Below are 57,219 nucleotides of genomic sequence, written 5' to 3'. Positions count from 1 at the left end.
GAGCCGCCCAGCAGCGCCAGGATCAGTCCGGCGACAGGTGCCCACCATTCGGGTCGCCAGCGTCCGCGGAGCTTGCGGAGCTCGCCGGTGAGCTGTCGCCATGACGGGGGTCCGCTGCCGGCCACGCCTCCGCCGGCCAGGAGCAACTGCGCCCGCCTGGCCCCTGAGTACGGTCCGCCCATCAGCCAGGCCGCCGCTCCGGCACACGCCACGGCCGCGGCCATCGGCATCTCACTCATCACGGCCGCCCCTCCCATCGCCGGCCTCGCCCCGCAGCAACTCCCGCAGTCGCTCCCATCCCCGCTCGCAGGCGAAGGCGTCCGCCCGCCACCGCAGCGCCGGCACGGTCCGCACCAGGCCGGAGGGGTCCCGCTCCAGTACGTGCACCTCGGCGATCCGCCGCCGCCCGGCGGGATCGCGCACGAGGTGCAGGACCACCGACAGAGCCGCCGCCAACTGGCTGTGCAGCGCGGTCCGGTCGAGCCCGGCCGCCGTGCCGAGCGCCTCGAGCCGGGCCGGGACGTCCGCGGCGGCATTGGCGTGGACGGTCCCGCAGCCGCCCTCGTGGCCCGTGTTGAGCGCGGCCAGCAGATGGACGACCTCCGGCCCGCGCACCTCACCCACGACCATCCGGTCGGGCCGCATCCGCAAGGCCTGCCGCACCAGGTCCTCGAGGGTGACGAGCCCCGCTCCTTCCTGGTTGGCGGGTCTGGTCTCCAGGCGGACGACGTGCGGGTGGTCCGGCCGCAGTTCCGCCGAGTCCTCGGCGAGCACGATCCGCTCCCCCGGCCCGACCAGGCCCAGCAGCGCGCTCAGCAGGGTCGTCTTACCGCTGCCGGTGCCGCCGCTGACCAGGAAGGACAGCCGCGCCCGCATCAGATCCCGCAGCACCCTGTCGCCGCCCGGCGGCACCGTGCCGGCGGCCACCAGCTCGCCGAGCGTGAACGCCCGGGGCCGTACGACGCGCAGCGACAGGCAGGTGCAGCCGACGGCGACCGGGGGCAGCACGGCGTGCAGCCGCGTCCCGTCGGGCAGCCGGGCGTCGGCCCACGGCCGCGCGTCGTCCAGGCGCCGTCCGGCCACGGCGGCCAGACGCTGCGCGAGGCGCCGTACGGCCGCGGCGTCCGGGAAGGAGACGCCGGTGAGCTCCAGACCGCCGCCCCGGTCGACCCAGACCCGGTCGGGAGCGGACACCAGGACGTCGGTCACCCTGGGGTCGGTGAGCAGGGGTTCCAGAGGACCGCTGCCGATCAGCTCGGACCGCAGATGCTCGGCCGCGCCGAGCACCTCGGCGTCCCCGAGGACGCGCCCCTGTTCGCGCAGCGCCTGCGCCACGCGCGCGGGTGTCGGTTCGGCGCCGCTGTCGGCGAGCCACTGCCGCACGCCGTCGAGCAGCGTCCCCGTCGCCTTCGTCCGTTCGAGGCCGGCCGGCGTGCTCATGAGCCACCCGCCTCGGTGAGCGCGCGCTCCCAGAACTCCTTGCAGAAGCGTGCGAGGGGCCCGCGAGCGGTCGCGCCCGGCGGCGACTTGCCGCCGTCCGGACGCAGCAGTCCCGCTTCGACGGGCACCTCGCCGGCCAGCGGCAGGCCGAGCAGTCGGGCCACCTCGCTGTCGTCGAGTCCGGGCGCGTAGGGGCCGCGCACCGCCACCCGCAGGTCGCGCAGCACCATCCCGACGGCGGAGGCCACGCGCTTGCCCGCCGCGACGGCGCGCAGCTCGGCGGGGACCACGAGGAGCCCGAGGTCGAGCTGGGCGAGAATCTCGGCGACGCCGTCGTCGATGCGGCGCGGGAGGTCGACGACGACCGTGCCGCCCCGGCGCCGGGCCGCCGCCAGCACCGCGCGTACCGCCTGGGGCGCGATGGTCACGCAGTCGCCCCGGTCCCAGCTGAGCACCCGCAACGAGTGCAGCCTGGGCAGCGACTCCTCAAGGGCGCTGCCGCCGACCCTTCCGCGCGACGCGGCGAACGCGGGCCAGCGCAGACCTTCCGTGCTCTCGCCGCCGAGGAGGACGTCGAGTCCGCCGCCGAGGGGATCGGCGTCGACCAGCAGGGTGCGCAGCCCTTCTCGCGCGGAGGTGACGGCGAGGGCGCACGCGAGGGTGGAGGCTCCGGCGCCGCCGCGTCCGCCGATGACGCCGACGGTGAGGGCGGGCCGTCCGACGCCCTCGGCGACGTCGGCGATGCGGTCGACCAGCCACTGTTCGCCGTCGGGCAGCATCAGGACGTGGTCGGCGCCGATCTCCACGGCGCGCTGCCACACCCCGGAGTCGTCCTGGTCGCGGCCGACGAGGACCACTCCGCGCCTGCGGGCGGCCCCGCGGACACGGCGTGCCGCGTCGTCGCCGACCAGGACGAGTGGCGCGGACTCCCAGCTTCCGCGGTGTTCCGGCACCGAGTGGTGCACCTCCGGTGTGGCGCCGGCGGCGGCGCACAGGCGCAGCAGGTCGTCGAGGAGTTCCGTGTCCTCCGTGACGATCAGTGGTTTGCCCGGTCCGCCTCCGGCGGTGGGCGGCGGGTCGTGTGTGACGGCTCCGGTCACGATTTCCATCCCCCTTCACTGCGGGCGCGCAGTCGCTGCGGTCCCGCGATTCCCGAACGTGTGAAGAACCGGCAGCCGGTCTCCATATGAACGGCCGACAGAATCCGGCCGAACGCCCCCGGCAATCGGAACCGGCCCGTGAAGCCGGCCCGGAGCGGACGCGTTGGAATCACGGTGCGGCGAGTCCGGAAATCGTGTGGATCTTGGTGGAAAACTGTGGACAAGCGGGTGGTTGTGAATATCGCCGTCACCCATACCGGTGAGCCCCGCACCATCTGCTGTGCGACTTCCGCAGAGGAGTCCGACAACTACGCACAGTGACGACGAGTGGGCAGGCGAAAGGGGCGGCCGCAGCCGCCCCGATGCGGCACGGCGGCCGCGTTCAGAACTGAAAAACCCGCCCGGACATGCGACGACCCCCGCCGGGGGGGAGAGCGGGGGTCGCCTTCACGGCCGACTCGGGGGGGGAGGAGTCGGACCGCGTTAGCACGGTCGCGAACGATCCGTGACTTCCATGGTGTACCCGAGAGCCTTCTCAGGCAAACCCACGCGCCCACCTTACGCCGAATGGGCTGCCCCTATGCTCATGGTTGTGGAAAACCACTCCTTGCCCCGCACAGCGGCCTTCTTTGACCTGGACAAGACGGTCATTGCGAAGTCGAGCACGCTCACCTTCAGCAAGTCCTTCTACCAAGGCGGTCTGATCAACCGCAGGGCGGCCCTGCGGACCGCATACGCCCAGTTCGTCTTCCTCGTGGGCGGTATGGACCACGACCAGATGGAACGGACCCGCGAGTACCTGTCCGCCCTCGTGCGCGGCTGGAACGTCCAACAGGTGAAGGAGATCGTGGCCGAGACCCTTCACGACCTGATCGACCCGCTCATCTACGACGAGGCCGCCTCCCTGATCGAGGAACACCACACGGCCGGCCGAGACGTGGTGATCGTGTCCACGTCGGGCGCCGAGGTGGTCGAGCCGATCGGCGAACTGCTCGGCGCCGACCGCGTGGTCGCCACCCGCATGGTCGTGGGCGAGGACGGTTGCTTCACCGGTGAGGTGGAGTACTACGCCTACGGCCCGACGAAGGCGGAGGCGATCAAGGAGCTGGCCGGGTCCGAGGGATACGACCTCTCGCGCTGTTACGCCTACAGCGACTCGGCGACCGACCTGCCGATGCTGAAGGCGGTGGGGCACCCTCACGCCGTGAACCCGGACCGGGCCCTGCGGCGCGAGGCCGTCGCACGCGGGTGGCCGATTCTCGACTTCCACCGGCCGGTGCGCCTCAAGCAGCGGATTCCCTCGTTCTCCGTACCGCCCCGCCCCGCGCTCGTCGCGGCCGCGGCGATAGGAGCGGCGGCGGCCACCGCGGGCCTCGTCTGGTACGCGAACCGACGGCGGGCGGCGGCCGTCTGAAGCGGCACCCGCGCGCGGGCGCGCCCCGCGATCACTCCAAGGCGCCCGGCGGCCTCTCACTCCTCAGGAACGCCCGTTTAAAACCCCTTTGGGAGCAAAAGCAAAGAACTGGTGCCAGCACTTCCGCTTGTCGGGGTCCAGGAGTACAAAGGACTTAACGGCCCGCGAGACCAAGGACATCCGAGAGGATCACCTTAATAACGCATTTGGCCCCACGGACCGCGCATGACCACTGGGCACCCACGCGACGTCGACCCGTCGATTACGGGCCAGCCGCACCAGGTCACGGGCAAAGTTCCCGGCCTGATGGGCAATACATCGAGGACGCTTGGTAACCGGGTGAGCATGCCAGCGGCGGTACGAGAACTCGTACCGCCGCAACCCTTTGCGAGGCCCCCGCGAGGGGGCCTTTTCCGTACCCGATTCCGTAGCCGCGCCTCACGCGCGCGCAGGGCTCATGCCGCCCCGCGCTGCAGCGCCTCGCACACCGCCGTCGACTCGCGGGCGCCCAGCTCGACCGCCCTGCCGCAGTGCGCGATCCAGGCCGCCATGCCGTCCGGGGTGCCGGAGACGTAGCCGTCCAGGGCCGCCAGATAGGCCGCCCGCCCCAGCTCGGCGTGCCCGACCTCGGCCGGGCAGACCGACTTGGGGTCCAGGCCGCTGCCGATCAGGACGATGCGCTCGGCGGCCCGCGCAACCAGGCCGTTGTGCGAGGTGAACGGGCGCAGGGCCAGCAGCTCGCCATGGACGACGGAGGCCGTCACCAGGGCCGGCGCGGACCCTCCGGCGATGATCAGCTCGGACAGCCCCTCGAGACGGCCGGCCACTTCGGCGGCGTCCGGCAGTGGCAGTTCGATCAGCGGCTCGTCGACCGCCTCACCGGCCTGTCGCGGACGCCCGACCTCGTCGTCACTGGTCGCCGCGGCCACCAGATGCAGCCGCGCCAGCACCCGCAGCGGCGACTGGCGCCAGATGGACAGCAACTGGCCCGCCTCGGCGGACAGCCGCAGAGCCGCGCCCATGACGCGCGCCTCGTCGTCGGCACCGAAGTCGGTGCGCCGCCGCACCTCTTCCAGCGCCCAGTCCGCACCGGACAGAGCCGCCGAGCCGCGGGCGCCGCGCAGTGCGGCCTCGGAGGTGATCTCGGTGCTGCGGCGACGCATGACACGGTGGCCGTAGACCCGGTCCACGGCCTTGCGCATGGTCTCCACGGACTCGGCCACACCGGGCAGGGAGCCCAGGGCCGCGAGCGGATCGGCGGACGCGCCTGTCGTACTCATGAGTACGACACTACGCAACCAGCGCGCGCACCCCACGAAGGAGTGGTCTTCTTCACGCACTCCTGCCACACACAGCTATCACCGCACTACCCTTTGTGAACATGAAAATTGCTTTCGTCGGGAAGGGTGGCAGCGGCAAGACGACCCTGTCCTCCCTGTTCATCCGCCACCTCGCCGCCGACGGCGGGCCCGTGATCGCGGTTGACGCGGACATCAACCAGCATCTGGGACCCGCTCTGGGCCTCGACGAGGCGGAGGCCGCCGCGCTGCCCGCGATGGGCGACCGGCTGCCGCTGATCAAGGACTACCTGCGCGGTTCCAACCCTCGTGTCGTCTCCACCGAGACGATGATCAAGACGACACCGCCCGGTGAGGGCTCCCGGTTGCTGCGGGTGCGCGAGAACAACCCCGTGTACGAAGCCTGCGCCCGGCCGGTGGAACTCGACGGCGGCGCCGTCCGTTTGATGGTCACGGGCCCCTTCACGGACGCCGACCTGGGGGTCTCCTGCTACCACTCCAAGACAGGAGCGGTGGAACTGTGCCTGAACCACCTGGTGGACGGACCTGACGAGTACGTCGTGGTCGACATGACCGCGGGCTCGGACTCCTTCGCCTCCGGCATGTTCACCCGCTTCGACCTCACGTTCCTCGTGGCCGAGCCGACCCGGAAGGGAGTCTCCGTCTATCGCCAGTACAAGGAGTACGCCCGCGACTTCGGCGTCGAGCTGAAGGTCGTCGGCAACAAGGTGCAGGGCCAGGACGACGTCGACTTCCTGCGCGCCGAGGTCGGGGACGACCTGCTCGTGACGGTCGGCCACTCGGACTGGGTGCGCGCCATGGAGAAGGGCCGGCCGCCCCGGTTCGAGCTCTTGGAGGACACCAACCGCCAGGCGTTGCGCCTGCTGCGGGCGACCGTCGACTCGGCGTACGCAAGGCGCGACTGGGAGCGCTACACACGGCAGATGGTGCACTTCCACCTGAAGAACGCCGAGTCCTGGGGCAATGAGCGGACCGGGGTCGACCTGGCGGCGCAGGTCGACCCCGGATTCGTCCTCGGCGAAAGCCTCACGGCGTCCGTATAGCGGCCTTCCTCCAGCGGCCTCCGTGTGACCGCCTCCGTGTGAACGCCTCCGCGCGACGGTTCCCGTGACCGATCCTGTCGGTGGCGCTTGCCGCCGGGACACCACCCGGCCGTGACCCCGATCGGCCCGGGTGCCTACTGCCTGACCGCCGGAGCCCCGGGCACACCCCTCGGGGCCGGGGCGGCGCCGCCGGACAGGAAGGACTCCCAGCCGGGCTTCGGGGACTCGCCGACGTCCAGCGTGCGCAGCTTGGCCAGGGCCTTCGGGTCCTGGGCGTCCAGCCAGTCGGCGAGCTGCCGGAACGACACGCAGCGCACGTCCGGCTTGTTGCAGACGTTCTCGACGACCTCCTCGACCGCGCGCATGTACGTGCCGCCGTTCCAGGACTCGAAGTGGTTGCCGATGATCAGCGGTGCGCGGTTGCCGTAGTAGGCCCGGTCGAAGCCCTTGAGCAGGCCGTCACGCATCTGGCGACCCCAGAACGCGTGCTTGTCGGGGTCACCCTGACTGGTGGTGCCGGACTGGTTGACCATGAAGTTGTAGTCCATGGTCAGCTGCTCGTAGGAGTGGCCGGGGAAGGGCACGAGCTGCATCGACAGGTCCCACAGGCCCTGCTTCTTGCCGGGCCACACCTGGTTGTTGACGCCACTGGTGTCGTAGCGGAAGCCCAGCTCGCGGGCGGCCTTCATGAAGTTCTTCTGGCCCTCGAGACAGGGGGTGCGGGCGCCGATGAGTTCCTTGTCGTAGTCGAAGGGCAGCGGAGCCGCTTCCTTCAGACCGGTGTTGGTCTTCCAGGTCCTCACGAACCGCTTGGCCTGGTCGATCTCGTCCTTCCACTCCTCGATCGACCACTCACCGACGCCACCGTTCTTCCCGCAGAAGTGGCCGTTGAAGTGGGTGCCGATCTCGTTGCCCTCCAGCCACGCCAGGCGCAGCTGCTTCACGGTGTCGGCGATGCCCTGCTCGTCGTTGAAGCCGATGTCGGAACGGCCCGGCGAGTGCTGCGGCGGCCGGTACAGGTCGGCCTTGTCCTCCGGCAGCATGTACACGCCACTGAGGAAGTACGTCATCGTCGCGTGGTTGGCCTTGGATACCTCGCGGAAGTGGGAGAACAGCTTCTGGCTGTCCTCGCCTGCGCCGTCCCAGGAGAAGACCACGAACTGCGGCGGCTTCTGGCCCGGCTTCAGCCGCTCGGGGCGGGGCAGGTGGGGCTGCGCCCCGGTGTACGCGGTGGAACCGTCGCCGATCAGGCGGACGGCACTCTTGGGAGCGGCGGGTGCCGGCTTTGCCTTCGGTGGGCCCGGCACCCCCTCCTCGGAACCGTGGGAACCCCCGGTTCCCGTCGCGCAACCGGCGAGCGATGCGGCGACAACCGCGGCGACCACTGCGCCCGCGGCGATCCTCTGGGTGGCGGCCATGTTCCGCCCACCTTCTTCCTTCTCTCGGCCAACGCCGACGAGGGCGTTCTCTGGTGACGCGCCGGGACGAGCCGGCAGCGCCGTCAAGGTCGCACGGAGTCGAGAAGGAATTAGTACGACAAGCCGACAAAAAGGCCACTTCACTCGCGTGGGTGATTACCTGCCCCATTTGCCGCAAATATCCATGCTTGGCCTTTACTCTGCATTACGATCTGTTTACCGAGCGTTGATTTCATCCCGCCGCTGCACGCCGTGACCCACGGCCGCGACCGCCCCCGCCCCAACCGGGGGACCACATGTTCCGCGACCGCGCTGCCCCGGAGGAGACGGGAACCATGTCCGCCTGCGCCCCCACCCGCACCGCCCACTCGACGCGCACCGAGCGCATCCAGCCGACCACCAGCCCCCCACCGGCCCCGCACCGCCGCTTCCGCATCGCGGGCGCCGACGTGTCCGCCTCGATCGCGGTCTTCCTGATCGCCCTGCCCCTGTCCCTCGGCATCGCCCTGGCCACCGGCGCGCCCCTACAGGCCGGTCTCGTCGCCGCCGCCGTCGGCGGGATCGTCGCCGGATGGGTCGGCGGTGCGCCGCTCCAGGTCAGCGGCCCCGCGGCCGGTCTGACCGTGGTCACCGCCGACCTCATCCAGCGCTACGGCTGGCGGACGACCTGCGCCATCACCGTCCTCGCCGGACTCGCCCAGCTCGGTCTCGGCTGTCTGCGCGTGGCGCGCACCGCCCTGGCCGTCAGCCCCGCCATCGTGCACGGCATGCTCGCCGGCATCGGCGTCACCATCGCCGTCGCCCAACTGCACGTCGTCCTCGGCGGCACCCCTCAGAGCTCGGTCCTCGACAATCTCCGCGCTCTGCCCGCCCAGCTGGCCGGCCTGCAGCCGGCGGCCGTGGCCGTGAGCGCGCTGACTCTGACCCTGCTGCTGCTCTGGCCGCGCATCCCCGGCCGGGTGGGCCGCCTGGCGCAGAGAGTGCCCGCCGCACTCGTCGCCGTCACCGGCGCCACCGTCACCGCCGCGCTCGCGGGTCTCACCCTGCCCAAGGTGGACCTGCCGTCCTGGAGCAGTCACGCGCTGGCGGGGCTGCCGGAGGGACCGGTGCTCGGACTCATGGCCGCCGTCCTCACCACCACCCTGGTGTGCAGCGTGCAGTCGCTGCTCGGCGCGGTCGCCGTGGACAAGCTGATCTCCTCGCGGCCGGACCTGCTCAGCGCCCGCTCCACCCGTGTCGGCCGCTCCGATCTGGACCGCGAGCTGCTGGGCCAGGGCGCGGCCAACATCGTCTCCGGAGCACTGGGCGGGCTGCCGGTGGCGGGCGTGGCGGTGCGCAGTGCGGCGAATGTCCAAGCCGGTGCCGTGAGCCGGAACTCGACGATGCTGCACGGCGTTCTCGTAGTAGTCGCCGCGCTGCTGATGGTCCCGATTCTGGATCTCATCCCGCTCGCCTCACTCGCCGCCCTGGTGATGGCCGTCGGCATCCAGATGGTGTCCCTGCACCACATTCGTACGGTGACCCGCCACCGTGAGGTGCTGGTGTACGCCGTCACCACCCTCGGCGTGGTCGTCCTCGGCGTCCTGGAGGGCGTGACGCTCGGCATCGCCGTGGCCGTCGCCGTCGCCCTGCACCGCCTCGCCCGCACCCGGATCACCCACCACGAGCACGAAGGAGTCCATCACGTCCACGTAAGAGGCCAGCTGACGTTCCTCGCCGTGCCGCGACTGAGCCGCATCCTGCATCTCGTACCCCAAGCCACCCATGTCGTCGTCGAGTTGGACGGCTCCTTCATGGACCACGCGGCGTACGAGGCCCTGCAGGACTGGCAGAAGACACACACCGCCCGGGGTGGCTCCGTCGAGCTGACCGGCCGCCGCTCCGGAACGGGACTCGACACCAGTACGGACGTCGAGGCGGACACCAGAGCCGATGCCCAGGCAGGCGTCGGCTCCCGCAGCAGTACCGGCACCGGCATCAGTACTGGCACCGGTACTCGCGCCGGTATCGGAGAAGGTGGCTCGACCGCTCCCCCGGCGCTCGATCCCGTTCACGCCGGCGAGGTTCCGATCGCCGACTGCCGCTGCCGTCCCTGGACGCCCTGGCGCAACCACCAGTGCGAAGTACCACGGGAAACGACACAGACCCCGCAGACACCACAGACCCCACAGGCCTCGACGCCGACACCCACACCGACACCACTGACAGCGCAGGCCGCAGAGTCGTCCGACGCAGCAAGCCCAGCGGAAGAGACAGCGGCGAGCACAGGCACAGGCACGGAAGCGCCCGGATCAGCCCGAGGGAGGGAGACGACACAGTCCGCCGAGTCGGCGAAGCCAGGAGGGCCGAAGCGGCCGTCCCCGCCGCAACCTCCAGGCCGGCCAGAAGAGCCGGGCCAGCCGGGCGAGCCGGGCGAGGAAGGCCAGCCGGGCCGGGGAGGGCGGTCAGGAGCGTCCGTCGAGCCGAGTGGACATCAACTGGTGCGTGGCATCAGCGCGTTCCAGCGCAACACAGCACCGCACGTGCGGGGTGAGCTGGCGCGACTGGCCCGGGAAGGGCAGCGGCCCACCCAGCTCTTCCTCACCTGCGCCGACTCCCGGCTGGTCACATCGATGATCACCTCAAGTGGTCCGGGCGACCTGTTCGTGGTGCGCAACGTCGGCAACCTCGTGCCGCCGCCCGGCGAGGAGAGCGGGGACGACTCGGTGGCGGCCGCGATCGAGTACGCGGTGGACGTGCTGAAGGTGCGGTCCATCACGGTGTGCGGGCACTCCGGGTGCGGCGCCATGCAGGCGCTGTTCGACACCGAACCCGGCGGTGCGCGGACCCCGTTGCAGCGGTGGTTGCGGCACGGTGTGCCGAGCCTGGAGCGGATGGCCGACGACGGCCGTCCCCACGCCCGACTGGCCGGGCGGGCGCCGGTGGACGCGGTCGAGCAGCTCTGCCTGACCAACGTGGTCCAGCAGTTGGAGCACCTGCGGGCCCACGAGTCGGTGACCCGGGCCCTGCGGAGCGGGGCTCTGGAACTGCACGGGCTGTACTTCCACGTGGGTGAGGCGCAGACGTACCTGCTCACGGAGGAGGCCGCGGGCGACGGCGAGTTGTTCGGCCATGTGGGGGAGGCGGGTGTGCCGGCCTGAACCGGCGCGACGCCTCCCCGATGTCTCGCGGCGCGGGCGCGGATGTGAAAGGCGTTACACCGGCTGAACTCCCTCCGCTCCGTGTCCGTGGGTACGGATGACCCCTGGGTCGATCCAAGTCGTTCCAGGCCGTTCCAGGCCGATCCAAGGGGAACGGCCTGGATCGATCCAAGGTGGACGGCCTGGGTCGAACCAGGGACGCTCTCCGGCCACCGTGGAACGAGGTCGGCAAGCGGCGGCCCCTACAGGTCTAAACCAATTTTTGGTCGGGCCTTGTCACCGGACCCCTGGGTCTGATGAGCTGTGGCCTGGGACACAACGGACACGGACACCCTTCGAGGGGGAGATGTCGTGAGCAACGAATCCTTGGCCAACCTGCTCAAGGAAGAACGCAGGTTCGCGCCGCCCGCCGATCTGGCGGCCGACGCCAACGTCACGGCGGAGGCGTACGAGCAGGCCAAGGCTGACCGGCTCGGTTTCTGGGCCGAGCAGGCGCGTCGGCTGACCTGGGCCAAGGAGCCGACCGAGACGCTGGACTGGTCGAACCCGCCGTTCGCCAAGTGGTTCAAGGACGGCGAGCTCAACGTCGCCTACAACTGCGTCGACCGGCATGTGGAGGCCGGGAACGGCGACCGGGTCGCCATCCACTTCGAGGGCGAGCCGGGCGACAGCCGCGCCATCACCTACGCCGAGCTCAAGGACGAGGTGTCGAAGGCCGCCAACGCCCTGCTGGAGCTGGGGGTGCAGAAGGGCGACCGGGTCGCCGTCTACATGCCGATGATCCCCGAGACGGCCGTCGCGATGCTGGCCTGCGCCCGGATCGGCGCCGCGCACTCGGTCGTCTTCGGCGGCTTCTCGGCGGACGCACTGGCCACCCGTATCCAGGACGCGGACGCCAAGGTCGTCATCACCTCCGACGGCGGATACCGCCGCGGCAAGCCGTCCGCGCTGAAGCCGGCCGTGGACGACGCCGCCGACCGCGCGGGCAACGTCGAGCATGTGCTCGTCGTGCGACGCACGGGCCAGGACGTCGCCTGGAACGGCGAGCGTGACGTGTGGTGGCACGAGATCGTCGAGCGTCAGCCGACCGAGCACACCCCCGAGGCGTTCGGCGCGGAGCACCCGCTGTTCATCCTCTACACGTCGGGAACCACGGGTAAGCCGAAGGGCATCCTGCACACCTCCGGCGGCTACCTGACGCAGACCGCCTACACCCACCACGCGGTCTTCGACCTGAAGCCCGAAACGGACGTCTACTGGTGCACCGCCGACGTCGGCTGGGTCACCGGGCACTCCTACATCGTCTACGGACCGCTGGCCAACGGCGCGACGCAGGTCATGTACGAGGGCACCCCGGACACCCCGCACCAGGGCCGGTTCTGGGAGATCGTGCAGAAGTACGGGGTGACGATCCTCTACACGGCGCCGACCGCGATCCGTACGTTCATGAAGTGGGGCGACGACATCCCCGCCAAGTTCGACCTGTCCTCCCTGCGCGTGCTCGGCTCGGTCGGTGAGCCGATCAACCCCGAGGCCTGGATCTGGTACCGCAAGCACATCGGCGGCGACCGGACACCGATCGTCGACACCTGGTGGCAGACCGAGACCGGCGCGATGATGATCTCGCCGCTGCCCGGCGTCACCGCCACCAAGCCCGGCTCCGCACAGCGGCCGCTGCCCGGCATCTCCGCCACCGTCGTCGACGACGAGGCGAACGAGGTGCCCGACGGCGGCGGTGGCTACCTGGTCCTCACCGAGCCCTGGCCGTCGATGCTGCGCACCATCTGGGGCGACGACCAGCGCTTCCTCGACACCTACTGGGCGCGCTTCGAGGGCAGGTACTTCGCCGGCGACGGCGCGAAGAAGGACGACGACGGCGATATCTGGCTCCTCGGCCGCGTCGACGACGTCATGCTCGTGTCCGGCCACAACATCTCCACCACCGAGGTCGAGTCCGCGCTCGTCTCCCACCCGGCCGTCGCCGAGGCCGCCGTCGTCGGCGCCGCCGACGAGACCACCGGACAGGCCATCGTCGCCTTCGTCATCCTGCGTGGCACGGCCGACGCCGGGGACGAAAACCTCGTCGCCGACCTGCGCAACCACGTCGGCACCACCCTCGGCCCGATCGCCAAGCCCCAGCGGATCATGCCGGTCGCGGAACTGCCGAAGACCCGCTCCGGCAAGATCATGCGCCGGCTGCTGCGCGACGTCGCGGAGAACCGCCAGCTCGGGGACGTCACCACACTGACCGACTCCACCGTCATGGATCTCATCCAGGCGAAGCTCCCCGCCGCACCCAGCGAGGACTGAGCAGGTCAGGGGATGGGCACCCGGCGACACCGCGCCGGGTGCCCTTTTCACCCCTACCGTGGGGATCACCGGATTCCTCCCTGCGTACTTTAGGTAGGCTAAAGAAAAAGGTGCGCCGGGAAGTCTGGTCGGCATGTGCTCAGTGCTGCCCACCGACCGGAGGCCCTCACCGTGTCCGCGCCCCGCAACACCGCCCCCCGCAAGGTCTTCGGACGGCTGTCCCTGCCCGAGCGGAACTTCGTCGCGGAAGCGCTGCGCGCCGAGACCGTCGGCGGTGTGCTGCTGCTCGTCGCCGCCGTCGCGGCGCTGATCTGGGCGAACGCACCCGGACTGCACGACAGCTACGAGAGCGTCAGCCACTTCCACTTCGGACCCGCGGCCCTCGGACTGAACCTCTCCGTCGCGCACTGGGCGGCCGACGGCCTGCTCGCGATCTTCTTCTTCGTCGCCGGTATCGAACTCAAGCGGGAACTCGTCGCCGGTGACCTCAAGGACCCCAGGGCCGCCGCGCTCCCCGTGGCGGCCGCGCTGTCCGGGATGGCCGTGCCCGCGCTCGTCTACACGCTCACCAACCTCAGCGGCGGGGGCTCACTGGACGGTTGGGCGGTGCCCACGGCCACCGACATCGCGTTCGCCCTGGCCGTGCTCGCCGTCATCGGCACGTCCCTGCCGAGCGCGCTGCGCGCCTTCCTGCTCACCCTCGCGGTCGTCGACGACCTCTTCGCGATCCTGATCATCGCGGTCTTCTTCACGAGCACCATCGACTTGGTGGCGCTGGGGGGCGCGGCCGTCGGCCTGCTCCTGTTCTGGCTGCTGCTGCGCAAGGGCGTGACCGGCTGGTACGTCTACGTCCCGCTCGCGCTCGTCATCTGGGCGCTGATGTACAACAGCGGCGTGCACGCCACGATCGCCGGGGTCGCGATGGGTTTGATGCTGCGCTGCACGACGCGCGAGGGCGAGGAGCACTCCCCCGGCGAACGGATCGAGCACCTCGTCCGGCCCCTCTCCGCGGGGCTCGCGGTGCCACTGTTCGCCCTGTTCAGCGCCGGTGTGGCGATCTCGGGCGACGCGATCGGGGACGTCTTCGGAAGGCCGGAGACGCTCGGTGTCGTCCTCGGTCTCGTCGTCGGCAAGACGATCGGCATCTTCGGCGGGACCTGGCTGACCGCCCGCTTCACCCGCGCCTCGCTGAGCGAGGACCTCGCCTGGGCGGACGTCTTCGCCGTCGCGTCCCTGGCCGGCATCGGCTTCACCGTGTCGCTGCTGATCGGGGAGCTCGCCTTCGAGGGCGACCCGGTCCTGACCGACGAGGTCAAGGCCGCCGTCCTGCTGGGCTCACTGATCGCGGCGACCCTCGCGACCGTCCTGCTCAAGCTGCGCAACGCCGAATACCGCCGGATGTGGGAGGCCGAGGAGCGCGACGACGACCTCGACGGCATCCCGGACGTGTACGAGGAGGGCGACCCGGCCTATCACCTGCGGATGGCGGAGATCTACGACCGCAAGGCCGCCGAGCACCGCCGCCGAGCCGAGGAGATCGCCCGCGACGCCGGCCGCGAGAATGCCCTCGGGGAGGCTCTCGGAAAGGCTCGGGAGGAGCCCGGGTAGAGGGCCGAGGAGGGGCCGACACGCGCCACGGGCCTGCCGAAGTGACGGGCGGGGCAGGCGAGGAGGGCAACCGTCCGGCATGATCTGACGGGACGGTACAAAAGAAGCCAGAAGCAGCACAGCAGCAGAAGAGGGAGAACGCGATGAGCGCACCCGACGGCAGCCCGGTCGGCGCCGAACGCAGCATCGGCCAGCTGTTCGCCTCGGCGACGACCGAATTGTCTGCGCTGGTGCACGACGAGATCGCGCTGGCGAAGGCCCAGCTGAAGCAGGACGTCAAGCGGGGAGCGACGAGCGGTGGGGCGTTCTCGGTGGCCGGCGCGGTCCTGCTGTTCTCCCTTCCGATGCTCAACTTCGCCCTGGCGTACGGCATTCGGACCTGGAGCGACTGGAACCTCGCGATCTGCTTCCTGCTCTCCTTCGCGGCGAACGTGCTCGTCGCGCTCGTCCTCGTCCTGATCGGCGTGGTCTTCGCGAAGAAGGCGCAGAAGAGCAAGGGTCCGCAGAAGGTCGCCGCGTCGATGAAGGCCTCGGCGGGCGTCCTCCAGAACGCCAAGCCGCACCCGCGGCCCGAGCTCCCGCAGGACCGGGTCCCGGAGGCCATCGAGGCTGTGGCACGCTCGTCGTCATGACGGACCCCGCCACTCCTTCGGCCCAGCCCGCTTCGGTCGTACGGCCGGACGCCGTCTGCGGCGTGCAGGTCACCCATCGCGAGGTCGCCGCGAACGGTGCCCGCTTCCACATCGCCGAGGTCGGCGACGGTCCGCTGGTCATGCTCGTCCACGGTTTCCCGCAGTTCTGGTGGACGTGGCGGCACCAGCTGGTCGCGCTGGCCGACGCGGGCTTCCGGGCCGTCGCGATGGACCTGCGGGGCGTGGGCGGCAGCGACCGTACGCCGCGCGGCTACGACCCGGCCAACCTCGCCCTCGACATCACCGGCGTGATCCGCTCCCTGGGCGAGCCGGACGCCGCGCTGGTCGGCCACGACCTGGGCGGCTACCTGGCGTGGACGGCGGCCGTGATGCGCCCCAAGCTCGTCCGCAGGCTCGCCGTCGCCTCGATGCCGCATCCCCGGCGCTGGCGCTCGGCGATGCTCGCCGACGTCCGGCAGACGACCGCGAGCTCCCACATCTGGGGCTTCCAGCGGCCGTGGATCCCCGAGCGGCAGCTCACCGCCGACGACGGCGAACTGGTGGGCCGGCTGATCCGGGACTGGTCCGGGCCGCGGCCGCCGGAGGACGAGGCGGTGGAGACCTACCGGCGCGCCATGTGCATCCCCTCCACCGCGCACTGCGCAGTCGAGCCGTACCGGTGGCTGGTGCGCTCGATGGCCCGGCCGGACGGCGTCCAGTTCTACCGGCGCATGAAGCGGCCCGTGCGCGTGCCCACGCTGCATCTGCACGGATCCCTCGATCCGGTGATGCGCACCCGGAGCGCGGCAGGCTCCGGGGAGTACGTCGAAGCGCCGTACCGCTGGCGGCTGTTCGACGGGCTCGGCCACTTCCCGCACGAGGAGGATCCGGTCGCTTTCTCCACCGAACTGGTCAACTGGCTGAAGGATCCCGAGCCCGATCGGTGACCGCGCCATCGTGGCAGGCGGCCGGTCCTGAACGTCAGTACGACGAACAGCCAAATGCCCGGCGCATAGGCCAATTGGCCGCTCTGAGAACGGTTATCGACCTTGGGGCAGGGGCAGACGTCGGTGTATGGGCTGGACGCACGACTACAGTGACGCACCACGCAACCGCCGCTCGGCCAACGGCCTGAGCCCCCACCAACGAGGTGCCGACCCGCAACTGCCGGGCTCGGACCTCCGGGTGGGCATTCCGCGCATCCTGCGCCGCCGGGCCCGCTGGGTCTCGGTCCGCCTGCGTCACCCTCGAGGCTGACCCGGCGGAGGATCGCCGAGGGGCCCTGTCCGGGCCCACTCCGCGCCCCCCTCCGCGGGGCGCTCCCGTCGGCTCCTCAAAGGGCGCAGCTGTCGCTGTCCACCTGTTGGCCCGCGGTACGCCCCTCGGTGATGTCCTGCTGGATCTCGTCCGCGGTGAGGGCGTAGCCGGTGTCGGCGTCGTCGAGGGACTTCGCGAAGACCACGCCGTACACCTTGCCGTCGGGGGTCAGCAGCGGGCCTCCGGAGTTGCCCTGACGGACCGTCGTGAACAGCGAGTACACGTCACGGCGCACGGTGGTGCGGTGGTAGATGTCGGGCCCGTTGGCCTTGATGCGACCCCGCACACGCGCGGCACGGACGTCGTACGAACCGTTCTCCGGGAACCCGGCGATGATCGCGCCGTCACTGCTCACCGCGTCCTTGGCGGTGAACTGCAGCACGGGCGCGTCCAGATCCGGCACGTCCAGGACGGCGATGTCGCGCTTCCAGTCGTACAGGACGACCGTGGCGTCGTACTTGCGGCCCTCGCCGCCTATCTGGACGGTGGGTTCGTCGACGCCGCCCACGACGTGCGCGTTGGTCATGACACGGCGCTCGCCGAAGACGAAGCCGGTGCCTTCCAGAACCTTGCCGCAGCTCTCCGCGGTGCCCATGACCTTGACGATGGAGCGCTGCGCGCGCTTGGCCACCGCACTGTTGGCCAGGGCCGGGTCGGGCGGCTGGACGTCGGTGATCGGCTCGTTGGAGAACGGGCTGAAGACCTGCGGGAAGCCGTTCTGCGCGAGGACGGAGGAGAAGTCGGCGAACCAGGTGTCGGCCTGGTCGGGCAGCGCGTCGGACACCCCGTGCAGCACCTTGGAGCTACGGACCTCCTTGCCCAGCGTGGGCAGGGTGGTGCCGGCGAGGGCGGACCCGATCAGCCACGCCACCAGCAGCATCGCCACGACGTTGACCAGCGCGCCGCCGGTCGCGTCCAGCGCGCGGGCCGGGGACCAGGTGATGTACCGGCGCAGCTTGTTGCCGAGGTGGGTGGTGAGGGCCTGGCCGATCGAGGCGCAGACGATCACGACGATGACCGCGACGACCGCGGCCGTGGTGCTCACCTCCGAGTTGTCGGTCAGCGCGTCCCAGATCACGGGCAGCAGGTACACGGCGACGAGGCCGCCGCCCAGGAAACCGATCACCGACAGGATGCCGACGACGAAGCCCTGGCGGTAGCCGACGACCGCGAACCAGACGGCCGCAACCAACAACAGGATGTCCAGCACGTTCACCGCTTCGCGCCTCGCCTCGTCAAATCGCGGTCACCACAGGTCGGCCGGGGGTCCGACCCGCCGCGAAGCGGCGATGGGGTTCCCCCGGGCAGACACAGCACGGTGGACACCCTGTCATGACCGCCAGTCGAGCGGGACCTGCTTCTCGCGGTCCCAGGGGTGCTCCCAGCCCGCGAAGTGCAGCAGGCGGTCGATCACCCCGGCCGTGAAACCCCATACAAGGGCGGATTCGACCAGAAATGCCGGGCCTCGGTGACCACTGGGGTGCACGGTCATGGCGCGGTTCTCCGCGTCCGTGAGATCCGCCACGGGAACCGTGAAGACGCGGGCGGTCTCCGCCGGATCGACCACGCCGACCGGGCTCGGCTCGCGCCACCAGCCCAGGACCGGGGTGACGACGAAGCCGCTGACCGGGATGTACAGCTTGGGCAGCACGCCGAAGAGCTGGACGCCGGCCGGATCGAGCCCGGTCTCCTCCTCGGCCTCGCGCAGCGCGGCCCGGAGCGGCCCGTCGCCGTGCGGGTCGCCGTCCTCCGGGTCGAGGGCGCCGCCCGGGAAGGAGGGCTGACCCGCGTGGGAGCGCAGGGAGCTGGCACGCTCCATGAGCAGCAGCTCGGGTCCGCGCTCGCCCTCGCCGAACAGGATCAGGACGGCCGACTGGCGCCCCGCGCCGTTCTCCGGGGGCAGGAAGCGGCTGAGCTGGAGCGGCTGGACCGTCTCGACGGCGTGCACCACCGGGTCCAGCCAGGCGGGCAGACCCTCTTTGCTGAGCGTCACCGCTTCGCCCTGCGTGTTGCTCGCGCGTGTCATCGCCACACCACCCCCCGTTCTGCCCTGTCCAACGCCCGGGAACCGACAGATCGTTCCGCGCGCCGACCCCCGATCACGTGTGTCCCGCGTGTCCTGGGTGTCATTCGCGCCGCGCGGGTCTCATCTGTCCTGCGGGTCGTATGTGCCCCGCGGGTCGTACGTGTCCCGCCGGTCGTACGTGTCGAGCAGGTTGCTTGTGTCCTGCGAGTTGCTTGTGTCCTGCGGGTCGTATGCGACTCGCAGGTCGTACGCCTCGTACGGGGCGTACGGGGCGCGGGCATACGCAGGCCGGTGCGGGCCGCCGTCCGCCCTTCCGTCAGGCCTTCCGTCATCCGGCCCCCAGCGGCGGAGCGGGCCTGCCGCCCGCGTCCAGGTAGGACTGGGGCGGATTCAGGCGCTGGCCGGGGAAGCCGCCCTTCTCGTACTTCAGGAGCTTCTTCGCCTTCTCCGGGTCCGTCTCACCCTCGCCGTACGCCGGGCAGAGCGGGGCGATGGGGCACGCGCCGCAGGCCGGTTTGCGGGCGTGGCAGATACGGCGGCCGTGGAAGATCACATGGTGCGAGAGCATCGTCCAGTCGCTCTTGGGGAAGAGCGCGCCGACGGCCGCCTCGATCTTGTCGGGCTCGGTCGCCTCGGTCCACTGCCAGCGCCGTACGAGCCGCTGGAAGTGCGTGTCCACGGTGATCCCGGGCTGGCCGAACGCGTTGCCCAGCACCACGAAGGCGGTCTTGCGACCGACGCCGGGCAGCTTGACCAGGTCTTCGAGCCGACCGGGGACCTCGCCGCCGAACTCCTCCACCAGGGCCTTGGAGAGGCCCATAACCGACTTGGTCTTGGCCCGGAAGAAGCCGGTGGGGCGGAGGATCTCCTCGACCTCCTCCGGGTCGGCGGCGGCCAGATCCTCGGGGGTGGGGTACTTGGCGAAGAGGGCGGGGGTCGTCTGGTTCACCCGGAGGTCGGTGGTCTGGGCGGACAGGACCGTGGCGACCACCAGCTGGAAGGGATTCTCGAAGTCCAGTTCGGGGTGGGCGTAGGGGTAGATCTCGGCGAGCTCGCGGTTGAGGCGACGGGCACGGCGGACGAGAGCGGTGTGGGACTCGGGCTTCCTGACCGCGGCGCCCTGGCCGGCCCCCTTGCTCGCGGAGCCCTTGCTCGCGGCAGCTTTGGTCGCGGGAGCTTTGCTCACGGCTTCCTTGTCCCCGGGGGCCTTCTTCGCACCGCGCCCGGCCGCGACCTTCTCGACGGCCGCTTTCCCGCTGCCGGCTTCTTTCCCGCTGTCGGCCGCTTTCTTCGCAGGCATTTCGTTTGTCACCTTTGCCGTTTTCCTACCACCGCCGGGGTCCTGTTCGCCCACAGCGGAAAGACGACGTACAACCACCCGTCCAGCCCCCTTGGCCTGTGCTCTCACCGGCGATTTGGACACTCGGCCAGCCTAAAGCCCGGCACCGACATCCGCCCCGGACCCTGAAGATCGGCCCCCAATTGGACCCCTGCCGCTTACCTCGGGACATGTGTGCGGCATCCTTGTGACAGATCACACTGTTTGGACCGTCCAGCAAAACGGGGAACACGGTCCCCTGGTAAGCGGGGAAGCAAGATCCCCTGAGCAGGTCGACAAGGAGAGAACTCGTGGACGACGTTCTGCGGCGCAACCCGCTCTTCGCGGCACTCGACGACGAGCAGGCCGCAGAACTGCGCGCCTCCATGAGCGAGGTGACCCTGGCCCGTGGCGACTCCCTCTTCCACGAGGGCGACCCGGGCGACCGGCTCTATGTCGTCACCGAGGGCAAGGTCAAGCTCCACCGCACCTCCCCGGACGGCCGGGAGAACATGCTGGCCGTGGTGGGTCCCAGCGAGCTCATCGGAGAGCTCTCGCTCTTCGACCCGGGTCCGCGCACGGCGACGGCCACCGCCCTCACCGAGGTCAAGCTCCTCGGTCTCGGCCACGGCGACCTCCAGCCCTGGCTGAACGCCCGGCCCGAGGTGGCCACCGCCCTGCTGCGCGCCGTCGCCCGGCGCCTGCGCAAGACCAACGACGCCATGTCCGACCTGGTCTTCTCGGACGTCCCCGGCCGCGTGGCCCGCGCCCTGCTGGACCTCTCGCGCCGCTTCGGCGTGCAGTCCGAAGAGGGCATCCACGTCGTGCACGACCTGACGCAGGAGGAGCTGGCCCAGCTCGTCGGCGCCTCGCGCGAGACCGTGAACAAGGCGCTGGCGGACTTCGCCCAGCGCGGCTGGCTGCGCCTGGAGGCGCGGGCGGTCATCCTGCTGGACGTGGAGCGACTGGCCAAGCGGTCCCGCTAGGCGCCGGCCGCTGCACGAGGGGAAGACCGATCGGTGTGACCGTCACCGTCTCCGGCGGCTGCCGCCCCCAGACCCCCGCTTCGGCCCTTGAGGCGCCTCGTCCTCAAGCGCCGGACGGCCTGGTCCGCACGGTGGTTCCATGACCGAAGCGGTCTCCTCCCGAGGGCTCGACTCCCGAGGGCTCGACTCCCGAGGACACATCGCCCGCGAAGGCTCCCTCGCGCGCGTGCCTGATGTTTTTCGGCCGGTCGTCGCGGCGGCTCGGGACCGGATCCCGGGCGTCTTCGGAACCCGGCTGCACAGCGCGTACCTCTACGGGTCGATTCCGCGCGGTACCGCGCGCGAGGGACACAGCGATCTGGACCTTCTGGTGGTCCTGCGTGAGGAGCCGACCGACGCGGACCGGGCCGACGGCCGTGCGCTCGACGAGGCCCTCGACACGCAGTTCCCGCAGATCGACGGCAGCGGCACGCTGCTGGTGGACCACGCGCGCGTGCTGAGCGACCTGGAGAGGCACGACCTGGGGTGGTTCCTGGCGTGCCTGTGCACGCCGCTGCTCGGGGAGGACCTCGCCGCGCACCTGCCCCGCTACCGCCCGGACTCCCTGCTCGCGCGCGAGACCAACGGCGACCTCGCCCTGCTCCTGCCGCGCTGGCGCGATCGCATCGCCGCCACGGAGGACTCCGAGGAGGCCCTGAGGCCCCTCGTCCGGTTCATGTCCCGCCACCTCGTGCGCACCGCGTTCACGCTCGTCATGCCCCGCTGGAACGGCTGGACGAGCGACCTGCACGAGATGGCGGAGGCCTTCGGGGCCTTCTACCCGCGGCGCGCGCAGCAGCTACGGGCGGCGGCCGCCCTCGGGTACGAGCCGAGCGGCGACCGCGCCGTCCTCTTGTCCTACGTCGACGACCTCGGCCCCTGGCTCGCCGAAGAGTACGCGCGCGTGCACGGCGTGAAGGCCGACAGGCCGCAGGAACCCTAGACCGGACCCTGGATGAGCCCGTGCTCCCTCAGGTACTCCATCTGCGCCCGCACGGACAGCTCCGCGGCGGGCCACAGGGAGCGGTCGACATCGGCGTACACATGGGCGACGACCTCGGCGGGGGTGCGGTAGCCGTTCTCGACGGCCGTCTCGACCTGGGCGAGGCGGTGGGCACGGTGGGCGAGGTAGAACTCCACGACGCCCTGTGCGTCCTCCAGGACCGGCCCGTGGCCCGGCAGGACGGTGTGGACGCCGTCGTCGACCGTGAGGGACCTGAGCCGCCGCAGGGAGTCCAGGTAGTCACCCAGGCGGCCGTCGGGATGCGCGACGACGGTCGTGCCACGGCCGAGGACCGTGTCGCCGGTCAGCACGGCCCGGTCGGCCGGGAGATGGAAGCAGAGGGAGTCGGCGGTGTGGCCGGGCGTCGGGACGACCCGCAGCTCCAGGCCGCCCACCCTGATCACGTTCCCGGCCGCCAGGCCCTCCTCCCCGAGCCGCAGCGCGGGGTCCAGGGCCCGCACCTTCGTGCCGGTCAGTCCGGCGAAGCGGGCGGCGCCCTCGGCATGGTCGGGGTGGCCGTGCGTCAGCAGGGTCAGGGCGACGCGCTTGCCGGCCCGCTCGGCGGTGTCGACGACCGCGCGCAGGTGGCCGTCGTCCAGCGGGCCCGGGTCGATCACGACCGCCAGGTCGGAGTCGGGCTCGGAGACGATCCAGGTGTTCGTGCCGTCCAGGGTCATCGCGGACGCGTTCGGCGCGAGGACGTTGACCGCGCGCGGGGTGGCCGGGCCGGAGAGGACTCCGCCTCGCGGCTGGCCGGGGAGAGCGGCTGCGTCGGTCATGCGAAGGGGCCTTCCATAGGGCTGGGCGGAACGTCACCTCGGCGGCGGACGGCCGACGCGGCACATCGGGGCGCTCCGGACGGCGCGAGGGCCCCGCGAAGGACCCGCCCGCCGCCGGGCGGCCGGCTCGGAAGACCGCTCGCGCCGGCGCGCCCACCGATGTCCGTCATGCGACGCCCCCGCGGGTCGCGTCGGTCACGTCGGTCACGCCAGCAGCGCCGGCCGCGCCGCGCACGCCGGTCGCCTCGGTCGGGATGTGCTTGGTGAACTCGTCGTGCCCCGGCCAGGACAGCACGACCTCGCCCTCCTCCAGGCGGGCCTGCGCCAGGACGGGCGTCAGATCACGGCCGGGAGCCGCGGCGAGCGCCTCGGCGGCCGTGGCGTACGGGACGAGCCGGCGCAGGGTCGCGATGGTGGGCGGCATCATCAGCAGCTCGCCCTTGTCGTACGAGGCCGCCGCGTCCGCCGGGCGGATCCACACCGTGCGGTCGGCCTCGGTGGAGGCGTTGCGGGTGCGCTGGCCCTCGGGGAGCGCGGCCACGAAGAACCAGGTGTCGTAGCGGCGGGACTCGAACTCCGGGGTGATCCAGCGCGTCCAGGCGCCGAGCAGGTCGGAGCGCAGGACCAGGCCTCGGCGGTCGAGGAACTCGGCGAAGGACAGTTCACGGGTGGCCACCGCGACCCGGTCCGCCTCCCAGTCGGCGCCCGTGATGTCACCGACGACGGAATCGGGCGTGCGCCCCGCGAGCAGGACGCCCGCCTCCTCGTAGGTCTCGCGTACGGCCGCGCAGACGATCGCCTGGGCCGCCGTCTCGTCGACACCGAGCCGCTCGGCCCACCACGCGCGCGTGGGGCCCGCCCAGCGGACGTGAAGGTCGTCGTCGCGCGGGTCGACGCCACCGCCGGGGTAGGCGTACGCGCCTCCGGCGAAGGCCATGGAGGCGCGTCTGCGCAGCATGTGGACGACGGGACCGCCGTCGGTGTCCTTCAGGAGCATGACGGTGGCCGCGCGCTTCGGGGCCACCGGAGTGAGGGTGCCGTCCGCGAGCGCGCGGATGCGTTCCGGCCAGTCCTGGGGGAACCACTGCCCATTCGCCATGGGCGCGAGGCTATCCCGTGGTGCGTGAATGTTCGAGGGGCCCCCGAGGTCGGAGCGCGTCCACGGGGCGCCCGCGGGGACGCCTCCGGGATGCCCCGCACGGCACCGGGGAGAGGCGTCCGCAAGGCGCCCACGGAGCGAAGGCGCCTACGGGACGGAACACGACTACGGAACGAGCTCCACCTGGATCTCGACCTCCACGGGCGCGTCCAGCGGCAGCACCGCGACGCCCACCGCGCTGCGCGCGTGCACGCCCTTGTCGCCGAGGACCTCGCCCAGCAGTTCGCTCGCGCCGTTGAGGACGGCGGGCTGGCCGGTGAAGTCCGAGGCCGACGCCACGAAGCCGACGACCTTCACCACGCGCGCGATGCGGTCCAGGTCGCCCGCGACCGACTTGACGGCGGCCAGGGCGTTCAGCGCGCAGGTGCGGGCCAGCTCCTTGGCCTCCTCGGGGGTGACCTCGGCGCCCACCTTGCCGGTGACCGGCAGCTTGCCGTCCACCATGGGCAGCTGGCCGGCCGTGTACACGTACGGGCCGGACTGCACGGCCGGCTGGTAGGCCGCGAGCGGCGGCACGACCGCCGGCAGGGTCAGCCCCAGCTCGGCGAGCCTCGTCTCGACCGCGCTCACGCCTTGGCCCGCTTCAGGTAGGCGACGAGCTGCTCCGGGTTGTTCGGCCCGGGCACGACCTGGACGAGCTCCCAGCCGTCCTCGCCCCAGGTGTCCAGAATCTGCTTCGTTGCGTGGACGAGCAGCGGCACGGTTGCGTATTCCCACTTGGTCATGGGGCCGACTGTATCCGCTGTCGCCCGAGGGCCCGTTCCACAGGCCATGTGGCCGATATCGACCCCCCTTGTCCACAGCCTCCCGATTGCCTCGGGCGCCGAATGGTTACGCTCGAAGACGTGAGCAGGCTCCAGGTCGTCAGCGGTAAGGGCGGGACCGGTAAGACGACGGTCGCCGCGGCCCTCGCGCTGGCCCTCGCCACGGCAGGGAAGCGGACGCTTCTCGTCGAGGTGGAGGGCCGGCAGGGCATCGCACAGCTCTTCGAGACACAGGCGTTGCCCTATGAGGAACGCAAGATCGCCGTCGCCTCGGGGGGCGGTGAGGTATACGCACTGGCCATCGATCCCGAACTGGCCCTTCTGGACTACCTCCAGATGTTCTACAAACTGGGAGGCGCCGGACGGGCCCTGAAGAAGCTCGGCGCCATCGACTTCGCCACCACCATCGCGCCCGGACTGAGGGACGTCCTCCTCACCGGCAAGGCGTGCGAGGCGGTGCGGCGCAAGGACAAGAACGGGCGGTTCATCTACGACTACGTCGTCATGGACGCCCCGCCCACGGGCCGCATCACCCGCTTCCTGAACGTCAACGACGAGGTCGCCGGGCTGGCCCGGATCGGCCCGATACACAATCAGGCACAGGCGGTGATGCGGGTGCTGAAGTCGTCGGAGACGGCCGTGCACCTGGTGACGCTGCTCGAGGAGATGCCCGTCCAGGAGACCGCCGACGGTATCGCCGAGCTGCGGGCGGCGAAGCTGCCGGTGGGGCGGGTCATCGTCAACATGGTGCGGCCCGAGGTGCTGGACGAGGACGGTCTGGAACTCGTACGGACCGTGACTCGTTCATCCGTCGCCCGGTCGTTGTCCGCCGCCGGGCTCGGCGGGGCGCGGCGCGGGGGGCACGCCGAGCGGCTGGTGGATCCGCTCCTGCAGCAGGCCGAGGAGTACGCCGAGCGGTACGCGCTGGAGCACGAGCAGCGCGCGGTCCTCGGGGAACTCGACCTGCCGCTGCACGAACTGCCTTTGCTCGCCGAGGGCTTGGACCTCGCGGGCCTGTACCAGCTCGCCCACGAACTGCGGAAGCAGGGGATCGCATGAGTCCGGACCAGGCCCACGACCAGGGAAGCCCCCGGCGCCGTCTCTCCCCCGCTCCCGTGCTGGACCTCGATCCGCTGCTCGACGACCCGGCGACCCGCATCGTGGTGTGCTGCGGCTCCGGCGGCGTCGGCAAGACGACCACGGCGGCGGCGCTCGGGCTCAGGGCGGCCGAGCGGGGCCGCAAGGTGGTGGTCCTCACCATCGACCCGGCCCGCCGGCTCGCCCAGTCCATGGGCATCGACTCGCTGGACAACACCCCGCGCCGCGTCAAGGGCGTCGAGGGGGACGGCGAACTGCACGCCATGATGCTCGACATGAAGCGCACCTTCGACGAGATCGTCGAGGCGCACGCGGACGGCGACCGGGCGGCCTCGATCCTGGGCAACCCGTTCTACCAGTCGCTCTCGGCGGGCTTCGCGGGCACGCAGGAGTACATGGCGATGGAGAAGCTGGGGCAGCTGCGCGCGCGGGACGAGTGGGACCTGATCGTCGTCGACACACCGCCGTCCCGCTCGGCGCTGGACTTCCTGGACGCGCCGAAGCGGCTCGGGTCGTTCCTGGACGGCAAGCTGATCCGCGTCCTGCTCGCGCCCGCCAAGGTCGGCGGCCGCGCGGGAATGAAGTTCCTGAACGTCGGGATGTCGATGATGACCGGCGCGCTCGGCAAGCTGCTCGGCGGGCAGCTGCTGAAGGACGTGCAGACGTTCGTCGCGGCGATGGATTCGATGTTCGGCGGCTTCCGCACGCGCGCGGACGCCACGTACAAGCTGCTCCAGGCGCCGGGCACGGCGTTCCTGGTGGTGGCGGCTCCCGAGCGGGACGCACTGCGGGAGGCCGCCTACTTCGTGGAGCGGCTGGCCGCCGAGGACATGCCGCTGGCCGGCCTGGTGCTGAACCGCGTGCACGGCAGCGGTGCCGCCCAGCTGTCCGCCGAGCGGGCGCTCGCCGCTGCGGAGAACCTCGACCTCGTCCATGCCCGCGCGGCGGAAAATCTTGAAGAGCCCCGCATTGTGGATCAGGACGGCGGGAAAGCTGGTCTTCGTAACTCTCCCGACACGTACGGCAGTTCAGAATCTCCCGCAACCGATCCGGAGCGCGACGCCCCCACCGGCGCGAACCGGCACACGGTCACCGACACGGACCGGACAGCGAGCGCCGACGCGAACACCGGCGCGGACGCGGACCGGACCGTGGACGACCTCACCGCGGGCCTGCTGAGGCTGCACGCGGAACGCATGCACCTGCTCTCCCGCGAGCAGCGCACGCGCGATCGCTTCACCGCGCTCCACCCCGAGGTGGCGGTGTCCGAAGTGGCCGCGCTGCCCGGCGATGTGCATGACCTCACGGGGCTGCGGGACATCGGGAACCGGCTCGCGGCCAACCGGCCGGAGCTGCCCGAGGCTGCCGACGCCTGAGCCGAGGGTTCTCCTCAGCCCACCGCCGCGTAGTTCTCGTAGATCTCGTCGTCATCGAGCGGCAGGATGCCGGCCCCACGCTCGTACTCCGAACGCGCCGTCTCCAGCAGGCGGCGCCAGGAGGTCACCGTAGGACGCCTGCGCAGCAGTGCGCGGCGCTCGCGCTCGGTCATGCCTCCCCACACGCCGAACTCGACGCGATTGTCGAGCGCGTCCGCCAGGCATTCGGTGCGTACCGGACATCCGGTGCACACCGCCTTGGCCCTGTTCTGCGCTGCTCCCTGAACAAACAGTTCATCCGGATCGGTAGTGCGGCAGGCGGCCTGCGCACTCCAGTCGGTTACCCAGCCCATACCGGCGCCGTCCTCTCCCGAATCGAGGCTCCCCCACGGCGGCAGCGGCATATTCACCGCCGCCAGTTGAGGACGTTACGGAAGGTGGGCACAGCGCAACACCCCCTTCGGGCCCAATCTTGAATGGCCCGAACGGACTATGCGTAAGCGGCAGATCACCCGGGGGAGTGAGCCCGCGACATATGCGACTTTCCCGGCAACCGGGACAGTTCAGTTGAGTCACAACGGACGCCGGGTGACACACAAGGCGGATTCGGACACGTCCCCATCAGAAAGTCGGGGAACCTCCGGAACGATTCGGGGTCGCCGGACGTATTGATACGTAGCCCTGCTGCTGTGACAGTTGAGAGCAGCTTAGGCCAAGGCATTGACGCGTGTCCGGCGAATGAGAACGTAGGCTGCCCTCATGCCAAAGAAGCGCTCGGGCGGTGGTCTGTCGCCAACGCAGCAGGCCGCCAAGTTCCTCGGTGTCAGTGTGCTCGCGGGAGCCGTGCTGGCCGGTATCGCCCTGCCCGCGTTCGGCGCGCTGGGCCTCGCCGCCAAGGGGTCGGTGGAGTCGTTCGACGAACTCCCGGCCAATCTCAAGACGCCCCCGCTGAGCCAGCGCACCACGATCCTCGACGCCGAAGGCGGCCAGATCGCCACGGTCTACTCGCGGGACCGCACGGTGGTCGACCTCAAGAACATCTCGCCGTACATGCAGAAGGCGATCGTCGCGATCGAGGACTCGCGCTTCTACGAGCACGGCGCGGTCGACCTCAAGGGCATGCTGCGCGCGCTCAACAAGAACGTGCAGAGCAGCGGTGTCTCCCAGGGCGCCTCCACGCTGACCCAGCAGTACGTGAAGAACGTCTTCGTGGAGGAGGCGGGCGACGACCCGACGAAGGTCGCGCAGGCCACCCAGCAGACCATCGGCCGCAAGATCAAGGAGCTGAAGTACGCGATCCAGGTCGAGGAGGAGCTCGGCAAGAAGAAGATCCTCGAGAACTACCTGAACATCACGTTCTTCGGTGAGCAGGCCTACGGCGTCGAGGCGGCCTCGCAGCGCTACTTCTCCACGCACGCCAAGGACCTCACCCTCCCGCAGGCGGCGCTGCTGGCGGGCATCGTCCAGTCCCCAACCGTCTACGACCCGGTCAAGGACGACGTCACGGCCACCAACCGCCGCAACGTCGTGCTGAAGCGCATGGCCGAGGTGGGCGACATCACCGAGGCGGAGGCCGCCAAGGCGCAGAAGTCGCCGCTGGGACTCAAGGTCAAGCAGCCGAAGAACGGCTGCATCACCGCCGTGAAGGGCGCCAGCTTCTTCTGCAAGTACGTGGAGCGCGTCTTCCTCAGCGACCCGGTCTTCGGCAAGACGAAGGAAGTGCGGGCGAAGCTCTGGAACCAGGGCGGCCTGACCATCCGGACCACGCTCGAACCGCAGTCCCAGAAGTCCGTCCAGGACTCGCTCAAGGACCACGTCTACAAGTCGGACAAGGTCGCCGCGGCCGCCACGCTCGTCGAGCCCGGCACCGGCAAGATCCTCGGCATGGGCCAGTCGAAGCCGTACGGCTACGGCAAGAACGAGACCGAGTACAACTACTCCGTCAACGCCTCCATGGGCGGCTCGAACTACGGCTTCCCGACCGGCTCGACCTTCAAGCCGTTCGTGGCCGCGGCCGCGCTGGAGGAGGGCCGCCCGGCGAACCAGAGCTACCCGGCGCCGTACGAGATGCCGTACCCGGAGACGGTCCAGACCTGCAGCAGCAAGCCGTGGACCAACCAGGGCAACGACAAGCTGGAGAACGAGAGCGAGTCCGAGAAGGGCCCGTACCAGCTGAAGAAGGCCATGGAGCTGTCGGTCAACACCTACTTCGTGCAGATGCTCGCCGACATCGGCATGTGCCCCGTGGTGAAGATGACCGACAAGCTGGGCGTGGTCCAGGGCAACGGCGACAAGGTCCCCGAGGTGCCTTCGTCGATGACCCTCGGCTCCACCGGCCTCTCGCCCCTGACGATGGCCACCGCGTACGCGGCCTTCGCCAGCCGGGGCATGTACTGCACCCCGGTCGCGATCGAGTCGATCACCCAGACCGTGGGCGGCACGAAGAAGTCGCTGGAGGTGCCGAAGTCGACCTGCTCGCGCGCGATGAGCGAGAAGACCGCGGACACCATCAACACGCTGCTGAGCGGTGTGACCGACTCCGGTACCGGCAGGCAGGCCGGTCTGTCCGGCCGCGCCAACGCCGGTAAGACGGGTACGACGGACTCCCGCAAGAACGCCTGGTTCGTCGGCTACACCCCGAACCTCGCCGGCGCCGTCTGGGTCGGCAGCGCCACCCAGAAGGTCGAGATGACCGACATCACCATCGGCGGCGTCTACCACTCCCAGGTCTACGGCGGTGACACCCCCGGCCCGATCTGGCGCGACGCGATGACCGGCGCGCTCGAGGGCAAGGAAGCCCCGCCCTTCAACCTCGTCAACATCCCGAACCCGCCCGACAAGGACCGCGGCGACGAGAACGACGACAACAAGGGTGACAACAACGGCGGCACCGGGGACAACGACGACGGCTTCCTCACCGGTCTGCTCACCAACGGCACGACGAACGGCGGGAACTCGACCGGCGGCGACGACGGCGGCACGTTCTTCCAGGGCCAGAGCAACGGAAACGGCAACGGCGGCGGACGCGGCTGAGACGGGTCCGCCGGTTCGCCCGGCTCGTCGGTTCGCCGGTTCGCCGGTTCGCCGGTCCGCCGGTCCGCCGGTCCGTCAGCTGGGAACACGTCGAACGGCCCCTGCCTCTCGTACGGGAACTCTTCTCGTACGGAGAGGCAGGGGCCGTTCGACGTGCGGGGCCGGTGGCGCTCCGCGGAGGGGCGTGGCCGTCACGGGGGCGGGGTCAGGGTGTCATCCCGCGAGCAGCTTCTTGACGACCGCGGCGACGCGGCCGCCCTCGGCCAGGCCGGCCACCTTCGGGTTCACGATCTTCATGACGGCGCCCATCGCCCGCGGCCCCTCGGCGCCGGCCGCCTTCGCCTCCGCGACGGCCTGGGCGACGATGTCGTTCAGCTCCTCTTCGCTGAGCTGCTTGGGCAGGTAGGTGGCGAGCAGCTCGCCCTCCGCCTTCTCCCGCTCGGCCGACTCGGCCCGACCACCCTGCGCGAAGGCGTCCGCTGCCTCACGGCGCTTCTTCGCCTCCTTGGTGATCACCTTGAGGACCTCGTCGTCGGAGAGCTCGCGCTTCTCCTTGCCCGCGACCTCCTCCTTGGTGATCGCGGTGAGCGTGAGCCGGAGCGTCGAGGAGCGGAGCTCGTCGCGCTCCTTGATAGCGGCGTTGAGGTCTTCCTGAAGCTTCGACTTGAGCGTGGTCATGGGTTTGATTGTCGCAGGTGTCGGCGGCCGCACGCCCGCCGATTTAAGGGGCGGCGGGGCAAGGGCTTTTGACGGCGTCTGACACGATGGACGTATGCGCGCGCGATACGGAGTTCCCCTGTCCATTGCGGCGGCCGGCGCCGCCGGTCTGGTGTACGCGGCGGGCTTCGAAGCCCGCTCCTTCCGCCTGCGGCGGGTGACGGTCCCCGTCCTCCCCGCCGGGATGCGCCCCTTGCGCGTGTTGCAGGTCTCGGACATCCACATGGTCGGCGGCCAGCGCAAGAAACAGCGCTGGCTGCGTTCCCTGGCCGGCCTGCGCCCCGACTTCGTGATCAACACCGGGGACAACCTGTCCGACCCGGAGGCCGTGCCCGAGGTCCTGGACGCCCTCGGCCCGCTGATGGAGTTCCCCGGCGCGTACGTCTTCGGCTCCAACGACTACTACGGCCCCACGCTGCGCAACCCCGCCCGCTACCTCCTCGAGAAGGCCCAGGGGCGCCACGGCCTGAACGGCAACGCTCCCGCCGTCAACGTGGTCCACAACCCGTGGGAGGACCTGCGCGACAACTTCGACGCGGCGGGCTGGCTGAACCTGACGAACACCCGGGGCGTGCTGAAGGTCGAGGGTGCGTCGATCGAGCTGACCGGCGTGGACGACCCGCACATCAAGCGCGACCGCTACGCCCAGGTGGCCGGTGGCCCGTCGGCGTCCTCCGACTTCTCGATGGGCGTCGTGCACGCGCCGTACCTGCGGGTCCTGGACTCCTACACGGCGGACGCCTACCCCCTGATCCTGGCGGGCCACACCCACGGCGGCCAGCTGTGCATCCCCTTCTACGGCGCCCTGGTCACCAACTGTGACCTGGACACGGACCGCGTGAAGGGCCTGTCCACGCACACGGCGGAGGGGCACACGTCCTACCTGCACGTGTCGGCCGGATGCGGAACGAGCCGCTACACGCCGGTGCGGTTCGCGTGCCCGCCCGAGGTGACCTTGCTGACGCTGGTCGAGAAGGAGTAGGGCGAGGAGCGAGAAGGGGCTGCTGTGGCGGAGGGGCAGCAGCGGTGACGGAGAGGGCTGAGGGGCAGCAGACGGGACGGCGGAGGAGCAGTAGACGGACGACGGAGGGGCGGCGGAGGGGCCGCGCAGGTTCCCTCGAACGGCCCTCCCATATCGCCCCTTCCGGCACATTTGCCTAGCTTGAGGGTATGACCGCGCCGATACCCAGGGACATCCCGGATCTGCCCGCGATCCCGCGGACCCACGCGCTACTGCTCTCCTCCGTCCCCGCCTCGGCGGTGGTCGCCCCGGTGCGCCGTCCACTGGCCGCCGTCCTGCGCCTGCTGCTGGCGGGCACGGCGGCCGCGGGCGTGACGCTCGCCCTCCTGCTCGGCAGCCCCGTGCGGGTTCTGAGCCACTTCGCGATCCAGAGCAACATCCTGCTGGCCCTGGTCACGCTGCTCTCCGCCCGCCGCGCGTGGACGGCCCGCCGCCCCCTCCCCGCCGCCCTGACGGGCGCCGCACTGCTCTACGTCACGATCACCGGCCTCGTCTACCACCTGCTCCTGACGAACGCGGCGACCCCCTTCTCGGTGACCGGCACGACGACCGCCCCCACCGGCTGGCACCTGGTCGCCGGGCACCTCATCCACACGGTCACACCGACAGCCGCCGTCCTCGACTGGCTGCTGCTGACACCCCCGGGCCGGCTACGCCTGCGCCGGGCCGCCACCTGGATGATCTACCCCGTGGTCTACCTGGCGTTCTCCCTCGCCCGCGCCCAGCTGATCCCGGCCGGTACCCCGGGCCGCTACCGCTACCCCTTCTTCGACGTCGAGGCCCACGGCTACAGACACGCCCTCGCCAACGCCCTCCTCCTCGGCCTCTCCTTCTACGCCCTCGCGGTCCTCCTCGTGGCCCTCGACCACGCCCGCCCGAACCCGATCAGCCACCGCGCCAAAACCGGATTTCGTCTCGGGCCACCGGTGGGCTAAAGTAAACGACGTCGCCGCGACAAGCAGGACAAGCAGCGACATCGGGGTGTAGCGCAGCTTGGCAGCGCGCTTCGTTCGGGACGAAGAGGTCGTGGGTTCAAATCCCGCCACCCCGACACAGGTCAGAGGCCCATTCACGTGATCGTGAATGGGCCTCTGTCGTGCGTACGGCACCCTCTACGCCGCCTGTTCTTGCGCCCGCTTCTGTTGCCTGTGCTTGCCCTGTTCAGGCGGCCGGGGTGCCGGCCGGGCCTGCGCTCTTGTCTCCGCCCCGCTCCAGCCCCGCCGGCGCACGGCCGGCGCCCGTGCCGCGCTCAGAGCGATTCGCCGCCTGATGCCAGCGAAGGGGCACACCGTGGCAGGAGCGGAATCCGAGCGGGATGGACACAGCTGCGGCTGCGGCCGGGTGGCGTTGGTGGGCGCTTCGCTCCGGTACGGCGCAGGTCGAGCACGATGAGGACGATCGCGGCGACGCCGAGATGGATGAGCGGGTTGAACTGGCGAAGGCCCCTGCCTTCTGTCGCCTGTTCAGGCGGCGCCGGCAGGGCCGACCCGAGCCGAACCCCGATTGCAACGACAGGAGTTGCCGGGCTATCGGTCCTTGCGGCCCTCGATTTCCGTCACGAATCCGCGGACGACTGCGTCCGGGGGTTCAATTCAGGAGTTGCTGCACCGTTGTCTGCGTTCGTCCACTCGGTGAGTGGTCGAGGCCGTACGCGGCGGTCAGCTGTTGAGGTTCAGCGGGCGCGGGCCTGATGTTGACCTCGTCTGCCGGACTGACTTTCGCCACGAGGTATGGCCCGAACCAAGTCTTATCCGGCTCTTCAAGGACCCACCAAAGGGTGGCATACCTAGCCGTGCGAGTGTGCTCAAGAAATGCGTTGCTGTGGACAATGCGCGACTGATATCTCAATATCTCGGTACCGTGATCTGCGACCCATGCCGGAGCCGATTCAACTTCAGGATGACTCTTGTCCATATGCCATGAATTCCGCCCTGATCGCGCATACTCTTCGCTGGTCAGTACGACTCTGTCCGCCCGCATGTAAACCATGTCAGCAGTAGCGTTTATCGCTTCGTAGGATGCACTTTCAGGAAATTCCACAAGGCTGTCCGTCGCGACTTCTGTGCCGGGGTCGAGCTTGCGGCCCACACGCATGAACCGCCCCTGGGCGAGCAGGTCGTACTTCTTCTTCCGCTCGTCCGAGTAACGAAGCAGAACGGCTTGGCTGTCGCTGATGTCCTGCAGCCAGTCCTGCTTGGTCCGGGGGGCGTCGGTGGCGATGGGGCCTCTGGCCGACACCTGGAAGAGGGAGCCCAGGGCGTAGACGGTCACGGATCCGGTGTTCTTCGATCGCAGACGGACCGGCAGCATCACCCTTCCATTCGCGATGTGGGCCTTCCCCAGCTCGACCGTGGTGGAGACGGACGCTGGTGTGCTGTACGGCTGATAGATCTGCGCGTACCCGAAATTGACGGCTGCGGCCATAGTGGTGAAGAGCGCTCCGATGGCCAGCGATCTGGGTCTCGGAAGCTCGATCTGCTGACGCTGATGCCGCGTGTAGAGAAAAGCGAGCGACAAGAGTGAAGTTATGCTCAGAAGGAGCCAGACCCACAGGCAATGCGTGTAACTCCAGCTCTCAGCCTGCAGAGCGAGCAAGGTGAAGTTGACAAGCATCGATATGGCTATGGCGACTACCACAGCGGCTCCCGCGTACCCCACGAGTCTGGCACCGGCGGCAAGGTGGTGACAGTACGCGGCGAGTGCTGCCAACTCGATCAACGCCACCAACAGCAGGAAGGCTCCGTTCAGGCGGCCGGCATACGTGAGGGCTCCATTGACGTCCTCGGAGCCGAGCCAGATGAATTCAGCGGCGGTGAAGAATAGGGTCGCTATGAGAACCGCGGTCAGTACCCTTCTCGGCGTCATACCTTCCATGAGAGCGGGTGCAGGGTGGCGCACGCTCCTTCTGCTCGACCATCTGCATGAAGCTGAGACGTCTCGCAAAGGGATGCCAAGTCGTCGTGTACGCCTACGGGCCCGATGCCGATGTTCCGTTCACGGTCTTGGCGCGGGTTCTGCGCGGTCTGCCGTTCCGGCCGAGCGCGGTCTGCCGTTCCGGCCGGCGTACGTCCTCGCCGTGCAGGTCTCAATCCTGGCCCTGGCCCGTTCCCTCCGCCGCGGGGGCCGAGACGCCGGCAGCGGGTGCGAGGGGGGTCTCCGGGGAGGGGGAGGCCGTCGTGTCGGGGGCCCGGGTGGTGGGTGAGGGGGTGGCTGCCCGGGCTGGGGCGGTGGTTACCGTGAGGCTGGTGCCGAGGCGGATCCGGGTGTGGAACCACTGGGCGTCCTTGGTGCTGAGGGCGATCACGCCGGCTGTGACGTCGTAGTCCCCCGTGGCCTCGATGGCCGGGGCGAAGGCGCCGACGTAGAGCAGGCCGCCGTTCCCGTCGCGCAGCTGGACCGCGTACGCGACGTTCACCACGGTGGCGCCCTTGGAGGGCACGTCGGCGGCGAGCGCTATCCGGACCGGCCTCGCGACCACCGTCATCGGGGTCGTGGTGGTGGTCGTGGGCGGGAGGTCGAACGTCGAGAGGATCGGCATCACCCGGCCGCCGAACGTGAGGGCGCTCCCGGGCAGGTCGAGCGTGCCGGAGACGGGTACCGCGGTGGCCGCCGACGTTCGGGGGGAACCCGAGGACGCCCCGGCGGAGGTTCCGCGCCCGGCCGGGTGGTCCGGGTCCTCGCCCGGACGCAGGGTCAGGGCGAAGCCCAGCAGCGCGAGGGCCGCGGTCCCCGCACCCAGGGTCGCGGCGGCCCGGCGGCGGCGCCTGCGGCGCATCGCCAGGGCACGGGTCGCGGGGCCGCCGACGATCGGTGCGGTCGCCGCGGAGTCGGCCAACTCTCCGAGCGCGGCGGACAGTTCATCGGACACGGCGGCTCTCCTTTCGGACCGGCCCGTCGGCCTCGTCCACGCGGCCGTCGGCCTCGTCCTCCGCGAGTCGCTTCGCCAGCTCTGCCCGCCCCCGGAAGAGTCTCGCCTTGACCGTCCCCACGGGCGCGCCGGTCTCGGAGGCTACCTGCTCCACACTCAGGTCGCACAAATGGTGCAGGACGATCGCCATCCGCTGGGCCTGGGGCAGTTCGCGCAGGGCGGCCACGAGCGCGGTGCGCTCAGGGCCCGGGCCCGGGGTGGAGTCGGGCGGCGGGGTACGCCGTACGAGTTCCAGCCAGCGCCTCGCGCGCCGCCAGCGGCTCACCGCCAGCCGCATGGCCACCGTGCGGATCCACGCCTCGGGAGCGCTGTCCGACAGGAAGTGCTGTCGCCGGTCCCAGGCCCGTACGAACGCCTCCTGTACGACGTCCTGGGCCTCCCCGTGGTCCCCGGTGAAGGCGTAGAGCTGTCCGGTCAGCCGGGGGAACGCGGTCGCGTAGAAGGCGTCGAACTCGTCCTCGGTCATGCCCCCACCGGAATCTCTGCCCTTTCCTTGCAACCTGGCCACCTCCGTCGTGCGTACAGGTCGCGTAGGTCGCGTAGGTCGCAGCCGGCGATGCGCAACCCCACCGGGAAGACGGCGAACACGGGTTCCAGGCTCCCTCTCCCCCGACGGTGTTGGCTCACTGCCTGCTCAACCTACTTGCACGACCGAACGGTTGCCCGACCAGGACGGACGGCTCCACGCGTCCGGCCACGACCGAGTTCCCGAGCCGAAGGACCGCCCACGTGCCACCGACCCCCGACGTACTGCCCGCCCGTCCCGCCCGCCCCGTCGTACTCGCCGCCGCCGGACACGACTTCGCCGCCTACGCCCGGACGCACTGGTCCCGGCTGGTCGTGACCGCCCGGCTGCTCACCGACGATCCCGGTGCCGCCGAGGAACTGGCGCGCAGAACGCTGGTGCGGATGTACGCGCGGTGGCGACGCGTTCCGCGCAACGACGTGGATTTCCATGTACGGCGCTGTCTGGTGCGCAACCACCTGCGCCGGCTGCGCGGACGACGAGCCGCGCGCCGACGGGCCGTTGTGGTGCTGCGGGTCTGGGAGGGGCTGGCGGACGCGGAGATCGCCCAGCTGCTGGGCTGCTCGGTGGGGGCAGTGCGTGCCCATGCCAGACACGGTCTGAAGGAGGCCGGCACCGACCCCGGGCAGCTGCGCGAGACGTTCACCCGGACCGCCCGGGAGATCGTCCCGTCCGAGGTGCCGCTGACCGGCCTCCGGGCAGGGGGCCGCATCCGGCGACGACGCCGCCTTGCCGTGGCCTCGGCCGCCTGCGCGGCGCTGCTCACGCCCGTCGCCCTCCTCGCCGCCGACCGCCTGGGCGGCAGTGCGCAGGACGGGACGTCCGGAGCCCGGGCGGGGGACGGCAGTCGTCAGGCGACGAGCCCGATCCGGGTGGTTGCGCCGGGCGAACGGGTGACCGCCAGGGCAGGGGTACGGATCTGGCTGACCGCCGACGGCGCGCACTGGTCGGTGCCCCTCCCCGGGGACGACAGCGACCGCCCCCTCGACGAACCGGGCGTCTCCCTCCGGGTGGACAGCGTGACCGGCGGGTTCTTCCTGTCGGGCCTCTTCCACGGCCTGAGCGGCGAACCGGGCCGCGTCGAGGTGAGCACCGGCGACGGCGGCAGAACCCTCGCGAACGTCCTCGTCCTGGCGGGCAGTCCGGGGTGGGGCATCTGGTACGCGAGCACGCCGCTGCCCGGCAAGAACGTGCAGGCGCTGCTCTCCATGGACGGCGACGATCGGGTCGTCACGGTGTACGACGCCTCGGGCAGGGTCGCCGCACGGTCGGACCGCGAGTGGTGGCGGATATGAGCGTGATCGAGGACGGCAACGGCAACGGGGACGAGGACGGGAACAGGGACGGAAACAGGGACGGGAAGGAAAGTGGGGGTGGGAGCGGGGTCGGGGGCAGGGGCCGGGCGGGCGAGCTGCGGCGGTTGGGGCGCTCGGCGCGGCCACCGAAGAAGGGGAAGGGCAAGGGGAAGGGGCGGGGGAAGGGAAGGGGCAACGGCAAGGGGGTGTTGGCGGGGCGTCGGCATCGTGAGCGCGCGCCGCTGCGGATCCGGTTGCGGCGCAACCGGGGGCGGCGGCTTCGCCGGCTGGCCTACGCCTTCCTCACGCTGCTCGCGACGCTGTGCGCGGCGGCCGTCGTGGCGTACCACCTGACGTCCATTCCGAAGCCGCACCCCGAGACCGTCACCCAGAGCACCGTGTTCCTCGACGCGGACGGCGCATATCTGGGCCGGCGCGGACCGGTCGACCGGCAGGACATCCCGTTGTCCGCGGTCCCCCGCCATGTGCAGGAGGCGGTGATCGCCGCGGAGAACCGTTCCTTCCGTACGGACAGCGGTATCTCACCGCGGGCCATCACGCGGGCCGCGCTGGCGACGCTGACGGGCGGCGACCCGCAGGGCGGCTCCACCATCACCCAGCAGTACGTGAAGAACGCGCTGCTGAGCCCGGAACACTCGTTGGCCCGCAAGGCGCGTGAGGCGCTCATCGCGATCAAGCTGGACCGCACACGCACCAAGGACGAGATCCTCGAGGGCTATCTCGACACCGTGTACTTCGGGCGGGGTGCCGCCGGGATCCAGTCCGCCGCCCGCAACTACTTCGGCGTGGACGCGAAGAGCCTGACGGTCGCGCAGGGCGCCGCGCTGGCGTCCATCCTCAACATTCCCTCGTACTACGAGAAGGCGGGCTCCGATCCGAAGGTGACCGCGAAGCTGGAGAACCGCTGGGAATGGGTGCTCGACGCGATGGCCGCGAGCGGGAGCATCACGGCGAAGCAGCGGGCCGCGGCGCGTTTCCCGGCGTTCCGGTTCTATCCGCCGGGCGAGACCGAGGGGCAGCGGCAGTACCTGATCGACATCGCCGCGAAGGAGGCCGCCGACCGGCTCGGCATCACCGAGGACCGGCTCGCCAGCGGCGGCTACAGCGTGACGACCACCTTCGACCTGGCGCTGCAGGACAGCGCCACCCAGCTGGTGCAGAAGCATCCGGGGGGCGAGAAGGGCGTGCGGGTGCACACCGCCGTCGTGGGCATGGTGCCCGGCGACGGCGCGGTGCGGGTGCTGTACGGGGGGTCGGACTATGCGCGGCAGTCGTTCAACGACGCGGTGAGCGGGGCGGTGGAGGCGGGGACGGCCCTGGATCCGTTCAGCGAGGTGGAGGACGCGGGCGAGCCGTTGGGCAAGCTGCTGAGGATGCCGGCGCCGACCCCGCTGGACCTCACGTCGGCATACGCGACGGTCGCGGCGGACGGCAGGTACACCACCCCGTACACCGTCGCCCGCATCACACGGGAGGGCCGCACCGTCTACCGCGCGCGGCCCGATGCGCGGCAGGTCCTGGACGAGAAGGAGGCGCTGGTGGCGGGCGCGCGATCGGGGGCCGGACCGACGCCCGTCGCCGTGGGCGTCGACGGCGATGTCGACGGCGATGTCGACAGCGACAGCAACGCAGGCTCGGCGGCGGAGGTGAAGGGTTTCGCCGTCGCCGGGGCGGGCGGGGGGATCACCCGGCGGACCGTGTGGACCACCGGGTACGACGGCCGACTCGCCCTGACGGTCGCGCTGTTCGCCGACCGGGCAGGCGACAAGAAGGGCACGACGGTGCCTGCGCAGCTGCCGAACGAGCCCTCGCCGACGCAGTTCGCGCAGAACGTGGCGGCGGGGATCTGGGACGCCGCCACCTCGAAGGGGGGTTCGAGGAGCGCCACGGCAAGGGCCGCGGAGAGGGATGCGGAGAGGGATGCGGCGAACTGACGTTGAGTGAGGCGGCGGGCCGGGCCCTGGTCTTCGCGTCGCGGTCGGAGTGCTTCGACCCCGCGACGCGCGGCCGGGGCCTACCGTCCGGCTGCCGTCCAGGGCGCCCCGCATCGCAGGCGGGCCGCGACGGCGAAGGCCGCGACCGCGCCGGCGACGAGCAGAGGGTGCCCGACCAGCCATGTCTGCGCGCCTTCGAACGGGTCGCCGGCGGTCAGCGTCGTGCGTTCGAGCATCCAGGACACCGAGAACACGAGCCCGACGACGGCCACCCCGATACGGAACGCGGAGTAGACGGGCGTGCGGGACAGCACGATCAGCGACGGCATGATCAGGGCGACGACGAGCAACTGGGTCAGTTCGATGCCCAGGTTGAAGCCCAGCAGCGTGGTCACCAGCGAACCGCGGTCGAGGCCGAGGTCGCCGATGAGCGAGGCGAAGGCGAGGCCGTGGACGAGCCCGAACCCCGCGGCGATGAGCACCTCGCCGCGCGCCACCAGCGGCCGTATCGCGTGGACCGCGGAGACGGCGATCGAGAAGGCGATCAGCGTCTCGACCGGCCGGGACGGGACGTGGATCACTCCCGAAGCCGCCAGGGCGAGGGTGAGCGAGTGACCCAGGGCGAACGCCGACACGACGTGCACGACGCGTAGGAGACTGCGGCGCGGCGATGAGACGCCGACGCCTCCGGCGCCTCCGACGGCACCAGCGACCCCGGCGACCCCGGTTGAACCAGCGCCTCCGGCGACCCCCATGGCACCAGTGACCCCGGTGGCACCAGCGGCCCCGGTGCCTTCGGTGCGCCATCGGCCGGCGGTGGCCGCCAGCGGGGCGGGGATGAGCAGCATCAGCAGGAACAGCAGGTGGTCCGCGCCCTCACCCACATGCTCGATGCCGAGCCCCGCCGTGGTGGCGAAGCCCTTCAGCCAGGAACCCTCGTCCGCCGGGACCAGCAGGCTCTTGGTGTCCCAGTCGAGGACGCCGAGGGTCTCGGCGTCCTCCGTCTTGAGGATGCCTCGGTCGAAGTCGTACCGGACGGTGGCGATGACCTTGTGGGTGAGGAGTTCCTCGACGATGACGTCGTAGCGCAGCCGGAAGTCGGTGACCTGCCCGTCCGGCGGGCGGATGGTGAGCGGGTAGACGAGGTGCGCCGTCCCGTCGATCGTCCGCACCGACCCCGTGCCGAGCCCTACGGTCCACGGGTTGCCGTCCTCGCCGACGGCGCTGATGTGCCTCGCCGTATAGCGCTTGAGGAAGGACCGGTCCTCGCCGAGCACACTCGTGGGGGTGAGGTCGCGGTCGACGGCGATCGCCAGGCGGTCGACGGGCAGCTGCACCTCGCCCTCGACCCGGTCGTCACGGATGTCGAGCAGGACGGCCGAGGTGCTCATCGGGTGGGCGGCCGCCGGCGACGCGAGGCCGCCGACCAGCAGGAAAGCCGAGAGCAGCAGGGCGGAGACGAGACGGCGCACGAACGTCACTCCCAGCCGTAGTCGGAGGTCTCGTCCCGGAAGATCGTGTGCTGGTGGATCTCGTCGGTCGAGGCGCCGGGCTGGTTGGAGAACTCGATCCAGGCGGACGGCCCGTCGAGGCGGACGTACGTCTGGTCGTTGTCGATGGTGGTTCCGCCGCTCCAGCCGATGTACGTCTCGTCGTACTCGGCGACGTACTTGGCCAGGAGCCGTGCCGCGGCCTTCTCGTCCAGGTCGTCGACCCAGGTGCGCAGCATCGCGGTGACCTTCGCCTGCTGCTTCTTGGTGAGGCTGCCGACGAGGACGCCCTCGGGTTCCGTCGGGAAGGGGCCGTCGTTGCCCGGGCCGAGGTAGAGGTCGTCGAAGCTGCCGTCGATCTCGGCGGCGGCCAGTTCGTCGGCGGTGAGCGACTGGACGGCGCCGACGGTGGCGGCCCGCTTGTCCGCGAGCGGGGCGTATGCCTTGTCGTCGAGGACGAACTCCTCCGGCTCGACCGCGGTCAGGGTGGGCGACATGGTCACGTTGTTCCCGGCGTAGGTGATGTTGTACGCCGCGTGGTGACCGCCGTACTGGACGGTGAACTCGCCGGTCCTGCTGGGCTGTCCGAAGAAGGAGAGGTAGTACCACTCCGAGCCGAAGTTGGCCCCGCCTCCTCCGCCGCCGGGCCCTCCGGGGCCACCGGTGGCACCGTCGGTCGGGGCTCCGGAGGGAGGCGTACGGGTGGCGGTGGGGGAGGCGGACGCGCCGTCACCGGTGTCCTCGCCGTCCGACAGCGACGCGAGGTAGTCGTCGGCCTTGCGGATCTCGACGAGCTCCTCGTAACCCTGCTTGCTGAGCGCCGCCTCCATGACCTTCATGGCCGCCGCGTCCTGCGCGTCGGTGAGGTCGCCCAGCTTCAGGCCGTTGCGCTCGACGACGGGCGTCGGGAAGTTCGACCAGCCGGTCTTCTTCGCCTCGTCGTCGAAGTCGTAGAGGACGGCGTCCTTCTGTTCGTCGGACAGCGTCGCGAGGAAGGCGTCGGCGGCCTTCACCACCTCGGCGGTGTTCGCGCCACCGGCTCCGGTGCGGGCCGCGGAGGCCGGGACCGCCTGCTTGGCGACCGTCGCCGAGGCGGACCCCGGGTCGAACGCGAGATAGCCGACGGTACCGAGGGCGACGCTGAGGCACGCGGCGAGGACCACGGGCCGGCGCAGAACGGGGCGGGTGTGGGAGGACATGGGACTCCTGTGGCCTGAGGTGGTGGGGTCCTCCATCGTGGGAGAACGGTCTCAGAGCGCGGCCGGAGCCAGTCCGGAATTGCATGAGAAGGGGCTCACAGAACGCTGTGCGAGCATGCGCGCATGCCGGAACGTGTCCTCGTCGCCGACGACGATCGTGCCGTCCGCGAAGCCGTCGAGCGGGCGCTGGAGCTGGCGGGGTACGAGGTCGTCACCGCCGGTGACGGTGTGGAGACCCTGGTCCTGGCCCGCAGGCAGTCCTTCAGCGCGCTCGTCCTCGATGTGATGATGCCGCACATCGACGGCGTGGCCGTGTGCCGTGTGCTGCGCGCCGACGGTGACCTCACCCCCGTGCTGCTGCTCACCGCACGGGCCGGGATCCCCGACCGGGCGAACGGTCTGGACGCCGGCGCCGACGACTACCTGCCCAAACCCTTCGAAGTGGCCGAGCTGCTCGCGCGCCTGCGGGCGCTCCTGCGTCGGGCCGTGCTGACGGCGTCGCCCGGCCCCCCGGCCGAGATGCACGAGAGGAACGAGGGGCACGAGAGGCACGAGGGGCGTGAGGGGCACGGCAGGGGCGATGACGGGGACAGGGGCGCGCGCTCCGGTGACGTGCTGCGGATGGCGTCACTGCGCATCTCCCCCGGTACGCGACGCGCCTGGTGGGGCGCGGCTGAACTCCGGCTGACCAGAACGGAGTTCGACCTGCTGGAGCTTCTGGTGCGCGAGGAGGGGCTCGTCCTGGACCATGCGGCGATCTACCGGAGCGTCTGGGGTCCCGACGCCGGCGTGGACGCGAAGAACCTCGCCGGGTACATCGGCTACCTGCGGCGCAAGCTCAGCGATGCCGGGGCCCCCGACCTGATCCGCACGGTGCGCGGCGTGGGCTACGCGGCGCGGCGGCCATGAGCCTGCGCTCGCGGTTCGCGCTGGCCTTCGCCGCCGTCGGTGCCGCGGTGGCGGTGACGGTCGGGGCGCTGAGCTACCTCGCCGCCTCCGACAGCGTGTTCGCGGAGGTCGACCGGACGCTGCGGTCGACCACCGTGGCCCTGACCCGTGGCATGGAGAAGCGCCAGGAGGGGACTCCGGCGGACGCGTCACACGCGTCACACGCGTCGCACGCGTCGGACGCGGCCGACCCGACGGACCCGGCCGACCCGACGGACCCGGTCGACCCCGTCGAACCGGCCGACCCCGTCCAACCGGCGGACCAGAGCGCCGGCAGTCGGACTCCCGGCAGTCGGAGCCCCGCCCCCTTTCCCGGGCTGGACCTGCCCGCCCCGGAGGGTGAGGCGGCGCCGCAGCCGGTCCTCCAGGCCGTCGCCGGGGACGGCACGCCCATCCGCCTGAGCGGCCCGCTGGCGAAGCTGCCGGTGTCCGACGCCGCGCGCGCCCTCGCCGCCTCCGGCGAGGCCGGGCAGTCGGACACCACCGAGATCGACGCGGACGGTCACAGCTACCGCCTGCTGACGACCGCGCTCGGCGAGAGCCGCGGCGCCCTGCAGGTGGCCGTCCAGGTCGACCAGACCCGGCAGGTGCTGGCCGGCATGGCGCGACGGATCGCGGCGGTCAGTCTGGCGGTCATGCTCGTCGCGGCGGCCGCGGGCCGGCTGCTCGCCGGACGCGTCACGCGACGGCTGGTCCGCCTGACCGAAGTCGCGGAGGAGGTCAGCACGGACGGCCGGGTCACTCACCACGGCACGGAACCGGTGGGCGGGCGCGACGAGGTCGGGCGGCTTTCCGCGTCCTTCGGCAGGATGCTCGGGCGCATGGTCGCCGCCCGCGAGGCCCAGGAGCGGCTGGTGCACGACGCCGCGCACGAGCTGCGGACCCCGCTGACCAGCCTGCTGGCCAACGCCACCGTGCTGCACCGGGTCACCGAGCTGTCGCCCGACTCCCGCGACCGGCTCCTCGACGACGTCCAGCACGAGACGCGCGAACTCGGTCACCTCGTCGACGAACTCGTCGAACTGGCCCTGGCGGGCGGCCGCGAGGAGGCCGAGGCACCCGTGGGCCTGGCCGAGGTGGCGCGGCGGGCGGCCCGGCGCGTGTACCGGCGCACCGGGCGTCTGGTCCATGTCGACGCCGACGACTCCGTGGTCCTCGGCCGCCCCCAGGGCCTCGAACGCGCGGTGGGCAATCTGCTGGAGAACGCCGCCAAGTTCGACGCCGACGGCGAGGAGCCCATCGAGGTACACGTCCGCCGGGGAGCGGTCACCGTCCACGACCGGGGGCCCGGCATCGCCGCCGCCGACGCACGTCGCGTGTTCGACCGCTTCTACCGGGCCGACGGCGCGCGCGGCCTGCCCGGCTCCGGACTCGGCCTCGCCATCGTCCACGACGTCGCCGAGGCTCACGGCGGATCCGTGTCGGCGGGTCCGCGGCCCGGCGGTGGCGCCGCGGTGGGCTTCACGGTGAGCCCGTCACGCCTTCGGCAGGCTTCCCGCCCACCGACGGAGGCCCCGGCCGCGGACTGACCGCACGACGTCACCAGCGACAGGGAGCGGCCCGCGTGCGGCCCGTGAACGGCCCGAGAGGCCCGAGAGCGGCCCGGCCTGCCCGCGGGCAACCGGGGCTGCGGGGCTGCGGGGCTGCGGGGCTGCGGGGCGTGGATACGCGGATGCGCGGATGCGCGGATGCGCGGATGCGCGGATGCGCGGATGCGCGGATGCGCGGATGCGCGGATGCGTCCGGGGGGGGCCGGGAGGTCGTCTCATGGGTGCGGCGACGGGGGTGGAGTCGTCCGCGACCGCCGTCGCGACGGTCGCCGGCCGCGGGTCTTCCGTGGCGTCGGTGCAGACGGTGCCGGTCCCGCGACCGGCATCCCGGAGCGGGCGTAGTGGAAGGCGGCGATGCGTTCGCTGTGCTGCGAGTTGAGCCGGTGGATGAGGAACATCCCGAGGGCGATCATCGCGAGGATCACGATCACGGTCATGAGCGTCTCCACGGGTCTCACCTCGTCATCTGCTGATGCGGCGGCGCGGCGGTGCCGACCGGGACATGCGGCTGTGCGGCCCCATCGCCGGCCTCGTGCCCGCCCTCGGAATCCCAGACCGCTTCCACGGCCCGATCGGTCGCGGACGCCGTCCGCAGACGCGTCGCCTCCTCCATCAACCGGCTCGCGGTCGATGTGCCCAAGGGGTCGCTCGCGGCGGACATCAGCCAGGCGGCCGAGGCGGGATCCGTCCGCGGCGGGACCACCAGGAGGTTCCAGCGGCCCAAGCGGTAGGAGAGCAGCAGCAGTTCGTGCGGATCCTGCTCGGACAGGAACCAGCCGACCTTCACCACGTGTCCGGCGACAGTCACCTTGCGCGGGACGACCGGCCAGTGGGTGGGATTCACCGTGACCCGGGTGATCCGCCCCCACTGCGGCTCCAGTACGGCTGCCAGAGAGGGGAGTTCCGCCGCCAGATCGCGGGAACGGGGCCACCAGGCGCCGTCCAGCAGCGCCGGGGCGGAGCCGGCGGGAGCGAGCGACAGACGGAGGGCGGACGAGGAGGACCGGTCTTCTGCTTCGAGTGTCGGCGAGGGGGAAACGGTCGCAGTCATGACGCGAACCCTGCTCCGGGCCGGTGGCGACCGGCCCGGCATAGTGAATCGCCGAAAACGACACGGGCATGAAAGCCGGTGCGCGAAATATCCTCGGTCATTTCAGGCTACTCCTCGGACCGGGCGAACGGGGTCCGCCGACCGGTCCGCCCCCCCAGTCCGTCCATCGGTCCGCCCGCCAATCCGTCCACAGGTCCGCCGGTCCGCCCGTCGAGCGATGTCAGGAGCGCGGGTCCGCCGCGGCTGCCATGGACAACTGTGCGGCCTGCTCGGTGGTGTCCGGTGGGACGACCAGCAGATCCCAGCGCCCTTGGCCGGGCGCGAGCAGGACCACGGTGTCCGGCGCGGATGTCGTCACGGTTCTGCGCAGTCGTACGACCTGGTTGCAGACGAGTGTCCGGCCGGGCGTCGCGGACCACTTCGACCCGCTGACGGTGACACTGGTGATCTGGCCCCATTCGGGCGGCAGTCCGCCCAGGAGACGGGGGAGTTCGGAGAGCAGGTCGTAGGAGCGGGGCCACCATGCGCCGTCGATGGGCCGTGGAATGGTGCCGCGGGGCGCCAGGCTCAGGCGGAGGAGGGGTTGGGAGGGAAGCGGGGGCTGCAGCGCGGTGGTCATATCTGCTCCTGTCGGCCGCCGTACGGCGGTCGGATCAGTGGGCGGGGGCGGCGGGCGGTGGGCGGTCGGCTCAGCGGCCGGTGGGCGGGCGGACCGGCGGACGGATCGGCGGACGCACGCCGTGCACGCAGCCGAAGGCGCCGAGGAAGACGCCGAAGAAGACGCCGAAGAACGCTGATGACGGAGGTGCCGTAGGTGCGGGGATCAACGGGTTCTGCCGTCCACGAAGGGGTGCCCGCGCGAGCCGTCGTCCTCGCGCCTCGGCGGAGAGCTGCCGGTGTCCTCACAGGCGAAGAACCAGCGGAGCGCGTCGGCGACCTGCCGGGCGACCGCCGGGTACGACGACACCCTCGGCGCGGCCGAGGCACGATCGGACCGGTGAGCGGCTTCGGCTGCCATAAGGCGGAACCTGCCTCGAGCGCGGAGCACCCGGTGTGGTCGAACCAGGAGGACGAGACCGGCCTGAACGCCGGTGTACGAAGGATCCTCGCTCCCCCAACCTACTCCCCCACGCCGCAGGACGACGCGGATCCATCACGCGGGTCCATGACGCGGGTCCGTGACGTGCGTCGGCTCAAGGGGTGAGCTGCTGCCGCCCTATGACGGAGAGGAGTTCGAGCTTTCCCTGGCTCTCCGTGCCGGGCCGGGCGGTCATGACCACGAGGGTCTGGGCGCGGTTCTCGGTGAACAGGACCTGGGCGTCGACGTCGATGCGGCCGAGGTCGGGGTGGAGGATCGTCTTGCTCTCGCCGTAGCGCTGAGCCACCTCCTGGAGCTCCCACAACCCGGCGACGTTCGCGTTCGCCGGGCTGCAGGCCGCCGCCCGGCGGGCGAAGGAGGCGGCGGGCGACAAGGACGTCCTGGTGCTGGGTGCGGACATCGCCCGGCAGCTCCTCAGGGCGGGCCTGCTCGACGAGGTGCACATCCATCTCGTGCCCCTGCTGCTGGGGCGGGGCACCCCGCTGTTCGCCGGCGAGCGGGCCGACCTGATCCCGCAGGGCAGACCCCGCACGGGGTCCGTGACCCACCTGCGCTACCGGGTCGTCTGAACGACCGCGGCGCGGAGCCCGGAGGCCGGAGCCCGGAGGCGGTCGGGCGGAGGCGGTCGGGCGGAAGCCCACTCGGCCCGCACGCCGTCAGGCCGCTTGTGCCGGCAGTCGCCCCTCCTCGACGGCGGTGACGAGTGCCTCGTGGTCGCGCTCGTTCTGGTCGGCGTACTGCTCGGCGAAGGTCACCAGCGCCCGGTCGAAGCTGTCGCCGCCGCCCAGATAGGCGGCGATGGCGATCCGGTCGCCGGATCGCGCGTGGGCGCGGGCCAGCGTCGCGCCGCACAGCGCGCCGAAGGTGCGCATGCCGCGCGGCACCATGTCCTCGGCCACGGCGACCCACTTCCAGTCCCGCAACTGCCGTACGTAGAAGTCCCGTCGCCGGCCGTCGATGCCCTCCACACGCTCCCAGCCCAGGAAGATGTCGCTGGTGGCCTGCATCAGGCGTTGTCCGGCGACCACCCGCTCGCCCTGCGTCCGGTACGTGCTCACCCCTGCGTAGGGCGCCAGCACCGACTCGTCGGCCTCCTTGGCCTGGAGGAACAGCGGATCCTCGTCGTCCTTGCCGAGCAGCAGCACGATCCAGCAGCGGGTGCCCACGCTGCCCACGCCGACGACCTTGCGGGCCATGTCGGCCACCCGGTACTGCTCCAGCAGGTACCGCCGGTCCGACTGGATGGACTGGCCGTAGCGCTCGATCAGCCGTCGGATGCCCTTCTCCACGTCGCCACCGCTGCCTTCACCGGGCAGCAGGTCCTCTAGACGGGTGATGAGCGGCGGGTCGGGCGCGATGAGGCGCCTGCCGTCGACGACGTGGGTGAGCTTGTCGAAGACCTGGAGGGTGTCGTGCGAGAGCGCCTTGGTCACGGCCTGCGCCCACCGCTCGCGGCCCCGCGCCGACAGGTCCGCCCCGAACCGGTCCCGCACCCAGTTGACGTCGAACTGGGCGTACCAGACGGCCAGGTTGCCGAGTCCGGCGAAGGACCGCATGCTCTCCCGGTACGACCCCACGGTGGCCCGTACGATCCTGGCCCGCTCCTTCGTGCTGAAGCCGTTCGCCCGGCCCGCGATGACGAGGCTCGCGGCCAGGCGCTTGACGTCCCACTCCCAGGGGCCCGGCAGCGTCTCGTCGAAGTCGTTGATGTCGAACATGAGGCGCCGCTCGGGTGAGGCCAGCAGCCGGAAGTTCAACATGTGGGCGTCACCGCACAGTTGGGTACGCAGCCCCGTCGTCGGGGTGTTCGCGAGATCGGACGCCATGATGGCGGCGGCCCCCCGGTAGAACCGGAACGGCGACTCGGACATCCTGCTGTAGCGGATCGGCACGAGGCCGGGCAACCGGGTCGCCGACTGCTTCTCGATGATCTTCAACGGGTCCGGCCGCTTCGGTCCGGGCACGAACTCGGCATGACTGGAGCGGGGCGCTCTCGTCCGCGCGGCCTTGCCGAGCGCGGCCCGCTCCTCGGGGGTGCGATGCCGCACGTCGTGTCCGTCCAGGGGGTTGTCGGTCATGGCTGCGGCTCCGTGGGGTGGTCGCGCCGGACGCCCGGGGCGTCGACGAAGGTCATGGCCATGTCGCGGCTGCGGGCTCCCTTCGGCCGATCACGAACGGTCGGCGTACCCGTGCCTCGACGGGAGCGCGGTCGGCGTCGGCCGGTGTGAGCGCCCGGACGCCTGCCGCATCGCCGGTGTGTCCGCTTCCAGGGCACCAGGGATCCACGCCGCAAACTTCACCCGCCCCGGGTGATCTCCCGTCCTCGGCCACGCCACACGCTCGGAGAGGCAGTGCCGCACATCGCGCATCACCGACGAAGTGAGGAATCCGCCATGACCACGAGCACGGCGCACCACAGGTCGTCCGCATCCGAGGCGACCGCCGGCGGGCTGGTGACGTTCGCCGGCGTGATGCTGTTCATCGCCGGTGTCCTCGATCTGTTCCGAGGCATCATGGCCATCGCCGACGACGACATCTACGTCTCCACCCCCAACTACGTCTTCAAGTTCGACCTGACGAGCTGGGGCTGGATCCAGCTGGTCCTCGGCGTGATCGCCATCGGCGTGAGCGTCGGCCTCTTCTCGCGTGCCACGTGGGCGCGCGTCGTCGCGGTCGGCATCGCGGGGCTGCTGATCATCGCCAACTTCCTGTCGATCCCGTACTACCCCGTCTGGTCGCTCACCCTGATCGCGCTGTACGCCTTCGTGATCTGGGCCCTGTGCACGGTCCCGCGGGAACGCTGACAGCACGGTCCCACGGGGAACGCCGACGCGTGGGCGGCCGGGTCGCGGCGAGGAGCCGCCACCCGGCTGACCCCGTTGGCGGGTCGCGGCCGCGTTCCGCGTGACCGTGGCGAGAATGCGACCATGCCCCCCACAGCGAATACGCACGGGAGTTCGAAAACAGCGCAGATCGTCCTGCTGACGCTCGCGGCGGGCCAGTTCCTGATGGCGCTCGACAGCTCCGTCATGAACGTGTCGATCGCCACGGTGGCCGAGGACGTGGACTCGACCGTGACCGGCATCCAGGGCGCGATCACGGCGTACACCCTCGTGATGGCGATGCTCATGATCCCCGGCGGCAAGGTCGGCGCGCTGATCGGCCGCAAGCGGGCCTTCATGATCGGCTGCGTCATCTACGGATGCGGGTCGCTGACCACGGCACTCGCCCCGAACCTGCCGGTTCTGCTGGTCGGCTGGTCGCTCCTGGAGGGGATCGGAGCGGCGCTGATCCTGCCCGCGATCGTGGCGCTCGTCGCCGGGAACTTCGCCGTGGAACGCCGCCCCGCCGCCTACGGACTCGTCGCCGCCGCCGGAGCGGTGGCCATCGCGCTGGGGCCGCTCATCGGCGGCGTGGCCACCACGTACTTCTCCTGGCGCTGGGTGTTCGCCGGGGAGGTGATCCTCGTGCTCGGCATCCTGGTGCTGGCCCGGCGGGCCGCCGACGCGGTGCCCGACCGGCGGCCGCGCATCGACCTCTTCGGGGCCGTGCTCTCCGCCCTGGGGCTCGGGACCTTCGTGTTCGGCGTCCTGCGCTCGTCCACGTGGGGCTGGTTCCGGCCGAAACCCGACGCACCCTCCTGGCTGGGAGTCTCGCCGGTCGTCTGGCTGATGCTCGCGGGCCTGTTCCTGATCTGGGTCTTCCTCCGCTGGGAGACCCGGCTCGTCGGCCGGGGCAGGGAGCCTCTCGTGCAGCCGGCCCTGCTGGGGAACAAGCAGCTCACCGGCGGCCTGACGATGTTCTTCTTCCAGTACCTCGTGCAGATGGGCGTGTTCTTCGTCGTACCGCTCTATCTGTCGGTCGCGCTCGGCCTGTCGGCACTCAAGACCGGCGCGCGCATCCTGCCGCTCTCGCTGACCCTGCTGGCCGCCGCGATCCTGATCCCACGGCTCCTCCCGGACGTCTCACCGCGCAGGGTCGTGCGGTCCGGGGTCCTCGCGATGTTCGCGGGCGCGGTGATCCTGATGGCCGCGCTCGACGCGGACGCGGGCGCGGAGATCGTGACGATCCCGCTGCTGCTGATCGGTCTCGGCATGGGCGCGCTGGCCTCCCAGCTCGGCTCGGTCACCGTGTCCGCGGTGCCGGACGAGCAGAGTGCGGAGGTGGGCGGCGTCCAGAACTCCGTCACCAACCTCGGCGCCTCGATCGGTACGGCACTCGCCGGGTCGATCATGATCGCCACGCTGACCACCTCGTTCCTGACCAGCATCGAACAGAACCCGGACGTCCCCGACCGGGTCAAGAGCGAGGCGAGCGTTCAGCTCCAGAGCGGGGCGCCCTTCCTGTCGGACGCCCAGCTCAAGGCCGTCCTCGAGGACGCCGACGCGACCGACGCCGTGACCGACGCCGCGCTCGACGCGAACACGGAGGCGCGGCTCGACGGCCTGCGCGCCGCCCTCGCCGTCCTCGCGCTCGCCGCCGTCGTCGCCCTGTTCTTCACCCACCGGATCCCGACGACCCAGCCGCGCTCGGCCCAGCCGGGCTCGACCTAGCCGACCTCGACCCAGCGGCAGCGGCAGCAGCGGAGTATCCGTCCTGCGCGTCAGGGCCCGCCTCCGGGCGTGAGGCCGGGGAACGGCCACCGTCGTCCCCGCCGTCCCTGCCGTGTCTGCCGTGTCTGCCGTGTCTGGCGTTTCAGGCGTGCCGGGCGCCTGTCATCTTGGTCGAAACCCGAGGATCGTCACACGCCGCACCGTTGGCCACCGGTCCCTCCCCTCGTGCGGACCGGTGACGAACGGTGCGGGCGGAGTCGACCACGCCGTGACGGCGCGGTTCGCGCGCCGAGCGCGCGGTCGCCCGCGTTACGCCCGGTTCCTGCGCTTCTGCCTCCGGATACTGCCAGCTGAGGCCCGAACCGAGGAGGATCCGATGTCCGGTCAGCCACTTAACCGCAGGTCAGCCATATAAAGTGGTTTTTCCGGTCCGGATTGCAGGTGCGGGTGAGGATAGGGGTGGAGGCCTTGAGTTCCGACTCGGGCGCACGCACAGCCTTCGCGGAACGACTCGCGCTGCTGTACAAGGAGGCCGGCAACCCTCCGCTCAAGCGCGTGTCCGAGACGGTCGCCCGACTCCAGCGGGTCGACGAGCGGGGACGGCCCGTAAGGGTGTCCACCCAGCGGATCAGCGACTGGCGACGGGCCAGGAACGTACCGGCCCAGTTCGCCGCCCTCGCCGCCGTGCTGCACGTGCTGATACCCGAGGCGCGGCGCACGCGGCCCGCACCGGTGTCCACCGGGCTGTACGACCTCGGGCAGTGGCAGCGGCTGTGGGAGCGGGCGGTGGCCGATCCGGTCGTCGTCGATGTCCCCGTCGCTCCGGTGGCGGACGAGCAGGGCGAGCAGCCGGCGGCCGAGGCTCAGGGTGTCCCCGCAGGGGTGTGCCCCTACCGCGGACTCGCCTCGTACCGCGAGCAGGACGCCCGTTGGTTCTTCGGCCGGGAGCGGAGCACGGAAGCCCTCGTCGCCCAGCTTCGCGCGGCGGAACGGACGGGCGGCCTGGTCATGCTGGTCGGCGCCTCCGGAGCGGGCAAGTCCTCCCTGCTCAGCGCCGGCCTCGTACCCGCCCTTCAGAACGGTGCGGTGGCCGACCGCAACCGCGGCGGCCGGGCGGAGGCCGGGAACTCCGCGCGGGTCCTCCAACTGGTACCGGGCGCCGATCCGCTCACCGAGCTGACCAGCCGTATCCCCGAACTGGCCCCGTTCGCCCCATCCACCCCTGCCCCTACCCCTACCCCTACCCCTGCCTCTACCTCTGGCTCTACCTCTGGCTCTCCCCCCGGCTCCGGCTCTTCCCCCGGCTCCGGCCCTTCCCCTGGCTCTGGCTCGACCTCGGCCGGGACCACAGCCACAGCCACCCCTGCCACCGTCGGGAAACCCGGCACCCCCGGCTTCGCGCGGGCCGTACGGGAGGCCGTCACCGCCTGGGCAGAACGGGACGCGGCCGCCTCCTCCAAAGCTTCCGACCCCTCCGGCCCCCCGGAACCTTCCGGCCCTTCCAGCCCCTCCAGCCTGTCCGGCCCCTCCGGCCCTTCCGGCCCTTCCGTCTCCTCCGGTCTCCCGGCCCGCCCCGTCATCATCGTCGACCAGTTCGAGGAGGCCTTCACCCTCTGTCCCGACGAGGCGGACCGGCGCCTCTTCATCCAGCTTCTGCACGACGCCTGCACCCCCGCGGACTCCGGCACGGCCGGCACGGCCGGCGCTGCCGACACGGCCGGCGCTGCCGACACGGCCGACACGGCCGGCACGCCGTTACCGCCCCCCGTCCTCGTCGTCCTCGGTGTCCGCGCCGACTTCTACGAGGAGTGCCTCAGCCACCCCGAGCTCTCCGACGCGCTCCAGCACCGGCACATGGTGCTGGGGCCGTTGTCCACTTCGGAGCTGCGCGAGGCGGTGACCGGGCCGGCCAGGGCCGTGGGACTGGAGCTGGAGCCCGGGCTGGCGGAGCTGATCATCCGTGAGGTGACCGTCGACGGTCCACGCGGAGCGCACGCGGGCGCGCTGCCCCTTCTCTCGCACGCCCTGCTCGCCACCTGGCAGCGCCGGAAGGCGGGACGGCTGACGCTGGCCGGCTACCGCGCGGCGGGCGGCATCCAGGGCGCGGTGGCGGCGACCGCCGAGCGGGCCTGGTCCGGGCTCGACCCGGCGGCGCGTACCGCGGCCCGGCTGCTCCTGATGCGGCTGGTCCGGGTCGGCGAGGACACCCAGGCCACCCGGCGCCGGGGCACCCGTCGGCAGCTCGCGGAGGAGTCGGCCGACCCGGGCAAGACGGAAGAGTCGCTCGAGGCCCTGGTGCGCGCCCGGCTCGTGACCCTCGACGCGGAGACCGTCGAGATCACCCACGAGGCGCTGCTGCACGCCTGGCCCCGGCTGCGTGACTGGATCGACGAGGACCGCAGCGACCATCTGCTGCGGCAGCGGCTGGAGGAGGACGGCCGGGCCTGGGACAGTTCGAACCGCGACGCGGCGCTGCTCTACCGGGGCTCCCGGCTGGAGCAGGCCCACAGCTGGGCGAAGTCCGCCGGCGACACCTTCCTGACCCGCAGCGCGGTGGAGTTCCTGGCAGCGTCCGTCAGGCTGCGCAGGCGCATCGTGTGGATCAGCCGGGGCGCGGTCTCGGCGCTGGTGGTGCTGGCGATCCTCGCCGTCGGCGCGGCCGTGGTCGCCTGGCAGCAGCGCAACGACGCCGTGTTCGAGCAGGTGGTCGCGGAGGCCGACCGCGTCCAGTACACGGATCCGTCGCTGTCCGCGCAGCTCGACCTGGTGGCGCACGACCTGCGGCCGGGCGACGCGGGCACCAACAACCGCCTGGTCTCGATCGTGAACGCGCCGCTGGCCACACCGCTCCTCGGCCACACCGGCGCCGTCTACCTCACCTCGTTCAGCCCGGACGGCAAGGTGCTGGCCACCGCCAGCTACGACCGGACCGTCCGGCTCTGGGACGTCGGCGACCGGTCCCGTCCCAAGCCCCTGGGCAAGCCCCTCACCGGCCACCGGAGCTGGGTGAGCAGCGCGGTGTTCAGCCCGGACGGCCGCACCCTCGCCAGCGCGGGCGACGACGGCACCGTCCGGCTGTGGGACGTCCGGAATCCCGCCCACCCGCGCCCGCTGGGGAAGCCCCTGACCGGCCACACCGGCACGATCTACCTCCTTGCCTTCAGCCCGGACGGGCGGACCCTGGCCTCCGCGGGCGAGGACCACACCGTGCGGATGTGGGACATGACGGCACCGGGCCGGCCGACGGCGCTCGGCGCGCTGACCGGCCACACGGCCGCCGTGCGCTCCGTGGCGTTCAGCCCGGACGGCCGTACGCTCGCGGCCGGCGGCGACGACAACACGATCCGGCTGTGGGACACGGCCGACCCGCGCCGGCCGGAGCGGATCGACAGGGTCCTGGCGGGTCACACCGACACCGTGCACTCGCTGGACTTCAGCCCCGACGGGGACACTCTCGCCAGCGGCAGCACGGACGACACGATCCGGCTGTGGGACGTGACCGACCCAGGGCGGGCCACCCAGCTCGGCCCACCGCTCACCGGGCACACCGGCCCCGTGTGGTCGGTGGCGTTCAACCCCGCCGGGACCATGCTGGCCGCCGGCAGCGCGGACAGCACGGCCACCCTGTGGAACGTGAGCGACCCGGCGTACCCCTCGCAGGTCGGCGAGCCGCTCGCGGGGGGCAGCGGCGAGATGTACGCCATCGGTTTCAGCCCCGACGGCCGGACCCTCGCCACCGGCAACGGCGACAGCAAGGTCCGGCTCTGGTCGATCCCGACGTCGGACATGATCGGCCGCAGCGGCGCCTTCCGGCCGGACGGACGGGTGCTGGCCACGGCCGCCCGAGACGGCAGGGTCCGGCTGTGGAACGTGGCGGACCCCGACCGGCCCGTGACGCTGGGTGCGCCCTTCATGCCCGACGACGGCAGCGAGCGCACGCTCGCCTTCTCGCCCGACGGTCGCACGCTCGCCGTGCTGACGGCCAACCGGGCGGTGTACCTGTGGGACGTCACCAACCCGGCCCGGCCGGTCTCCGCGGGGCCGCCTGTCGAGCTGCGCACCCGGTTCCTGGGCCCCGACGCGCTGGCCTTCGCGCCGGACGGACGCACGCTGGCGACCGCCTACGACGACCGCACCATCCAGCTGTGGGACGTCTCCGACCCCGCCCACGCCACCGCGCTCGGCGCACCGCTCACCGGGCACAAGGGGTTCGTCAACGCCCTCGTGTTCAGCCCGGACGGCCGCACCCTCGCCAGCGGCAGCGCGGACCACACCGTACGGCTGTGGAACGTGACCGATCCCCGGCACACCACGCCTGTCGGCAAGCCCCTCACCGGGCACGTCGGCCCGGTCAACGCGCTCGTCTACAGCCCGGACGGCCGCACGCTGGCCAGCGGCAGCGACGACGACACGGTACGGCTGTGGAACGTGACCGACCCCGCGCGGGCGTCCCGGCGGGGCTCGCCCCTCACCGGCCACACCGAGGCGGTGGTGTCCCTGACCTTCAGCCAGGACGGCGAGACCCTCGCCAGCGGCGGGAACGACAACACGATCCGGCTGTGGAACGTGACCGACCCGGCCGGGGCCTCCCCCATCGGCCAGTCGATGAGCCCCAACGCCAAGACCGGCAACTTCCTGTCCTTCAGTCCCAACAGCCACATGCTCGGCGTCTCCAGCGGCGCCGACACGGTACGGCTGTGGAACCTGGACGTCGACGCGGCGATCAGTCGTATCTGCGCGTCCACGCGAGGCGTGCTGACGGCCGACAAGTGGCACGAGTACCTGCCCCGGCTCTCCTACGAGCCTCCGTGCGAGGACTGACCGGGAGAGTGATCCCGATCACAACGGCAGGGCAGCTGAGACGTCGGCTCCCGCCGACCCGGCAGCCTTGTTAGCCTTGGCCATAGCCCGGTCGCTGGTGCATCCCCCGTCGCCAGCGACCGGGCCTTTTCCTGCCCGCCTCCGCCCGTTTCCCGGCCTTTCCCGCCCCTTCCCCCCCTTCCCCCTCCCCTCTTTTCCCGCGCGGCCCGTCCCGGTGAGTCCCCGGTGGCCCCTCGGTGAGATCCGGTGACCGGGAGTCGTAGGCTGGCGGCCGTGCCGATACCCAGCAGAGCGACGGCGGTCCGTGGCCACGGCGGGCGCGAGCGCCCGGGGCGTCTCGATCACCCGGAACCTCGCCCGGAAGCGCTGCCCTCGTGAGCCGACGCATCGTCATAGTCACCGCCGTGCACGCCCCTTCGGCCCGGTATCTGCCCGAGGCCTACGAGTCTCTGCGCACACAGGAGTTACCCGCGGGCTGGGACTGGCACTGGGTGATCCAGGAGGACGGCACGACCGACGAGGTCGCGCCCCACATCCCGGACGACCCCCGGGTGACCTTCCGTCAGGGACGCCCGGGCGGACCCGGGGTCGCCCGCACGATCGCCCTCGCGCACGCCGAGGGCGAGTACGTGAAGGTCCTGGACGCCGACGACCGGCTCGCGCCCGGCACCCTCGCCCGCGACCTGGCCGCCCTCGAACGCGATCCGGCCCTCGGCTGGGCGACCTCGAGCGCCCTGGACCTCC

At 71.2% G+C, this 57,219-nt stretch carries 49 protein-coding genes and 1 tRNA gene (2 of these 50 running past the window's edge); 25 read left to right on the top strand and 25 right to left on the bottom strand.

Going from position 1 to position 57,219, the window contains the following annotated elements; genetic code table 11:
• The 3 genes in view from ASD48_RS10425 to ssd are tightly spaced (at most 1 nt apart) and all read right to left on the bottom strand, a layout consistent with a single transcriptional unit that may run on beyond the window.
• Positions 1-230, bottom strand: the 5' end (the start) of a protein-coding gene (locus ASD48_RS10425) for a type II secretion system F family protein (RefSeq protein WP_242432571.1). It extends 622 nt beyond the left edge of the window; the window shows 230 of its 852 coding nt (coding positions 1-230); the start codon lies at positions 228-230; its stop codon lies beyond the left edge, outside the window.
• 1 nt (position 231) lies between these two features.
• The gene (locus ASD48_RS10420) at positions 232-1,440 is read right to left on the bottom strand and encodes a TadA family conjugal transfer-associated ATPase (RefSeq protein ID WP_057601225.1); all 1,209 of its coding nucleotides are present in this window, start codon (positions 1,438-1,440) and stop codon (positions 232-234) included.
• Positions 1,437-2,549 carry a septum site-determining protein Ssd gene (gene ssd, locus ASD48_RS10415; RefSeq protein ID WP_057601224.1) on the bottom strand — a complete coding sequence of 371 codons (1,113 nt, stop codon included), beginning with the start codon at positions 2,547-2,549 and terminating at the stop codon, positions 1,437-1,439. The genes ASD48_RS10420 and ssd overlap by 4 nt, the downstream gene beginning before the upstream one ends.
• Before the next feature lie 571 nt (positions 2,550-3,120).
• Here ssd and ASD48_RS10410 point away from each other — a divergent pair.
• Positions 3,121-3,954 (top strand): HAD family hydrolase, encoded by an 834-nt coding sequence (locus ASD48_RS10410; protein ID WP_054241799.1) that lies wholly within the window; start codon positions 3,121-3,123, stop codon positions 3,952-3,954.
• A gap of 455 nt (positions 3,955-4,409) precedes the next feature.
• Here ASD48_RS10410 and ASD48_RS10405 read toward each other — a convergent pair whose 3' ends face one another.
• Positions 4,410-5,234 (bottom strand): Fic family protein, encoded by an 825-nt coding sequence (locus ASD48_RS10405; RefSeq protein ID WP_057601222.1) that lies wholly within the window; start codon positions 5,232-5,234, stop codon positions 4,410-4,412.
• Positions 5,235-5,335: 101 nt separating this feature from the next.
• Between ASD48_RS10405 and ASD48_RS10400 the strand changes: the two genes are divergently transcribed.
• Positions 5,336-6,316: an ATP-binding protein gene (locus ASD48_RS10400; RefSeq protein ID WP_057601221.1), complete on the top strand. Its 981-nt coding sequence runs from the start codon at positions 5,336-5,338 to the stop codon at positions 6,314-6,316.
• Positions 6,317-6,450: 134 nt separating this feature from the next.
• Here the strand turns inward: ASD48_RS10400 and ASD48_RS10395 are convergent, their stop codons facing one another.
• Positions 6,451-7,734 (bottom strand): hypothetical protein, encoded by a 1,284-nt coding sequence (locus ASD48_RS10395; RefSeq protein WP_057601220.1) that lies wholly within the window; start codon positions 7,732-7,734, stop codon positions 6,451-6,453.
• A gap of 335 nt (positions 7,735-8,069) precedes the next feature.
• Between ASD48_RS10395 and ASD48_RS10390 the strand changes: the two genes are divergently transcribed.
• The 6 genes from ASD48_RS10390 to ASD48_RS45100 all read left to right on the top strand — a co-directional run bounded on the left by ASD48_RS10390 (position 8,070) and on the right by ASD48_RS45100 (position 16,681).
• The gene (locus tag ASD48_RS10390) at positions 8,070-10,874 is read left to right on the top strand and encodes a SulP family inorganic anion transporter (RefSeq protein ID WP_057601219.1); all 2,805 of its coding nucleotides are present in this window, start codon (positions 8,070-8,072) and stop codon (positions 10,872-10,874) included.
• Positions 10,875-11,225: 351 nt separating this feature from the next.
• Positions 11,226-13,184 carry an acetate--CoA ligase gene (acs, locus tag ASD48_RS10385; RefSeq protein ID WP_057601218.1) on the top strand — a complete coding sequence of 653 codons (1,959 nt, stop codon included), beginning with the start codon at positions 11,226-11,228 and terminating at the stop codon, positions 13,182-13,184.
• A 171-nt stretch (positions 13,185-13,355) separates the two neighbouring features.
• Complete coding sequence (gene nhaA / locus ASD48_RS10380) at positions 13,356-14,792, top strand: Na+/H+ antiporter NhaA (RefSeq protein WP_057601217.1); 1,437 nt, start codon at positions 13,356-13,358, stop codon at positions 14,790-14,792.
• A gap of 143 nt (positions 14,793-14,935) precedes the next feature.
• Complete coding sequence (locus ASD48_RS10375) at positions 14,936-15,424, top strand: phage holin family protein (protein ID WP_057601216.1); 489 nt, start codon at positions 14,936-14,938, stop codon at positions 15,422-15,424.
• Entirely contained in the window at positions 15,421-16,371 is a 951-nt protein-coding gene (locus ASD48_RS10370) for an alpha/beta hydrolase (RefSeq protein WP_057601215.1), read from the top strand. The genes ASD48_RS10375 and ASD48_RS10370 overlap by 4 nt, the downstream gene beginning before the upstream one ends.
• A 127-nt stretch (positions 16,372-16,498) precedes the next feature.
• Positions 16,499-16,681, top strand: a complete 183-nt coding sequence (locus ASD48_RS45100; protein ID WP_078615678.1) for a hypothetical protein — start codon at positions 16,499-16,501, stop codon at positions 16,679-16,681.
• Between the two features lie 76 nt (positions 16,682-16,757).
• Here ASD48_RS45100 and ASD48_RS10365 read toward each other — a convergent pair whose 3' ends face one another.
• The 3 genes from ASD48_RS10365 to nth form a co-directional block, all read right to left on the bottom strand.
• Entirely contained in the window at positions 16,758-17,957 is a 1,200-nt protein-coding gene (locus tag ASD48_RS10365) for a MarP family serine protease (protein WP_057601214.1), read from the bottom strand.
• 114 nt (positions 17,958-18,071) lie between these two features.
• The gene (locus ASD48_RS10360) at positions 18,072-18,767 is read right to left on the bottom strand and encodes a CoA pyrophosphatase (RefSeq protein WP_057601213.1); all 696 of its coding nucleotides are present in this window, start codon (positions 18,765-18,767) and stop codon (positions 18,072-18,074) included.
• Between the two features lie 328 nt (positions 18,768-19,095).
• Entirely contained in the window at positions 19,096-20,067 is a 972-nt protein-coding gene (nth, locus tag ASD48_RS10355) for an endonuclease III (protein ID WP_057601212.1), read from the bottom strand.
• 329 nt (positions 20,068-20,396) lie between these two features.
• Between nth and ASD48_RS10350 the strand changes: the two genes are divergently transcribed.
• Together ASD48_RS10350 and ASD48_RS10345 are read left to right on the top strand one after the other, a co-directional pair.
• Positions 20,397-21,071, top strand: a complete 675-nt coding sequence (locus tag ASD48_RS10350) for a Crp/Fnr family transcriptional regulator (protein ID WP_020129286.1) — start codon at positions 20,397-20,399, stop codon at positions 21,069-21,071.
• 139 nt (positions 21,072-21,210) lie between these two features.
• Positions 21,211-22,053, top strand: a complete 843-nt coding sequence (locus tag ASD48_RS10345; protein WP_057601211.1) for a nucleotidyltransferase domain-containing protein — start codon at positions 21,211-21,213, stop codon at positions 22,051-22,053.
• On the opposite strand, the gene ASD48_RS10340 is transcribed toward ASD48_RS10345, so the two are convergent.
• From ASD48_RS10340 to ASD48_RS43180, 4 genes are all read right to left on the bottom strand, one after another.
• Entirely contained in the window at positions 22,050-22,892 is an 843-nt protein-coding gene (locus ASD48_RS10340; RefSeq protein ID WP_057601210.1) for an MBL fold metallo-hydrolase, read from the bottom strand. The two genes, ASD48_RS10345 and ASD48_RS10340, sit on opposite strands and share 4 nt — an antisense overlap.
• Positions 22,893-23,058: 166 nt before the next feature.
• Entirely contained in the window at positions 23,059-23,991 is a 933-nt protein-coding gene (locus tag ASD48_RS10335) for an NUDIX domain-containing protein (protein WP_057601209.1), read from the bottom strand.
• 165 nt (positions 23,992-24,156) lie between these two features.
• Positions 24,157-24,621: a RidA family protein gene (locus ASD48_RS10330; RefSeq protein WP_057601208.1), complete on the bottom strand. Its 465-nt coding sequence runs from the start codon at positions 24,619-24,621 to the stop codon at positions 24,157-24,159.
• Positions 24,618-24,776: a DUF4177 domain-containing protein gene (locus tag ASD48_RS43180; protein ID WP_020129281.1), complete on the bottom strand. Its 159-nt coding sequence runs from the start codon at positions 24,774-24,776 to the stop codon at positions 24,618-24,620. Before ASD48_RS43180 ends, ASD48_RS10330 begins: the two co-directional genes overlap by 4 nt.
• Before the next feature lie 120 nt (positions 24,777-24,896).
• Here ASD48_RS43180 and ASD48_RS10325 point away from each other — a divergent pair, with 120 nt between their 5' ends.
• A complete protein-coding gene (locus tag ASD48_RS10325; RefSeq protein ID WP_057601207.1) occupies positions 24,897-25,874 on the top strand; it encodes an ArsA-related P-loop ATPase in 978 nt (325 codons plus the stop codon).
• Positions 25,871-27,289, top strand: coding sequence for an ArsA family ATPase (locus ASD48_RS10320; protein WP_057601206.1), 1,419 nt, complete (start codon positions 25,871-25,873; stop codon positions 27,287-27,289). Before ASD48_RS10325 ends, ASD48_RS10320 begins: the two co-directional genes overlap by 4 nt.
• 14 nt (positions 27,290-27,303) lie before the next feature.
• Here ASD48_RS10320 and wblA read toward each other — a convergent pair whose 3' ends face one another.
• Positions 27,304-27,642 (bottom strand): transcriptional regulator WblA, encoded by a 339-nt coding sequence (wblA, locus tag ASD48_RS10315; RefSeq protein WP_020129278.1) that lies wholly within the window; start codon positions 27,640-27,642, stop codon positions 27,304-27,306.
• Between the two features lie 406 nt (positions 27,643-28,048).
• On the opposite strand from wblA, the gene ASD48_RS10310 reads away from it, so the two are divergent.
• Positions 28,049-30,322, top strand: a complete 2,274-nt coding sequence (locus tag ASD48_RS10310) for a transglycosylase domain-containing protein (protein WP_057601205.1) — start codon at positions 28,049-28,051, stop codon at positions 30,320-30,322.
• A 213-nt stretch (positions 30,323-30,535) separates the two neighbouring features.
• Here ASD48_RS10310 and ASD48_RS10305 read toward each other — a convergent pair whose 3' ends face one another.
• Positions 30,536-31,000: a GatB/YqeY domain-containing protein gene (locus tag ASD48_RS10305; RefSeq protein ID WP_057601204.1), complete on the bottom strand. Its 465-nt coding sequence runs from the start codon at positions 30,998-31,000 to the stop codon at positions 30,536-30,538.
• Positions 31,001-31,094: 94 nt separating this feature from the next.
• Between ASD48_RS10305 and ASD48_RS10300 the strand changes: the two genes are divergently transcribed.
• From ASD48_RS10300 to ASD48_RS10290, 3 genes are all read left to right on the top strand, one after another.
• The gene (locus tag ASD48_RS10300) at positions 31,095-32,021 is read left to right on the top strand and encodes a metallophosphoesterase (protein WP_057601203.1); all 927 of its coding nucleotides are present in this window, start codon (positions 31,095-31,097) and stop codon (positions 32,019-32,021) included.
• 188 nt (positions 32,022-32,209) lie between these two features.
• Positions 32,210-32,995: a Pr6Pr family membrane protein gene (locus tag ASD48_RS10295; protein WP_057601202.1), complete on the top strand. Its 786-nt coding sequence runs from the start codon at positions 32,210-32,212 to the stop codon at positions 32,993-32,995.
• 42 nt (positions 32,996-33,037) lie between these two features.
• Positions 33,038-33,111, top strand: a tRNA-Pro gene (locus tag ASD48_RS10290).
• A gap of 536 nt (positions 33,112-33,647) precedes the next feature.
• Here ASD48_RS10290 and ASD48_RS10285 read toward each other — a convergent pair.
• The 3 genes from ASD48_RS10285 to ASD48_RS10275 form a co-directional block, all read right to left on the bottom strand.
• Positions 33,648-34,925 (bottom strand): hypothetical protein, encoded by a 1,278-nt coding sequence (locus ASD48_RS10285; protein WP_157880615.1) that lies wholly within the window; start codon positions 34,923-34,925, stop codon positions 33,648-33,650.
• 220 nt (positions 34,926-35,145) lie between these two features.
• Positions 35,146-35,928 (bottom strand): hypothetical protein, encoded by a 783-nt coding sequence (locus tag ASD48_RS10280; RefSeq protein WP_057601200.1) that lies wholly within the window; start codon positions 35,926-35,928, stop codon positions 35,146-35,148.
• On the bottom strand, positions 35,918-36,454 hold the full coding sequence (locus ASD48_RS10275) for a SigE family RNA polymerase sigma factor (protein WP_057601199.1): 537 nt from the start codon (positions 36,452-36,454) through the stop codon (positions 35,918-35,920). Before ASD48_RS10275 ends, ASD48_RS10280 begins: the two co-directional genes overlap by 11 nt.
• Before the next feature lie 263 nt (positions 36,455-36,717).
• On the opposite strand from ASD48_RS10275, the gene ASD48_RS10270 reads away from it, so the two are divergent.
• Together ASD48_RS10270 and ASD48_RS10265 are read left to right on the top strand one after the other, a co-directional pair.
• Positions 36,718-37,809, top strand: a complete 1,092-nt coding sequence (locus ASD48_RS10270; protein WP_057601198.1) for a sigma factor-like helix-turn-helix DNA-binding protein — start codon at positions 36,718-36,720, stop codon at positions 37,807-37,809.
• A complete protein-coding gene (locus ASD48_RS10265; protein ID WP_063887432.1) occupies positions 37,806-39,764 on the top strand; it encodes a transglycosylase domain-containing protein in 1,959 nt (652 codons plus the stop codon). Before ASD48_RS10270 ends, ASD48_RS10265 begins: the two co-directional genes overlap by 4 nt.
• A gap of 80 nt (positions 39,765-39,844) precedes the next feature.
• On the opposite strand, the gene ASD48_RS10260 is transcribed toward ASD48_RS10265, so the two are convergent.
• Together ASD48_RS10260 and ASD48_RS10255 are read right to left on the bottom strand one after the other, a co-directional pair.
• On the bottom strand, positions 39,845-41,236 hold the full coding sequence (locus ASD48_RS10260; protein WP_057601383.1) for a HupE/UreJ family protein: 1,392 nt from the start codon (positions 41,234-41,236) through the stop codon (positions 39,845-39,847).
• A 5-nt stretch (positions 41,237-41,241) separates the two neighbouring features.
• Positions 41,242-42,453: a DUF3500 domain-containing protein gene (locus ASD48_RS10255; protein ID WP_057601196.1), complete on the bottom strand. Its 1,212-nt coding sequence runs from the start codon at positions 42,451-42,453 to the stop codon at positions 41,242-41,244.
• Between the two features lie 123 nt (positions 42,454-42,576).
• On the opposite strand from ASD48_RS10255, the gene ASD48_RS10250 reads away from it, so the two are divergent.
• Both ASD48_RS10250 and ASD48_RS10245 read left to right on the top strand, forming a co-directional pair.
• Positions 42,577-43,362 carry a response regulator transcription factor gene (locus ASD48_RS10250; protein ID WP_057601195.1) on the top strand — a complete coding sequence of 262 codons (786 nt, stop codon included), beginning with the start codon at positions 42,577-42,579 and terminating at the stop codon, positions 43,360-43,362.
• Positions 43,359-44,930, top strand: a complete 1,572-nt coding sequence (locus ASD48_RS10245) for a HAMP domain-containing sensor histidine kinase (RefSeq protein WP_057601194.1) — start codon at positions 43,359-43,361, stop codon at positions 44,928-44,930. The genes ASD48_RS10250 and ASD48_RS10245 overlap by 4 nt, the downstream gene beginning before the upstream one ends.
• Positions 44,931-45,166: 236 nt before the next feature.
• Here the strand turns inward: ASD48_RS10245 and ASD48_RS10240 are convergent, their stop codons facing one another.
• The 5 genes from ASD48_RS10240 to ASD48_RS10220 all read right to left on the bottom strand — a co-directional run bounded on the left by ASD48_RS10240 (position 45,167) and on the right by ASD48_RS10220 (position 47,501).
• On the bottom strand, positions 45,167-45,388 hold the full coding sequence (locus tag ASD48_RS10240; RefSeq protein ID WP_199875750.1) for a hypothetical protein: 222 nt from the start codon (positions 45,386-45,388) through the stop codon (positions 45,167-45,169).
• A gap of 17 nt (positions 45,389-45,405) precedes the next feature.
• Positions 45,406-46,002, bottom strand: a complete 597-nt coding sequence (locus ASD48_RS10235) for a DUF5994 family protein (RefSeq protein ID WP_057601192.1) — start codon at positions 46,000-46,002, stop codon at positions 45,406-45,408.
• Positions 46,003-46,222: 220 nt separating this feature from the next.
• Positions 46,223-46,621, bottom strand: a complete 399-nt coding sequence (locus ASD48_RS10230; protein WP_057601191.1) for a DUF5994 family protein — start codon at positions 46,619-46,621, stop codon at positions 46,223-46,225.
• A gap of 204 nt (positions 46,622-46,825) precedes the next feature.
• Positions 46,826-47,020 (bottom strand): hypothetical protein, encoded by a 195-nt coding sequence (locus ASD48_RS10225; protein ID WP_057601190.1) that lies wholly within the window; start codon positions 47,018-47,020, stop codon positions 46,826-46,828.
• A gap of 175 nt (positions 47,021-47,195) precedes the next feature.
• The gene (locus ASD48_RS10220) at positions 47,196-47,501 is read right to left on the bottom strand and encodes a hypothetical protein (protein ID WP_242432568.1); all 306 of its coding nucleotides are present in this window, start codon (positions 47,499-47,501) and stop codon (positions 47,196-47,198) included.
• Here ASD48_RS10220 and ASD48_RS10215 point away from each other — a divergent pair.
• Positions 47,485-47,670 (top strand): dihydrofolate reductase family protein, encoded by a 186-nt coding sequence (locus ASD48_RS10215; RefSeq protein WP_242432567.1) that lies wholly within the window; start codon positions 47,485-47,487, stop codon positions 47,668-47,670. The genes ASD48_RS10220 and ASD48_RS10215 overlap by 17 nt on opposite strands.
• An 87-nt stretch (positions 47,671-47,757) precedes the next feature.
• Here the strand turns inward: ASD48_RS10215 and ASD48_RS10210 are convergent, their stop codons facing one another.
• Complete coding sequence (locus ASD48_RS10210; protein WP_057601188.1) at positions 47,758-49,179, bottom strand: DUF2252 domain-containing protein; 1,422 nt, start codon at positions 49,177-49,179, stop codon at positions 47,758-47,760.
• 315 nt (positions 49,180-49,494) lie between these two features.
• On the opposite strand from ASD48_RS10210, the gene ASD48_RS10205 reads away from it, so the two are divergent.
• From ASD48_RS10205 to ASD48_RS10190, 4 genes are all read left to right on the top strand, one after another.
• Positions 49,495-49,905 (top strand): hypothetical protein, encoded by a 411-nt coding sequence (locus tag ASD48_RS10205; protein ID WP_057601187.1) that lies wholly within the window; start codon positions 49,495-49,497, stop codon positions 49,903-49,905.
• Positions 49,906-50,028: 123 nt separating this feature from the next.
• Positions 50,029-51,654, top strand: coding sequence for an MFS transporter (locus ASD48_RS10200; RefSeq protein ID WP_057601186.1), 1,626 nt, complete (start codon positions 50,029-50,031; stop codon positions 51,652-51,654).
• Between the two features lie 459 nt (positions 51,655-52,113).
• Entirely contained in the window at positions 52,114-56,475 is a 4,362-nt protein-coding gene (locus ASD48_RS10195; RefSeq protein WP_079073705.1) for a PD40 domain-containing protein, read from the top strand.
• A gap of 374 nt (positions 56,476-56,849) precedes the next feature.
• Positions 56,850-57,219: the beginning of a glycosyltransferase family 2 protein gene (locus tag ASD48_RS10190; RefSeq protein ID WP_057601185.1), read on the top strand. It continues 401 nt past the right edge of the window; 370 of the gene's 771 nt are visible here — the first part of the coding sequence; the start codon lies at positions 56,850-56,852; the stop codon falls past the right edge of the window.

Source organism: Streptomyces sp. Root1310 (assembly GCF_001426425.1).
GTDB lineage: Bacteria > Actinomycetota > Actinomycetes > Streptomycetales > Streptomycetaceae > Streptomyces.
Note: the sequence above shows the minus strand (reverse complement) of the source record. Positions and strands in the feature narration are given on the sequence as shown.

Excerpts from the sequence above, each read along its gene's own strand:
- ASD48_RS10420 (WP_057601225.1), bottom strand. The coding sequence starts at position 1,440 with ATGAGCACGCCGGCCGGCCTCGAACGGACGAAGGCGACGGGGACGCTG.
- ssd (WP_057601224.1), bottom strand. The coding sequence starts at position 2,549 with ATGGAAATCGTGACCGGAGCCGTCACACACGACCCGCCGCCCACCGCC.
- ASD48_RS10410 (WP_054241799.1), top strand. The coding sequence starts at position 3,121 with ATGCTCATGGTTGTGGAAAACCACTCCTTGCCCCGCACAGCGGCCTTC.
- ASD48_RS10405 (WP_057601222.1), bottom strand. The coding sequence starts at position 5,234 with ATGAGTACGACAGGCGCGTCCGCCGATCCGCTCGCGGCCCTGGGCTCC.
- ASD48_RS10400 (WP_057601221.1), top strand. The coding sequence starts at position 5,336 with ATGAAAATTGCTTTCGTCGGGAAGGGTGGCAGCGGCAAGACGACCCTG.
- ASD48_RS10395 (WP_057601220.1), bottom strand. The coding sequence starts at position 7,734 with ATGGCCGCCACCCAGAGGATCGCCGCGGGCGCAGTGGTCGCCGCGGTT.
- ASD48_RS10390 (WP_057601219.1), top strand. The coding sequence starts at position 8,070 with ATGTCCGCCTGCGCCCCCACCCGCACCGCCCACTCGACGCGCACCGAG.
- ASD48_RS10375 (WP_057601216.1), top strand. The coding sequence starts at position 14,936 with ATGAGCGCACCCGACGGCAGCCCGGTCGGCGCCGAACGCAGCATCGGC.
- ASD48_RS10370 (WP_057601215.1), top strand. The coding sequence starts at position 15,421 with ATGACGGACCCCGCCACTCCTTCGGCCCAGCCCGCTTCGGTCGTACGG.
- ASD48_RS45100 (WP_078615678.1), top strand. The coding sequence starts at position 16,499 with ATGGGCTGGACGCACGACTACAGTGACGCACCACGCAACCGCCGCTCG.
- ASD48_RS10360 (WP_057601213.1), bottom strand. The coding sequence starts at position 18,767 with ATGACACGCGCGAGCAACACGCAGGGCGAAGCGGTGACGCTCAGCAAA.
- nth (WP_057601212.1), bottom strand. The coding sequence starts at position 20,067 with ATGCCTGCGAAGAAAGCGGCCGACAGCGGGAAAGAAGCCGGCAGCGGG.
- ASD48_RS10345 (WP_057601211.1), top strand. The coding sequence starts at position 21,211 with ATGACCGAAGCGGTCTCCTCCCGAGGGCTCGACTCCCGAGGGCTCGAC.
- ASD48_RS10340 (WP_057601210.1), bottom strand. The coding sequence starts at position 22,892 with ATGACCGACGCAGCCGCTCTCCCCGGCCAGCCGCGAGGCGGAGTCCTC.
- ASD48_RS10335 (WP_057601209.1), bottom strand. The coding sequence starts at position 23,991 with ATGGCGAATGGGCAGTGGTTCCCCCAGGACTGGCCGGAACGCATCCGC.
- ASD48_RS43180 (WP_020129281.1), bottom strand. The coding sequence starts at position 24,776 with ATGACCAAGTGGGAATACGCAACCGTGCCGCTGCTCGTCCACGCAACG.
- ASD48_RS10320 (WP_057601206.1), top strand. The coding sequence starts at position 25,871 with ATGAGTCCGGACCAGGCCCACGACCAGGGAAGCCCCCGGCGCCGTCTC.
- wblA (WP_020129278.1), bottom strand. The coding sequence starts at position 27,642 with ATGGGCTGGGTAACCGACTGGAGTGCGCAGGCCGCCTGCCGCACTACC.
- ASD48_RS10310 (WP_057601205.1), top strand. The coding sequence starts at position 28,049 with ATGCCAAAGAAGCGCTCGGGCGGTGGTCTGTCGCCAACGCAGCAGGCC.
- ASD48_RS10305 (WP_057601204.1), bottom strand. The coding sequence starts at position 31,000 with ATGACCACGCTCAAGTCGAAGCTTCAGGAAGACCTCAACGCCGCTATC.
- ASD48_RS10300 (WP_057601203.1), top strand. The coding sequence starts at position 31,095 with ATGCGCGCGCGATACGGAGTTCCCCTGTCCATTGCGGCGGCCGGCGCC.
- ASD48_RS10295 (WP_057601202.1), top strand. The coding sequence starts at position 32,210 with ATGACCGCGCCGATACCCAGGGACATCCCGGATCTGCCCGCGATCCCG.
- ASD48_RS10285 (WP_157880615.1), bottom strand. The coding sequence starts at position 34,925 with ATGACGCCGAGAAGGGTACTGACCGCGGTTCTCATAGCGACCCTATTC.
- ASD48_RS10275 (WP_057601199.1), bottom strand. The coding sequence starts at position 36,454 with ATGACCGAGGACGAGTTCGACGCCTTCTACGCGACCGCGTTCCCCCGG.
- ASD48_RS10265 (WP_063887432.1), top strand. The coding sequence starts at position 37,806 with ATGAGCGTGATCGAGGACGGCAACGGCAACGGGGACGAGGACGGGAAC.
- ASD48_RS10255 (WP_057601196.1), bottom strand. The coding sequence starts at position 42,453 with ATGTCCTCCCACACCCGCCCCGTTCTGCGCCGGCCCGTGGTCCTCGCC.
- ASD48_RS10250 (WP_057601195.1), top strand. The coding sequence starts at position 42,577 with ATGCCGGAACGTGTCCTCGTCGCCGACGACGATCGTGCCGTCCGCGAA.
- ASD48_RS10245 (WP_057601194.1), top strand. The coding sequence starts at position 43,359 with ATGAGCCTGCGCTCGCGGTTCGCGCTGGCCTTCGCCGCCGTCGGTGCC.
- ASD48_RS10240 (WP_199875750.1), bottom strand. The coding sequence starts at position 45,388 with ATGACCGTGATCGTGATCCTCGCGATGATCGCCCTCGGGATGTTCCTC.
- ASD48_RS10235 (WP_057601192.1), bottom strand. The coding sequence starts at position 46,002 with ATGACTGCGACCGTTTCCCCCTCGCCGACACTCGAAGCAGAAGACCGG.
- ASD48_RS10230 (WP_057601191.1), bottom strand. The coding sequence starts at position 46,621 with ATGACCACCGCGCTGCAGCCCCCGCTTCCCTCCCAACCCCTCCTCCGC.
- ASD48_RS10225 (WP_057601190.1), bottom strand. The coding sequence starts at position 47,020 with ATGGCAGCCGAAGCCGCTCACCGGTCCGATCGTGCCTCGGCCGCGCCG.
- ASD48_RS10220 (WP_242432568.1), bottom strand. The coding sequence starts at position 47,501 with ATGTCCGCACCCAGCACCAGGACGTCCTTGTCGCCCGCCGCCTCCTTC.
- ASD48_RS10210 (WP_057601188.1), bottom strand. The coding sequence starts at position 49,179 with ATGACCGACAACCCCCTGGACGGACACGACGTGCGGCATCGCACCCCC.
- ASD48_RS10205 (WP_057601187.1), top strand. The coding sequence starts at position 49,495 with ATGACCACGAGCACGGCGCACCACAGGTCGTCCGCATCCGAGGCGACC.
- ASD48_RS10200 (WP_057601186.1), top strand. The coding sequence starts at position 50,029 with ATGCCCCCCACAGCGAATACGCACGGGAGTTCGAAAACAGCGCAGATC.